Annotated in this window: 52 protein-coding genes (1 of these 52 running past the window's edge); 22 read left to right on the plus strand and 30 right to left on the minus strand. The window is 53.6% G+C overall.

The window, feature by feature from the left end; translation table 11 throughout:
* Window positions 1-125: 125 nt before the first annotated feature.
* Together THS27_RS04420 and THS27_RS04425 are read right to left on the minus strand one after the other, a co-directional pair.
* Complete coding sequence (locus THS27_RS04420; RefSeq protein WP_085588281.1) at window positions 126-1,304, minus strand: fumarylacetoacetate hydrolase family protein; 1,179 nt, start codon at window positions 1,302-1,304, stop codon at window positions 126-128.
* 246 nt (window positions 1,305-1,550) lie between these two features.
* Window positions 1,551-2,186, minus strand: coding sequence for a trimeric intracellular cation channel family protein (locus tag THS27_RS04425; RefSeq protein ID WP_085588283.1), 636 nt, complete (start codon window positions 2,184-2,186; stop codon window positions 1,551-1,553).
* Between the two features lie 262 nt (window positions 2,187-2,448).
* Between THS27_RS04425 and map the strand changes: the two genes are divergently transcribed.
* Entirely contained in the window at window positions 2,449-3,201 is a 753-nt protein-coding gene (map, locus tag THS27_RS04430; RefSeq protein WP_085588285.1) for a type I methionyl aminopeptidase, read from the plus strand.
* A gap of 112 nt (window positions 3,202-3,313) precedes the next feature.
* Here map and THS27_RS04435 read toward each other — a convergent pair whose 3' ends face one another.
* The 6 genes from THS27_RS04435 to THS27_RS04460 all read right to left on the minus strand — a co-directional run bounded on the left by THS27_RS04435 (window position 3,314) and on the right by THS27_RS04460 (window position 10,612).
* A complete protein-coding gene (locus tag THS27_RS04435) occupies window positions 3,314-3,973 on the minus strand; it encodes an amino acid ABC transporter permease (protein ID WP_085588286.1) in 660 nt (219 codons plus the stop codon).
* Window positions 3,970-4,704 (minus strand): amino acid ABC transporter ATP-binding protein, encoded by a 735-nt coding sequence (locus THS27_RS04440; protein WP_085588288.1) that lies wholly within the window; start codon window positions 4,702-4,704, stop codon window positions 3,970-3,972. The genes THS27_RS04435 and THS27_RS04440 overlap by 4 nt, the downstream gene beginning before the upstream one ends.
* On the minus strand, window positions 4,704-5,375 hold the full coding sequence (locus tag THS27_RS04445; RefSeq protein ID WP_139835474.1) for an amino acid ABC transporter permease: 672 nt from the start codon (window positions 5,373-5,375) through the stop codon (window positions 4,704-4,706). The genes THS27_RS04440 and THS27_RS04445 overlap by 1 nt, the downstream gene beginning before the upstream one ends.
* Window positions 5,376-5,453: 78 nt before the next feature.
* Entirely contained in the window at window positions 5,454-6,290 is an 837-nt protein-coding gene (locus tag THS27_RS04450; protein WP_085588290.1) for an ABC transporter substrate-binding protein, read from the minus strand.
* A 555-nt stretch (window positions 6,291-6,845) separates the two neighbouring features.
* Window positions 6,846-9,038 (minus strand): malate synthase G, encoded by a 2,193-nt coding sequence (locus THS27_RS04455; RefSeq protein WP_085588292.1) that lies wholly within the window; start codon window positions 9,036-9,038, stop codon window positions 6,846-6,848.
* A gap of 251 nt (window positions 9,039-9,289) precedes the next feature.
* On the minus strand, window positions 9,290-10,612 hold the full coding sequence (locus THS27_RS04460) for an MFS transporter (protein WP_085588294.1): 1,323 nt from the start codon (window positions 10,610-10,612) through the stop codon (window positions 9,290-9,292).
* Between the two features lie 230 nt (window positions 10,613-10,842).
* Here THS27_RS04460 and THS27_RS04465 point away from each other — a divergent pair, with 230 nt between their 5' ends.
* The 3 genes from THS27_RS04465 to THS27_RS04475 all read left to right on the plus strand — a co-directional run bounded on the left by THS27_RS04465 (window position 10,843) and on the right by THS27_RS04475 (window position 13,947).
* Window positions 10,843-11,067: a hypothetical protein gene (locus THS27_RS04465; protein ID WP_139835475.1), complete on the plus strand. Its 225-nt coding sequence runs from the start codon at window positions 10,843-10,845 to the stop codon at window positions 11,065-11,067.
* A 55-nt stretch (window positions 11,068-11,122) separates the two neighbouring features.
* Complete coding sequence (locus THS27_RS04470; protein WP_246832835.1) at window positions 11,123-12,088, plus strand: TAXI family TRAP transporter solute-binding subunit; 966 nt, start codon at window positions 11,123-11,125, stop codon at window positions 12,086-12,088.
* Between the two features lie 77 nt (window positions 12,089-12,165).
* Window positions 12,166-13,947, plus strand: a complete 1,782-nt coding sequence (locus THS27_RS04475; protein ID WP_085588300.1) for a TRAP transporter fused permease subunit — start codon at window positions 12,166-12,168, stop codon at window positions 13,945-13,947.
* A gap of 83 nt (window positions 13,948-14,030) precedes the next feature.
* Here THS27_RS04475 and THS27_RS04480 read toward each other — a convergent pair whose 3' ends face one another.
* A complete protein-coding gene (locus THS27_RS04480; RefSeq protein WP_085588302.1) occupies window positions 14,031-15,068 on the minus strand; it encodes a saccharopine dehydrogenase in 1,038 nt (345 codons plus the stop codon).
* A gap of 128 nt (window positions 15,069-15,196) precedes the next feature.
* Here THS27_RS04480 and THS27_RS04485 point away from each other — a divergent pair, with 128 nt between their 5' ends.
* On the plus strand, window positions 15,197-15,811 hold the full coding sequence (locus THS27_RS04485) for a TetR/AcrR family transcriptional regulator (RefSeq protein ID WP_210402820.1): 615 nt from the start codon (window positions 15,197-15,199) through the stop codon (window positions 15,809-15,811).
* A gap of 196 nt (window positions 15,812-16,007) precedes the next feature.
* Here the strand turns inward: THS27_RS04485 and THS27_RS27565 are convergent, their stop codons facing one another.
* The 3 genes from THS27_RS27565 to THS27_RS04500 form a co-directional block, all read right to left on the minus strand.
* Window positions 16,008-16,310, minus strand: coding sequence for a PLD nuclease N-terminal domain-containing protein (locus THS27_RS27565; protein ID WP_256376750.1), 303 nt, complete (start codon window positions 16,308-16,310; stop codon window positions 16,008-16,010).
* Window positions 16,311-16,397: 87 nt separating this feature from the next.
* Window positions 16,398-17,582: an NAD(P)/FAD-dependent oxidoreductase gene (locus THS27_RS04495; RefSeq protein WP_085588304.1), complete on the minus strand. Its 1,185-nt coding sequence runs from the start codon at window positions 17,580-17,582 to the stop codon at window positions 16,398-16,400.
* Between the two features lie 137 nt (window positions 17,583-17,719).
* The gene (locus THS27_RS04500) at window positions 17,720-18,823 is read right to left on the minus strand and encodes a GGDEF domain-containing protein (RefSeq protein WP_085588306.1); all 1,104 of its coding nucleotides are present in this window, start codon (window positions 18,821-18,823) and stop codon (window positions 17,720-17,722) included.
* Window positions 18,824-19,149: 326 nt separating this feature from the next.
* Here THS27_RS04500 and THS27_RS04505 point away from each other — a divergent pair, with 326 nt between their 5' ends.
* Entirely contained in the window at window positions 19,150-20,079 is a 930-nt protein-coding gene (locus tag THS27_RS04505) for a tetratricopeptide repeat protein (protein ID WP_246832854.1), read from the plus strand.
* Window positions 20,080-20,174: 95 nt separating this feature from the next.
* On the opposite strand, the gene THS27_RS04510 is transcribed toward THS27_RS04505, so the two are convergent.
* Entirely contained in the window at window positions 20,175-20,849 is a 675-nt protein-coding gene (locus THS27_RS04510; RefSeq protein ID WP_085588310.1) for a D-lyxose/D-mannose family sugar isomerase, read from the minus strand.
* 319 nt (window positions 20,850-21,168) lie between these two features.
* Here THS27_RS04510 and THS27_RS04515 point away from each other — a divergent pair, with 319 nt between their 5' ends.
* The 3 genes from THS27_RS04515 to THS27_RS04525 all read left to right on the plus strand — a co-directional run bounded on the left by THS27_RS04515 (window position 21,169) and on the right by THS27_RS04525 (window position 23,938).
* Window positions 21,169-21,894, plus strand: coding sequence for an SIMPL domain-containing protein (locus THS27_RS04515; protein ID WP_085588750.1), 726 nt, complete (start codon window positions 21,169-21,171; stop codon window positions 21,892-21,894).
* Between the two features lie 165 nt (window positions 21,895-22,059).
* A complete protein-coding gene (locus THS27_RS27315) occupies window positions 22,060-23,016 on the plus strand; it encodes an rRNA large subunit pseudouridine synthase E (RefSeq protein WP_085588312.1) in 957 nt (318 codons plus the stop codon).
* A gap of 7 nt (window positions 23,017-23,023) precedes the next feature.
* Window positions 23,024-23,938: a 23S rRNA (adenine(2030)-N(6))-methyltransferase RlmJ gene (locus THS27_RS04525; RefSeq protein ID WP_085588314.1), complete on the plus strand. Its 915-nt coding sequence runs from the start codon at window positions 23,024-23,026 to the stop codon at window positions 23,936-23,938.
* 72 nt (window positions 23,939-24,010) lie between these two features.
* On the opposite strand, the gene THS27_RS04530 is transcribed toward THS27_RS04525, so the two are convergent.
* Both THS27_RS04530 and THS27_RS04535 read right to left on the minus strand, forming a co-directional pair.
* Window positions 24,011-24,715, minus strand: coding sequence for a ChrR family anti-sigma-E factor (locus THS27_RS04530; RefSeq protein WP_085588316.1), 705 nt, complete (start codon window positions 24,713-24,715; stop codon window positions 24,011-24,013).
* Window positions 24,712-25,302 (minus strand): sigma-70 family RNA polymerase sigma factor, encoded by a 591-nt coding sequence (locus tag THS27_RS04535; RefSeq protein WP_246832836.1) that lies wholly within the window; start codon window positions 25,300-25,302, stop codon window positions 24,712-24,714. Before THS27_RS04535 ends, THS27_RS04530 begins: the two co-directional genes overlap by 4 nt.
* Before the next feature lie 232 nt (window positions 25,303-25,534).
* Between THS27_RS04535 and THS27_RS04540 the strand changes: the two genes are divergently transcribed.
* From THS27_RS04540 to THS27_RS04560, 5 genes are read left to right on the plus strand one after another with little or no spacing between them, the layout of a single operon-like run.
* The gene (locus THS27_RS04540) at window positions 25,535-26,860 is read left to right on the plus strand and encodes an NAD(P)/FAD-dependent oxidoreductase (protein ID WP_210402821.1); all 1,326 of its coding nucleotides are present in this window, start codon (window positions 25,535-25,537) and stop codon (window positions 26,858-26,860) included.
* The gene (locus tag THS27_RS04545; RefSeq protein ID WP_085588320.1) at window positions 26,861-27,697 is read left to right on the plus strand and encodes a DUF1365 domain-containing protein; all 837 of its coding nucleotides are present in this window, start codon (window positions 26,861-26,863) and stop codon (window positions 27,695-27,697) included.
* Window positions 27,698-27,702: 5 nt separating this feature from the next.
* Window positions 27,703-29,022 (plus strand): cyclopropane-fatty-acyl-phospholipid synthase family protein, encoded by a 1,320-nt coding sequence (locus THS27_RS04550; RefSeq protein WP_085588322.1) that lies wholly within the window; start codon window positions 27,703-27,705, stop codon window positions 29,020-29,022.
* A 34-nt stretch (window positions 29,023-29,056) separates the two neighbouring features.
* Entirely contained in the window at window positions 29,057-30,505 is a 1,449-nt protein-coding gene (locus THS27_RS04555; protein ID WP_085588324.1) for an MFS transporter, read from the plus strand.
* Between the two features lie 31 nt (window positions 30,506-30,536).
* Window positions 30,537-31,091 carry a DUF3833 domain-containing protein gene (locus THS27_RS04560; RefSeq protein WP_085588326.1) on the plus strand — a complete coding sequence of 185 codons (555 nt, stop codon included), beginning with the start codon at window positions 30,537-30,539 and terminating at the stop codon, window positions 31,089-31,091.
* Here the strand turns inward: THS27_RS04560 and THS27_RS04565 are convergent.
* Genes THS27_RS04565 through THS27_RS04575 form a run of 3 tightly spaced genes read right to left on the minus strand, consistent with a single transcriptional unit; the run spans window position 31,057 to window position 33,082 of the window.
* On the minus strand, window positions 31,057-31,476 hold the full coding sequence (locus THS27_RS04565; RefSeq protein ID WP_246832837.1) for a nuclear transport factor 2 family protein: 420 nt from the start codon (window positions 31,474-31,476) through the stop codon (window positions 31,057-31,059). The two genes, THS27_RS04560 and THS27_RS04565, sit on opposite strands and share 35 nt — an antisense overlap.
* Before the next feature lie 26 nt (window positions 31,477-31,502).
* Complete coding sequence (locus THS27_RS04570; protein WP_085588331.1) at window positions 31,503-32,276, minus strand: SDR family oxidoreductase; 774 nt, start codon at window positions 32,274-32,276, stop codon at window positions 31,503-31,505.
* Window positions 32,273-33,082: a DUF6134 family protein gene (locus THS27_RS04575; RefSeq protein ID WP_246832838.1), complete on the minus strand. Its 810-nt coding sequence runs from the start codon at window positions 33,080-33,082 to the stop codon at window positions 32,273-32,275. The genes THS27_RS04570 and THS27_RS04575 overlap by 4 nt, the downstream gene beginning before the upstream one ends.
* Window positions 33,083-33,229: 147 nt before the next feature.
* Between THS27_RS04575 and THS27_RS04580 the strand changes: the two genes are divergently transcribed.
* On the plus strand, window positions 33,230-34,021 hold the full coding sequence (locus tag THS27_RS04580; RefSeq protein WP_085588333.1) for an RluA family pseudouridine synthase: 792 nt from the start codon (window positions 33,230-33,232) through the stop codon (window positions 34,019-34,021).
* Here the strand turns inward: THS27_RS04580 and THS27_RS04585 are convergent.
* Together THS27_RS04585 and THS27_RS04590 are read right to left on the minus strand one after the other, a co-directional pair.
* Complete coding sequence (locus THS27_RS04585) at window positions 33,947-34,873, minus strand: AEC family transporter (protein ID WP_085588335.1); 927 nt, start codon at window positions 34,871-34,873, stop codon at window positions 33,947-33,949. The two genes, THS27_RS04580 and THS27_RS04585, sit on opposite strands and share 75 nt — an antisense overlap.
* 66 nt (window positions 34,874-34,939) lie before the next feature.
* Window positions 34,940-35,386 (minus strand): methylglyoxal synthase, encoded by a 447-nt coding sequence (locus THS27_RS04590; RefSeq protein ID WP_085588337.1) that lies wholly within the window; start codon window positions 35,384-35,386, stop codon window positions 34,940-34,942.
* Window positions 35,387-35,473: 87 nt separating this feature from the next.
* On the opposite strand from THS27_RS04590, the gene THS27_RS04595 reads away from it, so the two are divergent.
* On the plus strand, window positions 35,474-36,745 hold the full coding sequence (locus tag THS27_RS04595) for a glycosyl hydrolase family 8 (RefSeq protein WP_085588339.1): 1,272 nt from the start codon (window positions 35,474-35,476) through the stop codon (window positions 36,743-36,745).
* 37 nt (window positions 36,746-36,782) lie between these two features.
* On the opposite strand, the gene THS27_RS04600 is transcribed toward THS27_RS04595, so the two are convergent.
* Window positions 36,783-37,166 carry a LysR substrate-binding domain-containing protein gene (locus THS27_RS04600; RefSeq protein WP_371455155.1) on the minus strand — a complete coding sequence of 128 codons (384 nt, stop codon included), beginning with the start codon at window positions 37,164-37,166 and terminating at the stop codon, window positions 36,783-36,785.
* Window positions 37,167-37,186: 20 nt separating this feature from the next.
* Here THS27_RS04600 and THS27_RS27150 point away from each other — a divergent pair, with 20 nt between their 5' ends.
* From THS27_RS27150 to THS27_RS04610, 3 genes are all read left to right on the plus strand, one after another.
* On the plus strand, window positions 37,187-37,747 hold the full coding sequence (locus THS27_RS27150) for a hypothetical protein (RefSeq protein WP_210402822.1): 561 nt from the start codon (window positions 37,187-37,189) through the stop codon (window positions 37,745-37,747).
* Window positions 37,684-38,175 carry an alpha/beta fold hydrolase gene (locus tag THS27_RS27155; protein WP_210402823.1) on the plus strand — a complete coding sequence of 164 codons (492 nt, stop codon included), beginning with the start codon at window positions 37,684-37,686 and terminating at the stop codon, window positions 38,173-38,175. The genes THS27_RS27150 and THS27_RS27155 overlap by 64 nt, the downstream gene beginning before the upstream one ends.
* 141 nt (window positions 38,176-38,316) lie before the next feature.
* Window positions 38,317-39,246, plus strand: a complete 930-nt coding sequence (locus tag THS27_RS04610; protein WP_085588343.1) for a glycoside hydrolase family 18 protein — start codon at window positions 38,317-38,319, stop codon at window positions 39,244-39,246.
* Window positions 39,247-39,350: 104 nt separating this feature from the next.
* Here the strand turns inward: THS27_RS04610 and lpdA are convergent, their stop codons facing one another.
* The 8 genes from lpdA to THS27_RS04655 all read right to left on the minus strand — a co-directional run bounded on the left by lpdA (window position 39,351) and on the right by THS27_RS04655 (window position 51,591).
* Window positions 39,351-40,757, minus strand: a complete 1,407-nt coding sequence (gene lpdA, locus THS27_RS04615; RefSeq protein ID WP_085588345.1) for a dihydrolipoyl dehydrogenase — start codon at window positions 40,755-40,757, stop codon at window positions 39,351-39,353.
* A gap of 24 nt (window positions 40,758-40,781) precedes the next feature.
* Complete coding sequence (gene odhB / locus THS27_RS04620; protein WP_085588347.1) at window positions 40,782-42,062, minus strand: 2-oxoglutarate dehydrogenase complex dihydrolipoyllysine-residue succinyltransferase; 1,281 nt, start codon at window positions 42,060-42,062, stop codon at window positions 40,782-40,784.
* Between the two features lie 114 nt (window positions 42,063-42,176).
* On the minus strand, window positions 42,177-45,092 hold the full coding sequence (locus THS27_RS04625) for a 2-oxoglutarate dehydrogenase E1 component (protein ID WP_085588349.1): 2,916 nt from the start codon (window positions 45,090-45,092) through the stop codon (window positions 42,177-42,179).
* Window positions 45,093-45,161: 69 nt separating this feature from the next.
* Window positions 45,162-46,037 (minus strand): succinate--CoA ligase subunit alpha, encoded by an 876-nt coding sequence (sucD, locus tag THS27_RS04630; protein WP_085588351.1) that lies wholly within the window; start codon window positions 46,035-46,037, stop codon window positions 45,162-45,164.
* A 2-nt stretch (window positions 46,038-46,039) separates the two neighbouring features.
* A complete protein-coding gene (sucC, locus tag THS27_RS04635; RefSeq protein ID WP_256376753.1) occupies window positions 46,040-47,269 on the minus strand; it encodes an ADP-forming succinate--CoA ligase subunit beta in 1,230 nt (409 codons plus the stop codon).
* 147 nt (window positions 47,270-47,416) lie between these two features.
* Window positions 47,417-48,367 carry a malate dehydrogenase gene (gene mdh, locus THS27_RS04640; RefSeq protein ID WP_085588355.1) on the minus strand — a complete coding sequence of 317 codons (951 nt, stop codon included), beginning with the start codon at window positions 48,365-48,367 and terminating at the stop codon, window positions 47,417-47,419.
* An 855-nt stretch (window positions 48,368-49,222) separates the two neighbouring features.
* Window positions 49,223-50,347: a cell division protein ZapE gene (gene zapE / locus THS27_RS04650; protein ID WP_085588359.1), complete on the minus strand. Its 1,125-nt coding sequence runs from the start codon at window positions 50,345-50,347 to the stop codon at window positions 49,223-49,225.
* Between the two features lie 254 nt (window positions 50,348-50,601).
* Window positions 50,602-51,591 (minus strand): CorA family divalent cation transporter, encoded by a 990-nt coding sequence (locus THS27_RS04655; protein ID WP_085588361.1) that lies wholly within the window; start codon window positions 51,589-51,591, stop codon window positions 50,602-50,604.
* Window positions 51,592-51,873: 282 nt separating this feature from the next.
* On the opposite strand from THS27_RS04655, the gene THS27_RS04660 reads away from it, so the two are divergent.
* From THS27_RS04660 to THS27_RS04670, 3 genes are all read left to right on the plus strand, one after another.
* Entirely contained in the window at window positions 51,874-54,489 is a 2,616-nt protein-coding gene (locus tag THS27_RS04660) for a DUF3772 domain-containing protein (protein WP_085588756.1), read from the plus strand.
* Window positions 54,490-54,765: 276 nt separating this feature from the next.
* Window positions 54,766-56,313 carry a tyrosinase family protein gene (locus THS27_RS04665; protein WP_085588363.1) on the plus strand — a complete coding sequence of 516 codons (1,548 nt, stop codon included), beginning with the start codon at window positions 54,766-54,768 and terminating at the stop codon, window positions 56,311-56,313.
* 1 nt (window position 56,314) lies between these two features.
* Complete coding sequence (locus THS27_RS04670) at window positions 56,315-57,061, plus strand: DUF2182 domain-containing protein (RefSeq protein WP_168184826.1); 747 nt, start codon at window positions 56,315-56,317, stop codon at window positions 57,059-57,061.
* Window positions 57,062-57,275: 214 nt separating this feature from the next.
* Here THS27_RS04670 and THS27_RS04675 read toward each other — a convergent pair whose 3' ends face one another.
* Window positions 57,276-57,671, minus strand: the 3' portion of a protein-coding gene (locus tag THS27_RS04675; protein ID WP_085588367.1) for a hypothetical protein. Its footprint extends 48 nt past the window's final position; the window shows 396 of its 444 coding nt (coding positions 49-444); its start codon lies beyond the right edge, outside the window; the stop codon is at window positions 57,276-57,278.

The raw sequence follows: 57,671 nt of genomic DNA on the forward strand, positions 1-57,671 counted from the left end.
TGAAGGTTGCCAACTGATCTGGTTTTGATCGATCATTAGGACGATACGACAACACCCCGGACCGTACGGTTCGGGGTGTTGTGTGTTTATAAGGTGGGATCCGGGCGCAGGCCGGGAAGAATCGGTTATAGTAAGCTGCGCGCAGCCAGATTGCGCATCAAGGCTGTAATGCCAAATGACCAGGGTGCAATTTTATCGGACCGGTCCACACGATTGATGAGTGCGCCAAGCTGCGGCGTCGAGATTTTAACGATATCGCCGGTTTCATGGGTAAAGCCTGCACCTTTGGCGCCACGATCCTGGACCGGGGCAAACATGGTGCCTAAAAACAGCATGAAACCGTCGGGATACTGGTGATGTTTGCCAATCGCCTGCCCGACCAGACTTTCCGGCGAGCGGCTGATTTTGCTCATCGAGCTGACACCTTCAAGGTGGAAGCCGTCTTCCCCGTCAATGGTCAGGGCAATATCGGCCGATTTGACATTTTCCAGGGTAAACTCACCGTCGAACAGGCGAATGAACGGGCCGATGGCGCAGGAACCGTTATTATCCTTGGCTTTGCCCAGCAACAGGGCTGAACGCCCTTCGACATCGCGCAAATTCACATCATTGCCCAGGGTGGCGCCAACGATGCGACCGGTTGATGTGACGGCCAGCACCAGTTCAGGTTCCGGGTTGTTCCAATGCGAAATCGGGTGCAGGCCCACATTCGCCCCCTGACCAACCGATGACATCGGCGGGGCCTTGGTGAAAATTTCGGCATCTGGCCCAATCCCGACTTCCAGATATTGCGACCATGCGCCTTTTTCCAGCAGAACCTTTTTAATATCGGCAGCTTTTTCAGAACCGGGCTGGATTTGTGACAGGTCTTCGCCAATAATTTCGGTAATTTCACGGCGAATCTGATCGGCACGCGAGGAATCTCCGCGCGCCTGTTCCTCGATCACGCGTTCCAGCAGGCTGGAGACAAAGGTTACACCGCTGGCTTTAACAGCCTGAACATCGTTGGGGGCCAGAATGTGTAATTTGCCAAGATCTGCATTCGGCGTGCTGTTGGCAAGGGCTTCGTCAAGCGTGCCGATAACGGGGAAGTCGGCGGGGTTGTGAAGTTTTACCACCAGATCTTCGCGTTCAAGAAGCTGGCTGGTGGTGGCACCCAAGGTGCTAATATCGTGTAACGTGCCATTTGCAACCAAAACCGGCGTCGGCCCGCTAACGCGCGGGTCCCAGACCCGGCCAATCAGCATGGCTGTTTCCGTATCCTGTGGCAGAATATTCTGGGCGTTCATCGAATGTTCAAGCATTAAACTGGCCTGTTATTGTCATGAATATCGGGGTGCGTGCCGGGTCTATCCTAGACCTTATCAGGAGGCAGGCAATATGTGATAGCGACTACATCACGGAAAATGTGTTTTATCAATAAAATACCGGATCGCTTTTGCAAAGGGAACATCACGCCGGTTTGATGGCGTCAGATTGTGACCGATCGACAATTTTATGATGCACTTTCATGTGGTTCCGGTTGGCTTGCCGTTCGGTTTGACCCGATTCTAATATTCGCGTCCTGGTCGCGCCCGATAGACCGGAAAGCTAAGCCGGTATTTAAGCGCGGCCGCACGCAGGGCAAAGGCACATAAAAATGCCACCAGCGCCACGGGCTGCTTGGGCAGTTCCAGCATGGCGGTTCCCACCGTGTAAATGGTGGCCCCTAACAGCGCCGAGGTAATGTAGATTTCCGGGCGTAAAATAAGCGGCAATTCATTACAGACCACATCGCGCACCATGCCGCCAAAGGTGGCACTGATCATGCCCAGAATAATCGCGACCAAAGGTGAGAGGTTAAGGTTAAGACCAATTGCGGCCCCGGTTACGCCAAACATGGCCAGCCCCAGCGCATCAAGCCAGATCAATGCAACATAACGCCGTTCCAGCAGATGGGCGGTAAAATAAACCACAATAGCACTGGCAATGCAGGTAATGATCCAGGCGGGGTCGCGGATCCAGAATACCGGGGTTTCACCGGTAATAACATCGCGGACCGTGCCGCCGCCAATGCCGGTAAAGGTGGCGATCAGAATAAAACCGACAATATCCATTTGTCGGCGCGAGGCTTCAAGCGCACCGGTGACAGCAAAAACCGCAACGCCGGTTAATTCCAGCCAGTAGGTCATGTCGGTCATGGTCATTTTGATTGTCCATTGCCAGTTTAATAAGGGCATTTTACCGTGCGAGCATAAAGGGCAGGGCGTAATCCGCCAGCGCGATTTTCGCAAGGCCAGATGCACATTAATGCGTTTTATTTTGTAATCGTGCCAGCATGATCGCGGTATATGCCAGTCAGCCCTGTGCCGGCATGGTTGCCAGCTATTTGTGCGCAATCAGGTGACGAGGCAACGAACATAATGCTGCAATCTTGACTTTACCGGACGAAAATCGCATAGCCTTTGCATGACAATCAAAAACGAAGCTGACCTTGTTGCCATGCGCCGTATCGGACGTTTGTGCGGCGAAATACGTGATCTGATGTGCGCTGCGGCCGAACCGGGCATGACCACTGCCGAGCTTGATAATATCGGTCGTGGCATGCTGGATGCTGCCGGGGCCATTTCTGCGCCCGAAGGGGAATATGATTTTCCCGGGGCAACCTGCATTAGTGTGAATGAAGTGATCGCCCATGGCATTCCCGGGTCACGGGTTATGCAAACCGGTGATTTGATTAATGTTGATGTGTCGGCATCCCTGAATGGTTATTTTGCCGATACCGGTGCCAGCTTTGTTCTTGGCGGGTTTGAAACCCGTGAACCCGAGATTAAAAAACTGTGCGAAGATGGCCGCAAAGCAATGATGCGCGCCATTCGCACGGTGCGACACGGCACACCCCTACGTGAAATTGGCCTGACGGTTGAAAATTTTGCCCGTAAAAACGGGTACAGCCTGATCCGTAATCTTGCCAGCCATGGTGTTGGCCGTTCCTTGCATGAAGAACCCGGTACGATCGCCACATGGGATGACCCGCGCGAACGCCGTACCCTTAAAAAAGGCCAGGTGATTACGATCGAGCCTTTTTTGTCGATGGGGTCGGAATGGGCGACCGAGGATAAGGACGATGGCTGGACGCTGTATGCCGATACTGGCGCGCCCACGGTTCAGTACGAACACAGCATTGTCGTGACTGCCAAGGGATATGAAATTCTGACCTGATGGTTGCAAGATAGAACAAACCCCGCCATCGAAAGGCGGGGTTTGTACATTGTATTACGGTGTTGGCGACGATGATGTCGGCGTGGTGAACAGCGTGCGTTGCAATAGCCGCCTAAAGTCCGGGGACCGCGACTTTCTTTTCCAGCAGCTGCAACAATTGTGCGACCACACTGGTCATGACCACATAAATCGCCGCGATCAGCAAAAAGACCTCGAAAAACTGAAAGGTTTCATAGCCGATTTTTTCCGCACGCGCGGTAATTTCGGTGACGCCAATGGCATAGGCGATTGAGGTATATTTCAGTTCCAAAATCGCCTCGTTGGACCATTGCGGAATAACCCGGCGCAAGGCCTGGGGCAGGATGATGGTGGTAAAGGCCTGAAATTTACCCATGCCCAGGGCGCGCGCCGCCGTCATTTGCCCGGCAGGAACGGAGCGCACGGCACCGCGCAAATATTCCGCCTGATAGGCCGCGGTATTGAGGCCAATGGCAATAATAGCAGCGGTGAGCGGGTCAAATGTGATGCCAATTTCGGGCAATCCCAGATAGATGAATAACATCTGAACCAGCATTGGCGTGCCCCGGAAGATTTCCACATACACCGTGGCAATCGCATAAATGGGCCGGTTGCCATAAATACGCGCCCATGCCAAAGCCAGGCCCAATACCGCCCCGATCGCCATTGCCGAGATCCACAAGCCCAGTGTGGTGGGCAAGCCCTCCAGCACATAGGGCAGATGTTCCATTGCGAAATCGAGCCACGCGCTCATGCGTCGCCTCCGTGTTCAATCACATTGAGAAAGGCACGGGTGCGGTCCTGTTGCGGGGCTTCAAACAATTGCGAGGGCGGGCCCTGTTCAATGATTTTACCGCCTTCCATGAAAATCACTTCATCGGCGGCCTTGCGGGCAAAACCGATTTCATGGCTGACCACCAGCATCGTCATGCCTTCGGAGGCAAGCTTGTTCATCACCGAAACCACTTCGCCGGTTAATTCAGGGTCCAGCGCACTGGTGGGTTCATCAAATAAAATCAGCTTGGGTTCCATCGCCAGCGCCCGCGCAATCGAGGCACGTTGCTGCTGACCGCCCGAAAGCTCCGCCGGATAGGCATCTGCGCGGTCCGACAGCCCCACGCGGTCCAGTTCCTTATAAGCCAGGTCAAGCGCCGCACTTTTGCTAAAGCCCCGTAACTTGCGCGGGCCGATGGCAACATTTTCAACCGTGCGCAAATGGGTGAACAGGTTGAAATCCTGAAAAACAAAGGCGACCTTCTGACGCATTGTATTGAGGTTTTTGGCAGTCAGTTCTTCGCCTTCAACAAAAATCCGGCCCTGGTCAGGCGGGCTGAGATGGTTGACGCAGCGCAGAAGTGTCGATTTTCCCGTGCCCGATGGCCCCATAATGACCTTGGATTGACCCGGTGCCATTTCAAAGGAAACGCCTTTGAGAATTTCCACCGCGCCATAGCTTTTATGAATATTTTCAACACGCAGCAGCATTATGCGTCTCCCCTGTGTTCAAAGCCCGGCAATGCAAGGCGGTTTTCGAGCCGATACAGGGCCCAGTTGCCTGCGCGATTGACGACGAAATACATCAAGGCCACCACACCAAACACGATCAGGATATTTCCCTGGGTGTTCGAAATGATGTATTTGGCCTGACGGGTCAGTTCGACAACGCCGATGACATAGGCAAGCGAGGTTGCCTTTAATTCGCTGGAAAATTCATTGGTCCAGGGGCCGATGGACATGCGCAACGCCTGGGGCAAAACAATATCGCGGATGGCTTGCAGCTTGTTCATGCCCATGGCGCGTGCAGCCATCATTTGCCCTATGGGAACCGACAGAAAGGCGCCGCGAAAAATTTGCGATTGATAGGCGGCAGATCGTAAGCCAAGTGCCAGCACAGCGGCGGTAAACGACCCCATATCAATGTAATCGGTCACGCCGTAATAAAAGAGCAGCAACAGCACAATGGCGGGAATGCCGCGAAAAACGCGCTCGAAGGCGACGCAGGCCAGCCGCAGGCTCCAATGGCCGTAAACTTCCAGGATCGCCAGTATCAGCCCCAGAACAAGGCCCAGGGACAAAAGGCACACAAGTAACCCGATGGCGACGGCAAGGCCATGTGCCAGATAGGGCATCTGGCTTATCAACGTTTCGAAAATCATGTTTTCATGCTCGTTGGAACGAAAAGAAATGCCGTATCGCTGCCCCCTGTATGGCGCAGCAATACGGCCAGCCGTCCGTTACTTTGTGTAACCGGGAATGTCGCCCTGATAGGTATCGACATAGGAAGGCATGGTGGTCGGGATGTCGCGAATGCTTGATTGCGGCGCATAGCGATGAACAATTTCGGCCCACTCGCCGGATTTATAAATGTTCATGATTCCGGCATTGATTTTACCGAGCAATTTTTTGGGATCGCCCTTTTCAACGGCAAGCGCCTGGGGCTGGTTTTGCTGGATGGTCCCGGCGATTTTAATCGGCCGTCCCTTGGCAATGAAATCTTCGGCAGTGTCGGTCGAGGTGACAACAGCATCCAGCCGCCCGGCCAACATGTCGGAAATGGCGGTGACATAATCTTCATAGCCCCGCAAGGTCATATCAACCTTGTCGTTCGAGGCCAGGTTGTCTTCCAGCCATTTATATTGGGTGGCCCCGCCCTGTGCGCCAACAGTGGCGCCGCAGCACATCGCGGTGATCAGGTTTTTGTCGGAATCTTTGGGTACCAGGATTTCATCGTCATTTTCCCACCACGGGATGGTGAAATCGAGAACCTTGGCGCGTTCCGGGGTGACATTCAGCCCGGTAACAAGAAGATCAATGCGCCCTTTGACCAGGGCGGGGATCAGGGATGGCCAGGGCAGATCCTTGAATTCAACATCCAGCCCCTGATCCTTGGCGATGGCCCGCATGGCATCAATCGCGATGCCTTTATATTTGCCATCTTCAACATAGGCCCAGGGCGGAAAAGCGGCTTCAACCCCGGCGGTTAATGTTTCTGCCTGCGCATTAGCCGAAGCCATGGTTGCCATGACAAGCATGGCAGCAGCAGGCGCAAGTTTTCGAAAGATGTTTTTCATTTGTAGCCTCCTGATGTGCTGGTTTGTGAAATGCGTTGTGGTTGCCTCTGAAGGGCAACGGCATTTCCATTTTATGTGTCATTTGAAGTGACGGTGAAGTTTCGTCACCATAATAAGTAAATAAAAGAATGTCTAATATAAATAATTTTCGAAAATATGAGAGGGAATTGAAAAAATTTAAAATGGGTAAGCAAAACTGGTAAGCATAAATGGATATTTTTTTGATTTATGACCGATAATTAGCTTGTTATTTTAAGTATTATTACTGATATACTTAAAAATACACTTTATATTTAAATTCAACTTATGGTTATTTTTGGTTTTATTGTTTCATTACAAAAAAAATCTTGAAGAATTTGGAATGGCAAAGGTCTTTGCGGTGGGTGTGTTGAACGCCAGATATGACAAACCCCGCCACGAAGGGGCGGGGTTTGCTCGTATTTGAAGCCCGGTAAAGCTTGTATCGCTACCGGCTTGGGCTGTTTTTGAGAATAACTGCCGACAAAACCCGTGAGGACCGGTCGGGATCTACAAGGGTTTGTCTTGCAGGGGTAATCAGGCGCCGTATTTGGCCTTGGCTTCGCGACGGCGGGCATGAAGGACGGGTTCGGTATAGCCATTGGGCTGTTCACGGCCCTTGAATACCAGGTCACATGCCGCCTGAAAGGCAACGCTGTTGTCAAAGTCTGGTGCCATATTGCGATAATCCGCATCACCGGCATTTTGCTGGTCCACCACGGCGGCCATGCGTTTCATGGTTTCCATTACCTGTTCTTCATCGCACAGGCCGTGATGCAGCCAGTTGGCAATGTGCTGGCTGGAAATACGCAGGGTGGCACGGTCTTCCATCAGGCCGACATTGTTGATGTCGGGCACCTTGGAGCAACCAACCCCGGCATCAATCCAGCGGACGACATAACCCAGAATGCCCTGGGCATTGTTGTCCAGCTCTGCCTGGATTTCGCTGCGCATCGGGTGCTGATCGCCCAGACGCGGGATCGCTAGAATATCATCCAGGCTGGCCCGGTCGCGCTTGCCAATTTCGTCCTGAACCGCGCGTACATCCACCTTGTGGTAATGCATGGCGTGCAGGGTGGCGGCAGTGGGAGACGGCACCCAGGCGCAATTTGCGCCAGCCTTGGGGTGACCAATTTTGGCTTCCATCATTTCAGCCATGCGGTCGGGTTTGGCCCACATGCCCTTGCCGATCTGGGCAATACCCTTCATGCCGCATTCAAGGCCAATATCGACATTCCAGTTTTCATAGGCGGAAATCCAGTATTGATCCTTCATGGCTTCCTTGCGCACCATCGGCCCGGCTTCCATGCTGGTATGGATTTCATCGCCCGTACGGTCCAGAAACCCGGTATTGATAAACACAACCCGGTCCTGAGCGGCGCGGATGCATTCCTTAAGGTTTACCGTCGTGCGGCGTTCCTCGTCCATGATGCCGACTTTAAGGGTATGTGGCGCAAGACCGGCCGCTTCTTCGGCAAAGGCGAACAGGTCGCTGGTAAGCTGGACTTCTTCGGGGCCGTGCATCTTGGGCTTTACAATATAGATGCTGCCCATGCGGGAATTTGAAACGCTGCTATTGCCTTCAATATCGTGTTTGGCAATCACGGCAGTCATAAGGGCATCAAGGAAACCTTCGGGCACTTCGTTGCCTTCGCCATCCAGTACGGCGTCGGTGGTCATCAGGTGACCGACATTGCGCACCAGCATCAGGCTGCGACCGGGCAGGGTGACTTCCTGACCATCAAAGCCCTGATAGGTCCGATCCGGGTTTAATCGCCGGGTCAGGGTTTTGCCGCCTTTTTCAAATTGTTCTTCCAGTGTGCCCTTCATCAGGCCCAAAAGATTGCGGTAAACCAGTGTTTTGTCTTCGGCATCAACGGCGGCAATTGAATCTTCGCAATCCTGAATGGTGGTCAGGGCCGATTCCATAATCACATCGGCAACACCGGCAGGGTGGTCCTTGCCGATGAAATGAGTCGGATCGATGGAGATTTCGATATGCAGCCCATGATTGCGCAGCAAAATGGCCGTGACGGCATAGTCTTTTTCATTAAAGCCAATAAATTGCGACGGTTGCGCCAGCGCCGTTTCGGTGCCGTCTGCCAATGTTGCCTGAAGCGCCCACCAGCCCGCACCATTATCGCGAACTTCGTATTTCACAACATCAATATGGGCGCCATTGGCCAGAGGTGCTGCATGGTCAAGGAAATCGGCAGCATAGGCCACCACGGCGGCACCCCGTTTGGGGTTAAAGGATTTGCCTTTTTCCTTGCCGTCTTCGGTGTCAATGACGTCGGTGCCATAAAGCGCGTCATATAAACTGCCCCAGCGGGCATTGGCCGCATTCAAGGCATAGCGCGCATTCATGACGGGTACCACCAGTTGCGGCCCGGCAACACGGGCAATTTCGGCGTCAACATTGGTGGTGGTAATGTAAAAATCGTCACCTTCGGGCAACAAATAGCCGATTTCGGCCAAAAATTCCTTATAGGCGGCGGGGTCGCGGGCCTGATCGCGGCGCGACAGATGCCATTCGTCGATTTTGGCCTGCATGTCGTCACGCTTGGCCAGAAGGGCGCGGTTGCGCGGCCCCAGTTCTTTTACCAGCTTCTCAAACGATGCCCAGAACGCATCTGCATCCACTCCAGTACCCGGAAGGACGTCTTTTGCTACCAGGTCATGCAACACGGTTGCAACCTGCAAGCTACCTTTGCTGATTCTTTGGGTCATGTTTCCTCTCGCCAGTGTCATGATTTCACCGGGCACATGTCAGCATGCCCAGCTATCTGGACATAGCATAGGTGCCAGTACCACCCCGGGTCCACCACAGCTTTCAAATCTGTGGGATGTTTTCCGCATTATGGAAAACGTTTGAAAAGCTGAAAGGATCCGGCAGACCGCAACCTTAATTGTACTGCATTTGCGAGGCGGTCAGTAAACCGCACGTTCCATGCCGGTCCGCCTGTGGCAAAACCTACCCTTTATGATCCGCCCTGCGGGGGAACATTGCTGTTGTCGGTAGCATCTTTTTCGGCCTGCATGGCTGTGGATTCCTCGTCGGCGGCGATTTCGTCACCCAGGGGGGATAATTCGGTTACCATAGGTGTTGTGCGCGGCACAGCAACGAATGTTCCCTGTTCTTCCAGTGTAATACGGCGACCAAAACCGGCGCGGTAGGTGGCAAAAACAGCCATGGCGAAAGCCACGATTGAAAACAGCAACGGCAAGCCCCACGGACCGAAATAATCCAGGAACATGGAACCCACAATCGGGCCAAGTGCTGCGGAACCGCCATAAACAATCAACAGGGCGCCGCTGGCAGGGACAAAATCATCCGGTGTCAGATAGTCATTCACATAGGCCACTGAAATGGCATAGACCGGCATGGTAAACACGCCCAGTAAAGCCCCCCAGAAAGACAGGTGGGTGCGGACTGTTTCGGGCATGAGATAAGGCACCAGACCGGTCATGATCAGGCCCACCAGCAAGCCAATAAGAACATATTGACGTGGCACCATGTCTGACGCGCGGCCAATCGGCCATTGCAACATCATACCGCCCAAAATGACAAAAAACATGAAGGTGGCGATGTCGGCGGTGGGCAGCCCCAGATCGGCGGCAAACACCGGACCAACGCCATAAATGGCGCCCGAAAAAACACCACTGCCTGCCGCGCCAACAAACCCGAGTGGCGAAATTTTAAACAGGCGTCGCAGTTTCATGCGTTCATGACTGACGGCCGCAGGCGGGGGTTGGCGGGTCAGGGCGATAGGCACCAGCGACAGCGATAATAAAACCGATGCCAGCGTAAACAGCTCAAACCCGGAAATGGGCGACAGGTTAAGCATGAGCTGCCCCAGTGCCAAACCACCGAGCGATACCGTCATATAGGATGCCATCATGGCACCGCGCGAATTGTTATCGACCTGTTCGTTTAGCCAGCTTTCAACCACCAGATACAGGCCCGACAGGCAAAGCCCGGTCATGGCGCGAAACAGCGCCCATGTGATGGGGTCGACAAATACGGCATGCAGGAGGGTAATGGCCGATCCGGTCGAGGCGAGGGCGGCAAAGGTGCGGATATGGCCAACCCGGTTCACCAGGGACGCGCCCCAGATTATGCCGCCGACAAAGCCGGAATAATAGGACGCCATAATGATACCGGTATAGATCGGCGCGAATCCCTCGGAGGACGCACGCAACGCCAGCAATGATGATTGCAGCGATGACCCTGAATTAAGGGTGAAAGCGGCAAAGAGGGTCGCCGACAGGGCAATTATCATCGCAATAGGCGAACGCGGCATGGCCAACCTCGGGCGTTGCAGTATTTCGAAAATACCCTGCCGGACCAACAGTCATACTGTCAATCTAACAGGGTGAAACATTTATGGTTTTCAGGAACGTATTCCAATCCGGGGTGTTCCCGGAAGCGTTGGGGAAACTTCCCCGAATAGCTTGACGTGATGTGCCGCAAATAGGGTATTTTATCTGCAAATGCCAGCATTCAATGCGCAACCATGGCACGAAAACAAACATGGCAGAAATGTCATTATATAGCGTCGCCCTTCAATTGGGGGTTGGCAAGCCCTTTCACAAGACAATGGCGGATCCAAATGCGATGGAAAATGCTGCGTTGCGACGGGCTGCTTTCATGCCGACAAGTTACTTGACCTTTGCTACCGGGATGCCTTCTATGATTTGGAATTGGTTGAAATTTGCGGAAATTTGCCCTGCCTTGGGCGGAATTTTGCGTCTATGAATAGCAAACGGCCAGATGGAAGATTATGGGGCTGGCCGAAAAACGGGAGGATAGCTTGAAAGTTTTACGTACAATCGGTGTTTTGGCCGCAGGATTGGGCCTGTTGGGCGCATGGAGCACAATGGCACAGGCCGAAACCCGCGTTACCCTTAAATCGGCAAAATCGGCATCGTCCTATTATCAGATGGCAGCCCAGTTTGCCGAAGCCGCCAAAACCGGCACCAACGGCGATATTATTGTGACGGTCGAGGAAAGCCAGGGTTCGGTTCAGAACGTGATGGAAGCCTCGGTACGGCCGGGCAACTATATGTTTACATCACCGCCCGCGCTGGTTGCATCGGCACAGGCTGGCACCGGCCCGTTTAAAGGGCGCCCGACCGACAAGTTCGCCGACGTTCGTGCCCTGTTTCCGATTCCGTCGCTGACCATGCATTTTGTGGCCCGCGCAGATCGCGGTATTAACAGCTTTGCCGATCTTGAAGGTAAGACTGTTTTGCTGGGCAAAGGGTCTTTCGGGGCGAAAGAAGGTGAAAAGTACCTGGAACTGTTTGGCCTGAACGATAAGGTTAAACTTGCCAGTGCCGAATTGTCCAATGCTGTTGCTGCCCTTAAAAACGGGCAAATTGATGCCTTTGTGACGGCTGGCTCGTGGCCTGCCCCCAACGTGATCGAGGCCGCGGCGGGCATGGATGTAAAGGTTTTGTCACTTAGCGATGATCAAATCGCCAAAACCGGGCGTGATCTTGCGGTTATTCCGGCGGGCACCTATAACGGCCAGACGGATGATATTCATACATCCTCTTTGTCGGTTATCGCCTATGCTACCACCGCCATGGATGACGATACCGCCTATGCCCTGACCAAAACCTATTGGGGCCAGAAAGCCAAAATGGGCCAGGATGCCCAGTGGTGGAAAGGTGTTACCCCTGACATGCTGGTGAATATCACCGGTAAAATTCATCCCGGTGCGTTGCGGTATTATGCCGAGGCCGGTTTTCCGGTACGTGATGATCAAAAATAGGCGTCCTTGACGTAATCTGCCCTTGCGGCCCGGTGTGTCAGTTCCTGTTGCACCGGGCCTTCTGTTTCAGGAATATCATGCAATCTGCTTCCCATCCGGGCCTTGCCCGTCCGGTCTGGATCGCCCTTGGGGCTGTATCCATTGTTTTTCATCTGTGGCTGATTTTTTCCGGCCTTGTTCCCAACCTGGTAAGCCGTCCGTTACATATGGCGCTGGCTTTGCCGTGGGCGTTGATATTTGTTGCCAAAACACCATTGCAAAAAGTTAGCGGTACGATTTTAACGGCGATCGGGCTGTTTGGTTGTGGCTGGATCGCGGTGCATCACAGTGAATTATCCGATCAGTACGGGTTTTTGGCCGATAATTTCCAGATCATTATTGCGCTGGCGTTGTTATTTATTGTTCTGGAAATGGCACGTCGGGCGATTGGCTGGCCGTTACCGCTGGTGGCATCACTGGCGCTGGCATACGGGTTCTGGGGCCAATATATTCCCGGTGAATTCGGGCATGGTGGCCTGCCGGTTGAAAGCATGCTGGGCACGCTTACCATTGCCGAAGGTGGCTTATGGGGCAGCCTGACGGGCGTTTCTGTTAGCATTGTTGCGATTTTTGTTATTTTTGGCGCGGTGCTAAATGCTGGTGAAGCCGGGCAGGGCTTTATGAATGTGGCAGGTGCTGCTGCCGGGCGGTTGCGCGGCGGGGCGGCCAAGGTTTCAGTAATTTCGTCGGCTTTGTTTGGCTCAATCTCCGGCTCGGCCTCGGCGAATGTGGCCTCAACCGGGGCTATCACCTTGCCCGCGATGACGCGCCTGGGCTACCCCAAGCGCCTTGCTGCCGCGGTCGAGGCCGTGGCGTCATCGGGCGGGCAGATCATGCCACCGCTGATGGGGGCCGGGGCCTTTGTGATGGTGGAACTTACCGGCCATCCCTATTCTGAAATCATGGTGGCGGCATTACCCCCGGCGATTTTGTATTTTCTGGCGGTATGGATTGGCATTAATGCCTATGCCGGGCGTTATGACTTGCCCGGTCTGCCTGACGAAGACCGGCCAACCCTGCGGGCGGTGGTGATTACATCGGCTTTTTTCCTGGTGCCGTTTACGGTGCTGTTATGGGGCATGTTTGGGGGGGGATATACCCCGCAATATGCGGCGTGCATTGCGCTTTTGGCCGGGGCGGCCTTGTTGTTTCTTGATGCCGGGCTGACCTTTGATTTACGCCGCAGTCGTGATCGATATATCGATGTGTGCCTGAATGCCGGGCGTCAAATTTCCATGATTGCCTCGATTATTCTGTGTGCGTCGATTGTGATTGGTGTTTTGGGCCTCACCGGGCTGGGTGTGAAAATTACATCGCTTTTGCTTTCCGGTTCGGGGGGGATGTTATGGCCCGCCTTGTTCCTGACAGCTATTGCCTGTCTGGTTTTGGGCATGGAAGTGCCGACAACGGCGGCTTATGTGATTTGCGTGTCCGTTGCGGGGCCTGCCCTTGGCGAGTTGGGCCTTGATCCGTTACAGGCGCATTTGTTTGTGTTCTGGTTTGCGTTGCTTTCAACCATTACGCCGCCGGTGTGCGGGGCGGTATTTATTGCCGCAGGTATGGTCGAGGAAAACTGGCTGAAGGTCGCAGGAACGGCAATGTCGCTTGGTGTCGGGTTGTATCTGGTGCCTTTGGCGATGGTGGCAAATCCATCCCTGTTGTTGCTGGGGACCAACCCGGGTTTTGCGATTGGTGCGTCGCTTAAGGTGGCTTTGGGCCTGGGGGCCATTTCGTTCGGGATTATTTCATCGCGAACGTGGCTGGTGCGGCTGGGGCTTATTGCCGTGGGGGCCGCAATTACCTTTCTATTCGGGTTTTAGGACCAAGGTGGATTGAACAGGGGGAGCCGAAAATCGGTTCCCCCTTTTTTGTTGTTCAGGTGTTTTGGGGGATGGGGCTGATGTTAGGCAAACGGATTTTCAGCTTGCCGCCTGGCATCGGGGTCCAGGGTCAAAACCCGGCCGCCGATTGCATCAAGACGGGCAAAATAGCTTTTAGAACCCAGAAGCTGAAAGGGAAAATACAGCCCGGAGGGTGTTGGCGTTTTGCCATCCAGCCCCAATAATCGTTCAAGTGTCATGGCAACGCCCAGTGCCGTCAGAGGCATTTGGCCGTCGGGATGGAAAACTGCCTGATGGAGCTGCAACGGGGTGCCGTCTTTGTCTTTACCGGCAATCTCGATGATGATTTCCGTCGACATCTGTTTGCCCTGACGACGCGAAGATGTAACCCCAACTGCCAGATCAAATGCAATATTGGCGGCGTTTGTTGCCGTTGCCAACCCCATGACGTCATAAGGTGAAAGTGCAACGGCTTCGTGCAGGATGCCGTCGATGGCGCGGAAAGTGGATTTTGTATTTTCACCGACCCGCCAGAAAAAGGCACCGTTTTTGCGCGTTAATGCTGCCGGCAGGGTTTCGCCCAAACGGTGCATGTCAATTTCTGCTGCGGGGCCACCTGAATCTTCTTCATCAAGTAATGCGCCGATTTTTATTGTGTTGATGGATGCAAATTTTTTGGCCATTGCCAGCGCCGGGATCGTAACCGCACCGACAAGCCATTCAGCCCCTAACACAACTGCCGAGGCACCGGGATTGTGCATAAAGGCGGCTACTTCCGGGGCGATTTCTGACGCGCCGGAAGAAATGCTGATATGGGGAATGCCGCGCATTTGTGCAAACCGCAGCCCTGCCAGCGCGTCGTCCTTGAAAAAAATGGCAACTGCGCTGATTTCACGTTTTCCCAGGCCAAGATCTGCGGCTTCAATGTCAATTTTGATGCTTTCCGTATTGTTAAAATTTGCAGCGACTTTTTGTGCTTTGGCAAGGTCTCTTCCGCCAATTATCATCGGAATGCCGGGGTTTTGCGCCTGCAAATATTTTGCTGTTTGCTGTCCGACAAAACCGGCGCCACCAATAAGCAGAATGGGTGCGACTGACATTGTATTACCTTTCAATCTTTCAGGGCTTCACCTAGTATTGCCCCATTAACGATATATGTTACCAAAAGTAACTTACTTAACGTAACTTACTTAACGTAACTTACTTTTGGTAGGTTTTGCAAGAGGGCATGTCATTGGTCAGGCAAGCGACGGAAAAGGGGACGGTAAAGGCTTCTGCCGGGCGTCTTTCGAAGGCCGAAAGACGTGAGCAACTTTTGGGTGTTGCCCAAAATATTATCCGTGAGGAGGGGGCCGACCGGCTAACACTGGCATATCTGGCTGCGCAGGCCGGGGTGACAAAACCGATTTCCTACGAGCATTTTGGGACCCGGGCGGGTCTGTTGCTTGCCCTTTACAAAAAGCTGGATGAAGTTCAGACCAACATGCTTCGCGAAGCCCTTAGCAGTGTGCAGGGTGACGTTGCCGAAACGATTGATATGCTGTCGCGTGCCTATATGCATTGTGCTGCGGATAGCAACGGTGAATGGCATCTTGTTGCGGCGGCTTTGTCAGGAAATGAGGGCGTCGGGCCAGTTCATCAGGAACTGCTTGATAATTATGTTGCGCTTTTCGTATCTGCCATGGTGCCATTTACCTCGCTTGATACAGACGAGTTAAAACGACGGTGTATCGGGCTGGTGGGTGCGGGCGAGGCGCTTTCGCTGCAAATGGTCAATGGTTATTGTACCGAGACAGAGGCCGCACAAACATTTGCCGCCCTTATATCCGGCGGGATTGCATAGTGCTGACTTTGACGTGCTGACGTGCTGACGGGCAGCCTGACAGCATGTTTTTGTTTGATAAGCACCAGGCCGGGGGAAGTATTGCCAGCATTTTCTGGCTTGAATGCAAGAAATGGATGCTAAAATCAATTAGCATCCATTTTCGTATATATTTTACTTGAATCTAATATTTCGGCAGTCGCCGGAAATTATCGTGCTAGGCGCGTGCGCCGCGCGGTCCCGCAAAGAACCAGATAATAAGGCCAAGAACCGGCAGGACAAGAATGAGGATTGTCCATAGAAGTTTTGCGCCCATACTTGCGCCGCTGCCAAATACATTAATAATTGCCCAGATATCGGCAATCAGAATGATAATTCCTAATATGCCACCAAATCCTGTCATAACCCAACCTCGTTTGTTGTTTAAAAGGTGGTTTTCCCCACCCTTGGCTATTTGCCAATTAACAATGAAACGTCGGTTGATGGGTAATGTTCCCGTGGCAATATTTGTATTACCCATCACAGAAACATGTTTTTCTGGCGGTCATCACGCTGTCGGGCGTGGCCTGCAAAGAAAGGAATTACACCCATTGCAAGGAGCAATGAATTAAACCACCTGCCCCGCACACCAGCCCGATGACCATGCCCACTGGAAGTTAAATCCGCCCAGATGGCCGGTAACATCAACAACTTCGCCGATGAAGTAAAGCCCCGGTGCCTTGCGGCTTTCCATGGTTTGCGACGATAATTCGCGGGTATCGACACCACCCAGTGTAACCTCGGCGGTGCGGTATCCTTCACTGCCCTGGGGGGCGATCTGCCATTGATTAACGTCGCTTGCCAGTTTGCGCAGCGCCTTGTCGCCGGTTTCGCCAATCGGCCGTTCCAGGCCTTGTTTTGCGGTAATATATTGGGCGAGGCGGTTGGGCAACATACGTGACAGCACGTTATGCACCATCTGTTTCGGTGTTTCTTCCTTGGCCGCTTTTAACAGTTCAAACGCATCCTGCTCGGGGTTCAGGTTGATCTGGATGGCTTCGGCTTCACGCCAGTAGGATGATATTTGCAAAATGGACGGCCCGCTTAACCCGCGGTGGGTAAATAACAATCCCTCGCGAAAACGGTTTTTTTGATGCGCAACAATCGCATCCACCGAAATGCCAGCCATCTGGCCCAGGTCGGCGCGTGTATCAGGGTCGAATGTCAGCGGTACAAGGGCCGCCCGTGTCGGAATAATTTCAAGGCCAAACTGGCGGGCAATTTGATACCCAAAACCGGTGGCGCCAATTTTGGGGATCGAAAGGCCGCCACAGGCAACCACCAGCGACTGACAATGCCATTTTGCACCGCTTTGCGATGTTACAAAATATCCGCCATTCGGGGCCGCTTCTATTTCCTTGATGGTGGTTGACAGTTTGATTTCAACATCGACATCGTCACATTCGTCCAGCAGCATATCGATGATTTGAAACGAACTTTCGTCGCAAAAAAGCTGGCCCAGTGTTTTTTCATGCCAGCCAATATTGTATCGGTCGACCAGGGCAATAAAATCGTGCTGGGTATAACGTTTCAGCGCGGAAACGCAGAACCGTTTGTTTTGCGAAATGTAGTTTTCCGGTTTGGCATGCAGATTGGTGAAATTACAACGCCCGCCGCCTGAAATGCGGATTTTTTCTGCCGGTTTGTCGGCATGGTCAATGACCATTACCGAACGGCCCCGATTGCCTGCTTCGATGGCGCACATCAGGCCTGCTGCACCGGCCCCAATAACGATTACATCCAGGTTTTTCACGGACGCTCAATTCTTTTCTGTCATGACATAAATGGAAACGGCCTGCTTATAGGCTGAAATTGCCTTCCTGTCAGCCTTTGCGCCCTGATATGGCAACATAGTTCGCAAAAGGGGTGGTTGGCGGCACGGGGGCGGGGTCAGGCGGGAATGCTTTTGGGCGGCCGAAAATCGCTGTCGCGGGTAAGGGCAGGCTCGGACGCGCTGTTTTTAGCGGCAAGCGGCATTCTTGCTGGTATCGCCAAAGGTGCTGTCTGGGCCGGAATTTCTTTTAAGGCATCCTCGGTTACAACACAGTTACGGCCTTGTTGCTTTGCCAGATAAAGCGCCTGGTCTGCCCGCTGGATCAGGCGGCCCAACGGTTCGCCATACTCAAAACAGCCAACACCAATAGAGACGGTGATCCGTTCTATTGCTGATCCGTCGATTTCGCTAATGACATCCTTCTGGCGCACATTTTGGCAAATAATTTGTGCCAGTCGCCGGGCGCTTTCAATGTCGGTTCGCGGCAAAATAACAGAAAACTCTTCGCCACCGTATCGGGCCGCTGTATCGCGACCCTTGATATTGTTGCGCAATGTTTGCGCAAGCAAGCGAATAACCTGATCGCCGATCTGATGGCCATAGGTGTCGTTAAACTGTTTGAAATGGTCGACATCAATCATCAGCAGGCACAACGGTGTGCCGGTTTCCATTGCTTCCATGGCCCGATTGCGCAATTGCTGATCAAACATTTTACGATTGGCGATGCCGGTCAGCGGGTCGGTCATGGCTTCGCGGCGCATTTCTTCCAGATCCTGGCGCAAGCGCGAAATTTCAGACGAAACCGTATCGTCGCTATCAAAGGCATTTTCCAGTTCCGGCGCAGCCTCCAAACTTAACCCGCTATCCTGCGCATGGGCCGAGTGCGTATCGGTTATGTGCGGTGGCGGTGCATCGATCAGGCGGGAATGCAGAGGTGGGTTTTGCCCCATGCCGGGAACATGATTATTCGTTGTCGGGCTGATCGCCTGCGAACCAAAAAACCGCTCATACAGGTAATGGCAGCGCAACGGGTCAAATTCCTGATGATTGGACCGCAAAATATCAATGGTTTGAGTGAGTTCGGCACTGGTGCCCGACAGGTAATGATAAAACAGCGCATAATTGGCGGGCGTCGGCGCGATATCCAGACTCGAAAGCAGCGCGACAGTTTCCCGTGCAACCTTTCGTGCCTGTTTTAATGCGTCGACATGTTCATTCATCAGTCATGCTGTCCTGAGCGTTTTCCGCAAAATCGGGTAAAAGCCGCATCACACACGAAGCCGGAACCTTGCACGGTTCCCAGTTTGATCCCGGACGATTGCATGTAGGTACATGGGTATGTGAGGCACAGAATTACTAAAAAGAAATATAGTATTTCCCATCCTTTGTATAGGTGCCGGGGGGCCGGTTTTGTCTTGATTTGGGTCAAAATCGGCAAAAAGGTTTGATCCGTTTAAAAATCAGGCAATTATAGCCTCTACAAACAGGTTTGCAGAAAATTGGCAAATCAAGAAAAACAACCGGGAGGATCAGGGTGTTGGCATCAGTGCGCGCAAAACTAATGTTATTGTTGGCATTAATCGGTTTGGTGGTAGCGCTTCCTGCCCTTGCACAACAGGTATCGGAACCGGCCGCAGGCGAGTCTCCTTCGCAAATTGTTGATTTGCGTAAAGTGACAGCCGAGGAACGCAGCAATCTTCCACCGTTGATGGAACGTTATCTGCTTGATGAAATCAAATCGCTTCGTACCGACATGCAGGGCATGCGCACCGATTTGATGCGCGAAGTGGTTAACCGCCAGCTTGAAGCAATCGATAAGGCGATCAGCTATTCGTCAAACACAGTTACCTATTTTTTCTATTTTGTCGCGGCTGTCGGCGCCTTGCTGACCATGCTGGGGTGGCAATCGTTGCGCGAGCTTAAATCCAGTGTGCGTTCGCTTGCCCATACCGAATTGCGCCGACTGTCAGACGAATTTGAAACACGGTTGAGTGCGCTGGAAGAAGAACTGCGTCAGAAAAGTCAGGTGATTAACGACAATCAGCGCGAAATCGAGCGAACCCAAAGCCTGCATGCCTATTGGTTGCAGGCCAACCAGGTGACCAATCCCCGTTCCAAGATCGAGATTTATGACCGGATGCTGGAAATGTCGCCCGGTGACCCGGAAGTAATGGCCTATAAAGCCGATGCCGCCCTGATGCTGGGCGAACGTGACTGGGCCTTAAGCCTGTGCAATCGCCTGTTGGCCGAAGCCCCTGAAAGCGCTAACGGCCATTATCAGCGGGCTTGTGCAAATGCCGGGCTTGGCTTTCGCGAGGCCGCCCTGGCCGATTTGCACCGCGCTGTGGAACTGTCCGATGCCATGCGCCAGCCGGCATGGTCGGAAGTGGAGTTCGAAGGCCTGCGCGACATGCCGGAATTTGCCGAAATACTAGGGCCGCGCAGCGAAGGTGATAGCACACGCCCCGCCGAGTAACCTGTTTCCGAGCACGCTGTTTGCCCAAAAAACACCACCCGGAATATGCCCGGATGGTGTTTTGTATGTCGGGCAGATCAAATAGATCGACCGAATTATTTGCCCAGTTCGTTCCACAACGGGTGGATCGGGGCTTCGTCTTCGTCAATTTTGGTAAAGCGGGCGTCGGTATCGAAGAAATAGTTATCGGCCAGATCATCATTGACCTGTGAAACTTCACCGACAATTACAGCACCCTTGCCTTCTTCGCCGTAAAAACGATGCACCATGGTGCGCGGCAGGGTAACGCTTTGCCCCGGTTCCAGCACAATTTTGCCCCCGGCAGGCAAAATATTCAGTTTGCCATCGGTGCGGACATGTACATCGCTGTCCTTGTCCATCTCGCCATCTTTGGTCAGGTTATAAAGTTCAACCACCAGGTTGCCGCCACCACGCACAATGATGTCTTCCATCTTGACCTTGTGGTAGTGCCACGGGCATTCCTGATTTTCGCCAACAATCATGATTTTTTCGGCATAGGGGACTTCGCCCGGTTGGCGCAAAATGCCATTGCGCAGGCAAAACAGGATCAGCCCGCGCTCGGCAAAGCGGCCTTCGCCGTAATCGGTAACGTCCCAGCCCATCTGATGGTCGTTGCACCATTTTGCCAGATCAGGCTGTTTTTCCCATTCCTCGGGCGAAAAGTGGGCCCATTCAGGCAAACGAAAAGAGATGGAATTGTAAAGTTCCTTGGCGTGATTGATGCAGGCGTTGATTTCTGACCGGCGCATAAGGGCATTCCCCGAAGGTTGTTGTGCAATAATGGATGGCCATTTCGGGTGGCAACATCCACAAAAAGATGCGTGGTTTTAACATGACCAATGGTTTTGTGCGACGAGAATTTGAATGCATTCAACCCTGACGAATTACAATCAAAATTTGACCATCATTGGCAGGTTTAGTCAGTATATAGTTTTAATTAACGCGGGTCAGCCTTTGGCAGGGCAGGCGGGTGGAAATTACAGGTTACCTGTTGCTGCCCGGGCAAGTTTGATGTGACCTGCATGTTGCTAAAAACATGATTATAAAACAGAGGGAATGGACCGCGATATGGGCAAAATTTCGGGTGTTATTGCCGCTTTGTTTGTGGCTGCCGGTCTTGTTGGTGCAGGGGCTTTGGTTGGGCAGGGCATAGTCAATATGCGCGCCCTTGACCGTTATGTCACCGTCAAGGGGCTGGCAGAACAGGACGTAAAAGCTGATCGCGCCGTGTGGCCCATTACCTATGTTGCGACCAATGATGTGTTGCAAACCGCACAGAAGAAAATTGACGACGACACCGAAATTTTACGCAAATTTCTTGAAGATCACGGCATTAAACGTGATCAGACGGAACTGCAAAATTTGCAGGTAACAGACCAGTTGGCCCAAAGTTATCGTTCTGGTCCGGTGGAAAGCCGATATATCGTAAGTCAGACCGTACAGGTGCGTTCCGACGATGTGGATGCCGTTGCCAAGGCGTCACAGGATATTGGCAAACTGCTGCAAAATGGCATTGTTCTAGGCGGCCAGGGGTATAATGCCGGGCCAAGCTATATGTTCACCAAGCTAAACGATATCAAACCGGAAATGATTGCCAGGGCAACGGCCAATGCACGTGAAAGCGGGCAGCAATTTGCCAAGGATTCTGGCGGTAAACTGGGCGGTATTCGCCGGGCGACCCAGGGGCTGTTCCAAATTCTGGCGGCAGACGGTGCGCCAAATTCGACTGAATCCAATCAGATCAATAAAACGGTTCGGGTCGTCACGACGATGGAATATTTGCTGGAAGACTAGACCTGTTATGTTGCGCTGGGCTGTGTGAGGTAGCATTTCGCTGCAATGATTTGTTTTACGCCCGTTTGGCCCGCTGTTTTGCACTGGCAATCGGCGACGGGTCGGGCGTAAAGTTTTATCTGCCCGGATTGACTTGTCGGCAAAAAGCGGTTTTATGCGGCACTTATGGCGCGCTTGATTTTACTTAATAAACCCTATGGGGTGTTGACCCAGTTTACCGACCGCGAAAACGGGCGGCAGACCTTGGCCGACTATGTCAATTTACCAGGCGTTTATGCCGCAGGAAGACTGGATCGCGATAGCGAAGGTTTGTTATTGTTAACAGATAACGGGCCGCTAAACGCACAAATTGCCCACCCCAAATATAAAAAGACCAAAACCTATTGGGTGCAGGTCGATGGCGAACCCGATGACGCTGCCCTGAATGCCCTGCGCAAAGGGGTTATGCTGAAAGACGGTATGACATTACCAGCCAACGTGCGCCGGATCGACGAACCAACCCGATTGTGGGAGCGTGACCCGCCAGTGCGGTTTCGCAAATCCATTCCAACAAGTTGGCTGGAACTGATCATTTCCGAAGGGCGGAACCGTCAGGTGCGCCGCATGACAGCTGCGGTGGGGTTTCCCACCTTGCGGCTGGTGCGCTATGCCATTGGCGACTGGACGCTGGATGGACTTTGCCCGGGGCAATGGCGTGAAATTGATGTTCCTGCCCCGAAATCACAGCCGCGTTCCACCGCGGGGAAAGTTTCGTCAGGGCGACCTTCTTTTAAGGCCGCAGGCGGGGCATCGTCCGATGTTTCATCAGGTTCCAAATCAGGTTCCAAATCAGGTTCCAAATCACGTGCGACATCACAATCGTCTGCGCGGCCCGTGGCCCGGCCTTCGGGTTCTTCTGCCGGGCGGCTCGACACGGTGGAAAACCGGCGGGTATCAAAATATAAAAGGCAGCCTTTTTCGCGCCAGGAAAACCGCCAGGCCGATGGAAAAGATGCCGGTTTGAACGATGCAGGTGCAACCCGTCCCCCGCGGCGTGGTAACAGTGGCCTGCCGAACACAAAATCAAAAAACAAACGGCACGAAGGCAAGGGGCGGCCTGCCCGCCGCCCAACAAAGGATTGATCAGGATATGCTAAGCTATCTGCACGGATTTCATGCCGGAAATTTCGCCGATGTTCATAAACATTCGGCATTGGTGCTGATTTTGGCGCACCTGCAAAAAAAGACCAAACCGTTTTGCGTAATTGATACCCATGCCGGGGCAGGCTGGTATGATTTATCAAGCCTGCAGGCCCAGAAAACCGGCGAATGGAAAGGTGGAATTGCTGCGGTGCAGTATGAAAATCAGGTGCCGGTGGCAATGGTGCCGTATCTGGATCTGATTGAAGATTTCATACCGGAAAATCGTGGATTTTCCGGTGATTCCGGTGCGGAAGGTGACGTGGGCCCGGATGGTGATACATATCAGGAACCGCCACTTTATTATCCGGGATCCCCCTTTATTGTGCAGAAAATGCTGCGCGAAAATGACCATTTGGCTATGATGGAGTTACATCCGCGCGAATACGAAACACTGGACCGCCGCATATATCATGATCGCCGGGTAACCCTGCAAAAACGCGACGGGTATGAAGGGTTGGTGGCCATGGTGCCACCTGCCATTCGCCGGGGGCTGGTTCTGATGGACCCCAGTTACGATGTGAAGCAGGATTATGCCCGTGCGGCACGGTCGATTATTGCGGCCCATCGTCGCTGGGCAACGGCAACATATATGCTGTGGTATCCAATTCTCGAAGACGGGTTTGACCACGAATTGCATGCTATGTTTCGCGAAATCCCGGCGGCCGGGGGCGTTTTATGCAGCGAAATTGCCGCCAGTCACGGTGGTGGCAAGGGGCGGATGCTGGGATCGGGCCTGCTGATTGTTAATCCGCCCTATCAACTTGATGAACAATTGGCAGACATTGGCGAATGGTTGCGCGATGTGGTGCATTTGCCTGGCCCCGGTGTGCATTTTCAGGACTGGCTGGTGAAAGCCCAATAAAAAAGCACCAGCCCCTGATATTGCAGGGCTGGTGCAGTCGGCAAGTAAACTTTCATCGGTCAAACCGGCATGTTACATCCCGATAAAGGGTTGCAATAATTTGGGCAAAATACCGTTGAATTTAAGCGGTGCATCGGTAGCGATCAGGCAAATGCAATCTTCGGCGGTGTCGGCAATCGGCTGATGATCGATATCATCGGCCAGATCGGCAACATCCCCCGCGCGAAAACGGCCCACATCATCGATATAGGATCCCTTCAGCAGCAGGGTCATTTCGTGCCCGCCATGCCCGTGATCGGGAATGCTAACACCTGGCGCAATTTTAAGCAGCCGTACCGTGCCCCTGGTTTGCACCGATTTTAACGGAAAATGCTTTACGCCCGGCGCCAGCGAGCGCCACGGAATGTCTTCCAGCGATAAAATGTTATCGGGCAACAGGCTTGCCAGCGGGGTTGGAAGCGATGGCACCGCACTGCCGGTGATGCTGCCGCCAACGGCCACGCGGCGCGGCATTTCTACCGGTGCTGTGCGGGCGTTCTCATTGGCACTTTCCTGCTCTATCATTGCCATAACATGGTCCAGTGCGTCGCTATCCATGCTCAGGCTTTGATTGTCGTTCAGCATGGCGCCGCCGCAGGCTTCAAATTCGGCAACCTTCTCGCGGCAGTGCGGGCACAAGGTCATATGGGTGGCAACGACCAGTTCCATGGCCTGCGATAACGATCCGCCGGCATAGGCCAGCAGCGTTTCATCGGTTGGGTGATGTTTGATATTCATGCCACACCTTCCAGTCCACTGCGCATTTTACCCAGCGCCAGTCGCAAGCGTGACTTTACCGTACCTAGCGGAATTTTCAGCCGCTCGGCAATTTCGCTATGCGATATTTCTTCAAAAAACGACAATTCTACGACCACTCGTTGATCCTGTGGAAGTTCGACCAGGGCTGCCTGTATCAGGGCGGCCTGTTCGCTTTGATTAACGAGTTCGTCCGCAATCGGGCTTTCGTCAACAATCAGCGTTGGGTCGCTTTCATCCACTTCGATATGTTTGCGTTGCCGTAACCGGTCGATCCGCAGGTTACGGGCAATGGTAAAAATCCATGTGCTGGCCGCGGCTTTTTGCGGGTCAAACAGATGGGCCTTGCGCCAAACCTGCATCATTGATTCCTGTGCAAGTTCCTCGGCCATTTCCTGTGTGCCGGCAAAGCGAAACATATAGGCCTTAACCCGCGGCCCAAAATGGGCGAATAGCCGGGCAAATGCTGCCCGGTCGCGAGAGGCCGCAACCGCAACAATCCAGTCGGCATACTGACGTGCTTCTTCCGGGTTGGCCGGGGCGCGTCGGTTTGTCGCTGTGCCGTTCATATGTTTCCCTGGCCCTTCATCGGACCGAACCACGACATTGTGCATCATAAGTCGAGATACGGTCTTTGTTATCTGTTGGATCATCCGGGTTGAAAGATTTGATCATCGCCCCCTAATTAATTGACGGGCATTGCATTTTTTTGATCCGGATAAACGAATTGCTCGTAGTCATATGTAATCTATACCAACAAACTGCAAGCAGGCACAAAGAATGAATGGCACCGGTTCGAGAATGAAAATCGCTATTGTCGGTTCCGGTATTTCCGGCCTGTCAGCAGCGTGGCTTTTGTCAAAACAGCATGACGTCACCCTGTATGAAAAAGACGACCGCCCCGGAGGTCATTCCAATACTGTCAGTGCTGCTGGCACCCCGGTTGATACCGGGTTCATCGTTTATAATACTGCCAGTTACCCAAATTTATGTGCCCTGTTTGATCATTTGAAAGTGCCAACTGCGGCAACGGATATGTCGTTTGCCGCGTCTCTGGATCAGGGCCGGATCGAATATGGCGGTAGCGACCTTGCCAGCCTGTGTGCGCAAAAACGCAATTTGTTGCGGCCCGGTTTCTGGGCCATGATCCGCGATATTTTGCGGTTCTATCGCGAGGCACCGGCGGTTTTGCAAGATGCCGATGCCGGGTCGCAAAGCCTGGGCGATTATCTGGCCGCCAACCGTTATAGCAAGGCCTTCATCAATGATCATTTGCTGCCCATGGGCGCTGCCATCTGGTCAACGCCGGTGGATATGATGCTGGCCTATCCTGTCGCGGCCTTTGTGCGGTTTTGCGATAATCATGGTTTGCTGCAAATAAAGGATCGCCCGCAATGGCGCACGGTTGTCGGTGGATCGCGCGAATATGTAATCCGAATGATGGCAAGTATCGGCAATGTGGTGCTGGACCGTGCGGTGGCCGAAGTGGGGCCAACCGCCACGGGAACGGGTGCCTTTGTGCAGGACCGCTATGGCCAGCGTGATGAATATGACCACGTTATTCTGGCCTGTCATGCCGACCAGGCGCTGGCGATGCAAAGCGCCCCGGATGCCGCTGTTGCCCGGCTGCTAGGTGCATTTCGCTATGAACGTAATCTGGCGATTTTGCATAATGACCCCGCCTTGATGCCGAAAAACCCCAAGGTGTGGTCGAGCTGGAATTACCTGCGCCAGACAATCGGCGCCGAGGAAAAAGTATGTGTGTCCTACTGGATGAACCGCTTGCAGCATATTGATGAAAACCAGCCGCTTTTTGTGACGCTGAACCCGCCAGTCAGCCCGCGTGATGGATCGGTTATCCGGTCGTTTTTGTATGACCACCCGGTGTTTGACAATGGGGCCATGGCTGCACAGCGCATGTTGTGGAACATTCAGGGCACGCAAAATATCTGGTATTGCGGCAGTTATTTTGGCTATGGCTTTCACGAAGACGGTATTCAATCGGGCCTTGCTGTGGCCGAGGCCGTGGGCGGTGTGCGGCGCCCGTGGAATGTTGAAAATGAAAGCGGGCGTATTCATGTTTCCCCGCTTTTAAAAGCCCCCCGCAAAAACAGCGAGGCGGCATAAATGACAGTGACGGGCGCAAAACAGGGTGGTTCGGCCTTGTATGAAGGTGTGGTCACGCATCACCGCCTGCGTCCGCGTCAGCACCGATTGCGGTATCGGGTGGTGTCGTTTTTGTTCGATCTCGATGAAATTGATCATTTAAGTGCACGGTTAAAACTGTTTAGCCGTAACCGGTTTAATCTGTTTTCGTTTCATGACCGTGATTTTGGCGGGGACGGTACGGGCGTAAATATTCGCGCCCGTATCACGCAAATGCTGGTTGAAAATAACCTGGCCGATTGTGCCGCCCGGGTCGATCTGTTGTGTTATCCGCGTATTCTGGGTTTTGTGTTTAATCCGCTCAGCGTTTATTTTTGTTACCGCAAAAATGGTGATCTGGGTGCGATTTTACATGACGTGTCAAACACGTTTGGCGACCGGCACGGATATTTGATTCCGGTAACATCGGGGTGCCACGACACCAAAGGTATTGTGCATCAAAAATGTGCCAAGGAATTTTATGTATCACCCTTTATCGGCATGAAAGCCGATTATCGTTTTCGTATCAAACCACCACAAGATCGTGTTGCGGTTTCCATTGCCGAAAGCGATGACGATGGCCTGTTTTTAAACGCGGCCTTTGCCGGGGACCGCCGTGCGTTTAGCGACCGGAACCTGTTTTCTGCATTCATTCGTTATCCGCTGATGACCTTGAAGGTGGTAGCCGGCATTCATTGGGAAGCCCTTCATTTGTGGCGCAAGGGATTTACCTTTTACAAACGTCCAACCCCGCCGCAACACCGTATTACGTTTATTACACCCGGCCCGTCTGTCGTCCCTGATGCAGGAAAAAGGTAAACGCCATGCCTGATCGTTCCCGGCCCAATTCAACACTTGCCCGTTCATTGCGCGACCGCATTTTACCGCTGATCAGCAGTGTTGTCCGGCCCAAATCAATGCTGGAACGCATGCTGGTGCGGGTTTTGTCGCATTTGCATTACGGGCGTTTGGCACTGGTTTTGCCCGATGGACGGACGTTGAATTTTACCGGGCGTGAACGGCTTGATTTGCATGCTGTGCTTGATGTGCGCCATTGGCGCGCCATCCGCAAACTCGCCACCGGGGGCGATCTGGCCTTTGCCGAGGCTTATATTGATGGTGACTGGCGCAGCCCTGATTTAACCCGTTTGATGCAGCTGGCTATCCTGAACGAACCCATTGTGCAGGCCCGGTTTGCCGCCGGATTGATTTCGCGGCTGGTGCATCGGCTGGCCCATTTGCGTAATGCCAACACAATTGAGGGTTCGCGGCGCAATATTTCCTATCACTATGATTTGGGGAACGAGTTTTACCGTCTGTGGCTGGACCCCGGCATGACGTATTCTTCGGCGTTATATCGCCATGACGACCAGCCGCTGGCGGATGCGCAAACTGCCAAATATACCCGTATTTGCGAATTGGCGGCATTGATGCCCGGGGAAAAAGTGCTTGAAGTCGGGTGCGGCTGGGGCGGGTTTGCCGAAATGGCGGCGCAAAATTATGGTTGCGATGTAGAGGGTTTAACCCTGTCGCAGGAACAGCTTTCCTATGCTGAAATGCGCTTGAAAACAGCCGGGCTGGCGGACAAAACCAACATGGTATTGCGCGATTACCGCCATCAGGAAGGCCAGTATGACAAACTGGTATCCATCGAAATGTTTGAAGCGGTGGGGGAAGAGCATTGGCCGACCTATTTTGATATGATTCGCAACCGTTTGCGCCCTGGTGGCAAGGCGGTGTTACAAATCATTACCATTGATGAAAGCCGGTTTGATGGCTATCGCGAAGGGGCTGATTTTATTCAGCGTTATATCTTCCCTGGCGGTATGTTGCCATCGCCAACAGCGTTGAAAGAAGCGGTTTTTGCTGCGGGGTTAAAGGTGCAGCATTCGGAATTTTTCGGTCAATCCTATGCCCGCACCCTGGCCGAATGGCAGCGGGATTTTCAACATAATTGGGAAGCGATCGCCAAGCAGGGGTTTGATCTGCGTTTTAAACGGATGTGGGAATATTACCTGTCCTATTGCCAGACCGGGTTTGAAGCCGGAACCATTGATGTCGGCCTGTTCGTGATCACGCATGACGATCAAAATGACCGGGGTCTGCCGGCAGGCACAGGCCATGGCATAAACGCATCAAGATAATCATAATCAGGCACGAAAAAGGGAGCTGTTTTAAATGACGCGACAAAACCGTCTGCTTCCCTTGATCTATGCGTTACCCGCCCTTGCTGCGGCCATCCCGACCATTCCGGCCTATGTACTACTTCCCAGTCTTTATGGGGACACACTGGGTTTGGGCTTAACCCTGACCGGGCTGGTATTTTTTGCCATTCGTTTGATCGATATGGTGACCGACCCTTTGGTGGGCTATTTGTCCGATCGTAGCCAGTCGCGCAAACCCTGGGTGGCGGGCGGGGCCGTGGTTGCCGGTATTGGGATCTGGTTTTTGTTTAATCCGCCGCCTCATCCAACGGCGTTTTATCTGTTCGTTTGGGCCAGTGTGCTGTTTGTCGGCTGGACGATGTTTCAAGTTCCTTATCTGGCGTGGGGGGCAGAACTTTCGGGCGATTATAAACAGCGCAGCCGAATTAGTGCATGGCGTGAAGGGGCCGGTTTAATCGGCATTTTATGTGCGGGCGGGTTGCCGGTGATATTGGCGGTGAACGGCGCCCTGGCACAAACCGGCATGCTGGCAACGGCAAGTATTGTGCTGGGGGCGGTAACTGTACCCCTTGTTTTGCTGTTTGTGCCCGATATGCTGCGCAACAAAAGGAACAGTTCCGATCAGCTGGCGCGGGCCCCGGTGCAGAGGGCGGCGGAGCCAACGGGTACTTTGACAGCCACGGGTTTGACGGACATTCAGGCATTGCCGTCCTCTGCGGGGCATGGGCCAGGGGGCGCCGTGGTTTCGCCATCGCAATGGCAGGGATTGCGGCAAAATCGCCTGTTTGTCCGCCTTTTGGCAGCCTGGCTGATTAATGGTTTGGCCAATGGGCTCCCTGCCGTTTGTTTTCCATTATTTGTTAAATACGGCCTGGGGCTGGGGCAAAGTGACCAGAATATATTGATTTTGCTTTATTTCGCCTGTGCGGTGGTCGCAATGCCGGTATGGGTCATTGCCAGCGGGGTTATGGGCAAACATCGTGTGTGGTGTGGTGCCATGATCATGGCAATCGTTGCGTTTGCCTTTGTTCCGGTTCTGGCAAGTGGCGATTTTGGTGGGTTTGCAATTATTTGTGCCGTGACAGGGGCGGCGCTGGGCGCTGATCTGGCCCTGCCTCCGGCCATTCAGGCCGATGTTGATGACTGGGACAAATACCGGTTTGGCGCATCGCGTACCGGGCTTTTGTTTGCGCTGTGGAACATGACCAACAAGCTGGCCATGGCGGTTGCGGCCGGGGTGGCATTTCCTGTGTTGGGTTTTCTGGGCTTGCTAACGGCGGGGGGCGGAGGTGCTGACGATGCATCGCCGCAACATCCTGCAGCATTGACAATGCTTTTGGTGATCTATGCCGTGGTTCCCATCGTATTGAAAATTATGGCGGTTGCAATGATGTGGCGGTTTCCGCTTGGTGTCCGCCAGCAGTTCGCGCTGCGACGGCGTCTTGAACACCGCAGAAGGTGAAAGTCGCAATTTTAGCAAAAGGAATAACGGGATGCTGCGGTTGGGGTTGGCCTTTTTTATGGTCGTTTTTATCAGTGGGTGCGGGGCGATGAAACCACAGGATTTTGCCCAGAAAGAACCGGCATTTGATGTTTTTGCCTATTTTCAGGGGCACAGCCGTGCGTGGGGTATTTTTGAAGACCGGTTTGGCAAGCTGCGCCGCCAGTTTACCGTTGATATTAACGGCGTTGTCGAGGACGGGGTTTTAATCCTGACCGAAGATTTTGTGTATGACGACGGCGAAACCGATCAGCGGGTATGGAAAATTAGTAAAACTGCCGATCACGAATATGAAGGTACGTTTGACGAAATTGTCGGTATCGCCAGGGGCGTGCAATATGGCAATGCGTTGAACTGGAACTACGATATGGATTTAAAGGTTGGCGATGGCACCTGGCGCGTCAGTTTCGACGACTGGATGTTTTTACAGCCGAATGGCGTATTGGTTAACCGCGCCCGGGTGCGCAAATGGGGGGTGGAAATTGGCGAAATATCGCTGTTTTTTGCCAAACCTAATGCGCAACTTTTTTCGCAAGCCGCCGAATGATCCAACCCAGAACCGGGATGCGAGCATAAAATTTACTGCCGGAATCCCAATGGTCGGTATGGCTGGCGATCAATGTGCCATCGGCGTTAAAGGTAACTTCGGACATACCGGTAAATTCCCATTGACCGATAACAGGAACCTTTGCTGAAAAATGCCAGCGTAAAAACCCCATATCCTGGCATATCATTTGATGGCTGATGGCAAATTGTGCATTTTGCGCATCTTCAAACATTTTCCCCATATAGGCACATAACGCATCATGCCCGTTGAGGGTTGTAAACGGGTCGGTAAAGCAGATATCGGGCGTGGTAACATCACGCAGGGCGTTAAGTGTGCCGGGTGTCAGGCGGGCATAAACATCGGCATAGTTTTGCAGTGTTGTCATCCGGGGATCATTTGGCGCGGGAGTGCTCATTTTTGTACCAGCCGTTCAACTAATTTGAAATACCAGCGATAAGGCAGGATGCGGGCCAGTTTAAGCTGGCGGACAAAGGGCTGTGGAAAGGCAATTTCAAAATCATCATTTTTGCACAGCCCGTTATAGATAAAATCCGCCGCCTGTTGTGGTGTTTGCAAATAGGGCATGTCAAAATCGTTTTGGTCGGTCATCGGGGTTTTCACGAACCCGGGGTTAATTACGCGCATGATGACGCCACTGCCCGTCAGTTCTTCACGCAATGTTTCACATAAACTGATCAGGGCGGCTTTGGTAGGGCCATAGGCACCGGCTTTTGGCAGGCCGCGATACCCAACGACCGAGGCGGTAATGGCAATTTCCCCATGCCCGCGGGCGCGCATTTTGCGTAAAAGCGGCTCCAGGCAATTCACCGCGCCCTGATAATTCACCGCAACATGGTGGGCAACAGTGTCGCGCGAAAAGTCTTCCACCGGCATCGGGTTATAAAATCCGGCGCAATAAATCACCAGGTCGGGAAGGCCATGTTCGCTTTCGATCAGTTCAAGGACCTGATCAACCGAACCCGGGTTTGTGACATCGCAGGGCATTGCCGATATGCGTGGGCTTGCCAGTGCCATTTCCTGCAATGCCGCGTGCGAACGTGCGGAAATTGTTATGTGCCTGGTCGTGCTTTCATTGGTTTCGACAATGAATTTTTGCACAATAGCGGCACCAATGCCCGACGAGGCACCAATTACCCAAATATTTTGCCAGTTTTTGTGTTTCATTGTGCGGCCTTTATATTCCGGGTGCAGGTCAAACAGCGATAAACAATTTCCGATCCATCCCGCGCCCTGAATGCCAGTCTGACCCATCGCCCATCGGCATCGTACCAGGCATCCGTGCGTAATTCGCCGTCATATTGAAAGTGGGTTGCATCGATGCGATTTACACCACCATTGCCTGCAATAATCTTTTCCTGCCCCATACTGCGAATGGTGACATTGTTGGGCTGACCGGTGATGGTGTTTAGCACTGTCGTTTGCGATAACACGCCGCAATGCCAATGATTGGTGGGAAAGATGCCCGCAGGCAAGGTTCTTTCGCCGTCGGGGCCCGTGGCCTGCAACATGTCGGTTTTGCTGTCATAGCGGGCGTTCAGACTGGTTTGGTCGCCGTCATCGTCGACATTAACGGCAAGTTTTGCGAGACGATCGTGTTGCCACAGGCTTTCAGACCGATAATCAAACCGGTAGGCGGAAAAGCCCAGAAATGAAATGTTGATCGTGCTTTGTGCAATGACCTGAATGCCATCCTTGCCGGTGTGAAATTGCAGTTTGTGGGTGCCAACGGGCGATCCTTCACGGCGGATTTGGAACACCCATTCGGTGCTGCCATAAAGTTTCACTGGATCGATATTGGTGCAGGTGGCTGAAGGCAAAGGCGAAGAAGATGCCGCATGGGCCGTCGTAGAAAAGCAAATGCCCGGAATCGTGGCGGCCAAGAGCAGAATAATCAAAAATCGCATCGGGATGGTAATGACCAGGGGAGATGCCAGCGCGGTAGGATCACTTGTGTTGTGACGCCCTTTCATTGTTTTGGTCCCTGGCGCTGTTGTTATTGTGACATAATCCATATATTCCGTACGCAGTTTTAATGATGCCGGATCAGGGGTATTGGCCTGTGATCTGTTTTGTTATTTGTTTGTTCGTTGTTAGCCCCGTCAGGAAGTGACCTTTTTATGGCCCATCCCATTGCCGAAGACCTGATCGCCTGTGTTTTGCACCGCGATTCAAATGTGATTATTCTGAATAAGCCACCAGGGTTGGCATCGCACGGGGGGCCAAAAACCTATTTTCACGTTGATGCCTACTTGCCCGATCTGACGTTTGGTATTGCCTCGATCCCGACGCTGGCACACCGCCTGGATCGCGATACGGCAGGGTGCCTGCTTTTGTGCCGCCATGCCAAATCATCAAAAAAGATCACGCGGCTGTTTACCGAAAAGAAAATCGACAAGGCCTATTGGGCGGTGGTGCGTGGCACCGTGCCCGACGATCATGGTTTTATCGATGCGCCGATTGCCAAGTTTAATGATGAAAGCGGCTGGCGCATGGTGGTTGATGATAGCGGCCAGGAATCGCGCACCGAATATCGCGTGCTGGGCCGGGCCGAGGGGATGACCTGGCTGGAACTGGTGCCTCACACCGGGCGGACTCACCAGTTACGTGTTCATTTGGACCATATCGGTTTCCCCGTGATCGGCGATCCGTTTTATGGCACCGGCAAGGCCCCTGTTTTTGGTGCCCCGCCGACCCTGCATTTATTATCACGGCGCATTGTGGTGCCGTTTCACGCCGAACGCGAGCCGGTTGTGGTGGATGCCCCGCCGCCCGAACTGATGCGCGATGCATTGGTCGCATGTGGCTATGACGGCGATTTTGCTCCGCATCGGGCTTCAATTGACAGTCAATATGGCGGCGATAACGGAAATGCTGAGCGCGGAGAGCAAAGTTTCGATGGTGACGATTGAGGCCATAACATCGGCATCACCGCCCAGTTGTCGGGCCAGAATATAGGCATTCCCGGCGCATGGCATACCGGCATATAAAACCCCCATTGCCAGCACCATGCCGTCAATCCCGGCAAGGTGCAGGGCAATGCCCGTGATCAGCGGTAAAAAGGTCAGCTTGACCAGATTGCTAAAGGCGATTGCCCCCAACGAGCGACGGTCGAGTACAAATTTAAGCCCCGCCCCAACCGACAGCAGGCTGAGCGGCAAGGCCGCGGTTTTAAGCAGGGATGCCGTGTTTTCAATTGGCAACGGGATGTGAATATTGGCGATGTTTAAAATTGCCCCGGCCCCGGCGGCCAGAATGATGGGGTTTTTGGCAAGACCAATGGCAATGCGTTTAAAATTGCCGCCCCGGCCATTAAGCGCATTTAGCACCACCACAGCCAGAATATTGGTAACAATCACCATCACGGCGATAAACACAATCGCCAGTGCCAGCCCGTCGCGGCCAAACAGGGCTTCGGCAACGGCGAGCAAAACATAGCTGTTATAGCGGACCGATCCCTGAAATATCGATGTGAAAAGCGGCGTGTTTTTGGTGATAACACGGCGAAATATCAACATGCTGGCCGCCAGCACCAGTGTTGCCACCATGGTAATGACAACGGCGGTGCCGGCATGGCCGGTGCTGAAATCGGCATGGTAAATGCCGATCATTAACAAGGCCGGCAACAGCAAATAATATGTCAGCCGGTCAATTCCCGCCCAAACCTCGCCACTTTGGATCAGGTATTTTTTAAGCACGGCGCCGACAATGATGGTGGCAAAAATCGGAAAAATGGCGGCGATCAGGGTATAGGCAAAAGACATGGGGCGCCTATTGGTTGGATTTATGTCAGGTGGGGCGGTGACGGGGATCGGGCGTATTTTGCCAGGTCAAAGTTTGCGATTGGTATAATCGGCAAAGGCCTGTTCGGGGGAATGACCACGATATTGCTCGCAGATTTCCTCGAATTTCGGATTGCTGATCAAAAGGTCGGCGGTACTGCGATTGCAGGCAATGGGAACTTCATACATGTTTGCCAGCCGGATCAAGGCGCGCACATCAACATCGTGGGGTTGGGGTGTCATCGGATCGGTAAAGAAAAACATGGCCTGTAATTCGCCATGCGCAATCATGGATCCCAGTTGCTGATCACCGCCAAACGGGCCACTTTTTAACGGAAAAATATCAAGGTCGGGAAAGCGTTCCAAAAGAACACGTCCGGTCGTCCCGGTGGCAAAGATGCGGGCATCGGCAAACTGGTCTTTATGGGTTTCCAGCCACTCTGCCATTTCGCGTTTGCGACGGTCATGGGCGACAACTCCGATTGATAAGGTCATGGCAATGCTCCTGGGAACGATACAGTTGTTCTTATTAAGCATATAATGCGTCGAATGGTCACGCGGCATTGCAAATAAGGGGGGTAAATGACGGTTGATTTTAAAGGTAACTTTGCACTGGCGATGATCGTAACCGGGGCCGTCATGGTTTCTGGCTGTGGCCTGATTACAAGTGTGCAGGCAGCCGAGAAGGCCACGCGGCCTTTTCCCTGGCACCAAACCTATGCCGCCGGTGCGCTATTTCCGTCGCGCTGGACCGCGCAAGAACGCGATGCGGATGTTGCGGAATTTTACCAGCAATGGAAAGCCGATTATGTGCGCAAGGTTGAGGTCACAAACGGCGACGGGGTGCAATATCGGGTGACTTTTGGTCATGATGAAGCCGGACGCACCGTGTCGGAAGGGCAGGGATATGGCATGATCATCACCGCGCTGATGGCAGGGGTGGACCCGGATGCCAAGCCCCTGTTTGATGGCATGTGGCGTTTTGCCCGCCAATGGCCCAGCGATGGAGACCCCCGCCTGATGGGGTGGCAAATTCCGCCTGATCCCAAGAGAAACGACAATGCCTTTGACGGCGATGCCGACATTGCCTTCGCCCTGTTATTGGCCGCCGATCAGTGGCAGCAACCGGCCTATTTGCAGGCGGCCCGCGAAGTGATTGCGGGAATTGCAGAAAGCACAATTGGACCAGACAGTTTATTGCCCTTGCTGGGCGACTGGGTGGAACCGAACGGCGAGGAATATGACCAATGGGGAACGCGCCCGTCTGATTTTATGCCGGGTCATTTTGCCGCCTTTGGCCGGGCAACGGGGGATCCGTTATGGACGCAGGTGCGAAATCGGGTGCTGGATGTTTCCAGCGCGTTGCAACAGGAGGTTTCGCCGCGGACCGGGTTGCTGCCCGATTTTGCTATTGTCGAACCTGATGGCACCGTCCATGCCGCGCCGCCGAAATATCTGGAGGGGTATTATGATGGTGCGTATTATTTTAATGCAGCCCGCGTGCCGTGGCGCATGGCCAGTGATGCCTTGTTGGAAAATGATACAAAAGCCGCAACCATTGCCCGGCGTATGGCAACATGGATGCGTATACGGGTCAAAGGCGATCCGGGCAAAATTCAGTCGGGATATTTGCTAAGCGGGTTGCCGCTTCCCTATGAAACCGAAAACAGTACCTTGTTTGTTGCGCCAATGGCGGTGGCATCCATGTTGCTGCCCGATGGGCAGGAATGGCTGAATGATATGTATGCCAATATCCGCGACCGTCATATGGACTATTACGAGGATAGCGTGACGTTACTGTGTTTGCTGGTGTTGTCAGGGAATTTCTGGTCGCCGTCGGGCGCGTTGGAATAATTCATGTTTTGGGTCATATATGGCTTGAACGCGGTTTTCAGGTGTCGCTGGTGGGCCATGTGCCCGCATGGATTAGATCGGAGCTGATATGTTGCATTTCCTCAACCACGCGGGCGACGACCGGGTTTTGCATTTTGATGCGACGAATCCCCAGCGAAACCTGTCGTGAAAGACTGGGTTCAAGCGGAATGGCACGAACGGTTTTTTGTGCCAGTTCGTCTGTTACGGCGCATTTTGCCAAAAGGCCAAAGCCCTCGCCTGCGGCAATCAGTTTGACCAGATGTGTGCTGGTATCAATTTCCATCCGAATGTCCAACCCCTTGCCCGAGGCGGCAAAGGCTTCGGCCTTGCCGAAAAGTTCGATACATCCGTTCGTGTGCGGCTGATTGCGTTGAACCCGGATGATATTGCCGCGTCCGATATTGGCGTGGAGGCACGATCATGACGATGCCGTTATGCAAAAACGAACCGAAAAATGTGACGATTTCGGAAATCAGCAGTTTTCACATTGGCGGCGAAACCGTTGAACTCAGCGACCAGCCCCGCCTGATGATGCGGGTTGCCGGTGAAGGCATGGCGCGCGAAGTTGATTTGAATGGGTCCTATGTTACCGGTCAGCTTTATACCAACCATGTGAAACTTGCTGCCCCGCGCCATGCTGACCCGGTCATGTTCTGGCATGGCGGGGCGATGACCGGTGTCACCTGGGAAACAACGCCCGATGGCCGCCCGGGCTGGCAGTGGCTGTTTTTGCAGGCGGGTTATGACGTTATTGTCACCGATGCAGTGGAACGCGGCCGGGCATCGTGGTCGCCCTATCCGCAGATTTACGATACCGGGCCGGTTTTCCGTACCAAGGAAGAAGCCTGGAGCATGTATCGGGTTGGGACGCGTTCCGAGTTTGATGCCCGCATTCCGTTGACGGGCAGCGCTTTCCGGTGTCGGCATTTGATGCGCTGGCCGCCCAGCTTGTGCCGCGCTGGACCACCCATGACGATATGACCCTTGATGCCTATCAGGCGGCGTTGGAAAAGGTCGGGCCGGTGCATTTGGTGGCGCACAGCCAGGGGGGCTGGTTTGCGCTGAACATGGTGAAACGGGTGCCGCATCTGGTGAAATCGGTTGTGGTGATTGAACCTGCCGGTGCGCCGCAACTGACAGCGGAAGATGTCGCCCGCATGGGGGATATTCCTCATTTGTTTATGTGGGGTGATTTCATCAACGAGGTGCCGTCCTGGAAAAAATACCGGAGCGCGACGGATCAGTATCGAGAGGTGTTGACTGCTGCGGGGAAAAGCAGCTGCGAAATGGATTTGCCGTTAATGGGCATTCGCGGCAACAGCCATGTTCCGATGATGGATGACAATAGTGCCGATATTGCTACGATGATTGTTGGTTGGATGGCGCAAAACCAGGTTGCGGCAAAATAGCGCGCCCTGGAAGCAGGACCATTACATTTTGCGGGGGATATAGCATTGGCTATATCCCCCCTTTTTTTGATCACATTGCTTTTGATGGCGCGTCGAGGGGTGCTGTTTTGCATCAATCTTTCGCGATAGAAGGGGGACGTTATGAGAACGCCTGAAAATGTGATCTATACCGATAACGGTAATGCGCCGGTTTCCAAACTGGTTGGTACAGCCTGTACCATCGGGATTCAAAGCTTTATATCACAGGTTGATTTTGCCAATGGTGTCTGTACGCTTCACGCAGACTGGCCTTTGCAATCGGCGATCAAGAACAACGATATTGAAAAGGCAAAGGAAGGCGGCAAGCGCAAAATTCTGGTCGCTGTGGGCGGCGCCACCTTTGATACGCCCTCCTGGAAGGGGTGTGCCGATAACCTGAATGCCTTTGTCGCGGCATTGGTCGAATTTGTCAAAGATCATAAATTTGACGGTATCGACATTGACTGGGAAGATACGACCGACCTGGTCTATATGGGCGATTCTGCCAAGAAAGAAGAGTGCTATGATGCGGTGGCGTTTCTGGTCAATCTGACCAAAAAACTACGTGCCAGCTTGCCTGCACCGCAATATATCATCACCCATGCGCCACAACCGCCCTATTTTGATCCGGCATTTTACGGTGGCACCTATATGCAGGTGACGAAGCTGGCGGGGGATGCGATCGACTATCTGAATATCCAATATTACAACAATGAAAGCTTTGTTGGCACCACTGGCCCCGAACAGACGGCGAAAGTGGCGGGAACGGCGGGCTCATCGCCATATCCGACAAGTATTGTCGGCCTGGTCGGGCAGGGCTTGCCGGTGGAAAAGCTGTTGGTGGGGAAACCGACCTCTCCCGAAAATGCCGGAAGTGGTTTTTTGCCAGTTGGTGAATTTTGCGAGGATGTCGTGGCCCCGCTGGTGCGCAAATATGGTGCGGATTTTGGCGGGGTGATGGGCTGGCAACTGGCGCAGTCACCCAATAGCACCGACCTTGAATATGACTGGATCAGCACGGTTGCCGATGCCCTGACGGGGAATGCCGGATAAAACGCTAGCCCGCCAACAAGCGTCATCAGGTTATGTTGACCCAAACAAAAACGACCGCCCCGAAAGGAGCGGCCGTTTGGCTGACAGGGTATATTTGTCAGAAATTACATGTGGATCGCACGGTCATCGGCAGCCAAAGCGGCTTCCTTGACGGCCTCACCCAGGGCCGGGTGGGCATGGCAGGTGCGCGCGATGTCTTCGGCAGAAGCACCATATTCCATCGCCAGAACAACTTCGGCAATCAGGTCGCCAGCAGCCGGGCCGACAATGTGGCAACCGACGACGCGGTGCGTTTTCTTGTCTTCCAGGATTTTGACGAAACCTTCGGTGCTTTCCATTGCCTTGGCACGGCCATTGGCGGTGAAGGGGAATTTGCCAACCGAATAGTCGACACCTTCGTCTTTCAGCTGCTCTTCGGTTTTGCCAACCGCCGCAACTTCCGGCCAGGTGTAAACAACACCCGGGACCTTGCCGTAATCGACATGGCCTTCTTCACCGGCCAGCATTTCAGCCAGGGCGACACCGTCTTCTTCGGCTTTATGCGCCAGCATCGGACCAACAATGGCATCGCCAATGGCGAAAATGCCCTGCACGTTGGTCTGGAAATGTTCGTCGGTTTTAACGCGACCGCGATCATCGAGCTCAACACCGGCATTATCAAGGCCAAGGCCGGTGACAAACGGACGACGCCCGATGGCTACCAGAACAACGTCTGCCTTGACTTCTTCGGCATCACCCCCCTTGGAGGGTTCAACCGTCAGCTTAACACCACCTTTGGCGGTTTTCGCACCGGTCACTTTATGACCCAGTTTGAAATCCAGGCCCTGTTTGGCAAAAATGCGCTGGGTCTGTTTGGCCAGTTCGCCATCCATACCGGGCAGAATACGGTCGAGATATTCGATAACCGTCACTTCCGAGCCCAGACGACGCCAGACGGAACCAAGCTCAAGCCCGATCACGCCCGCACCGATGACAACCAGTTTCTTGGGAACAGATGACAGTTCCAAAGCACCGGTTGAGGAAACGATCTGTTTTTCATCGATTTCAACGCCGGGCAGCGGGGTTACTTCCGAGCCGGTTGCGATAACGATGTTTTTCGCGTTCAGGGTTTCTTCGCCGCCGTCAAGCAGGGCAACCTTAACCTCGGTTGCCGAGACGATTTCACCCGCACCCTTGACATAGGTAACCTTGTTTTTCTTGAACAGGAATTCGATGCCCTTGACGTTGGAATCAACCACCTTGTCCTTGCGGGCCATCATCTTTTCAAGATTGACCTTCGGGGTATTGATGTCGATGCCGTGGGTATCGAAATGCTTGTCGGCTTCTTCAAACAGGTGTGAAGAATGCAGCAGGGCCTTTGACGGAATACATCCGACATTCAGGCAGGTGCCGCCCAGGGTGCCGCGTTTTTCAACGCAGGCAACCTTGAGGCCAAGCTGTGCGGCACGGATGGCGCATACATAACCGCCAGGTCCGCCGCCGATCACGACAATATCATAGGTCTCGCTCATGAGTTCTTTGATCCTTTTGTCTGATCAGATGTCGAGCAGGATGCGTTCCGGGTTCTCGATGCATTCTTTAACCCGCACGAGGAACGAAACAGCTTCGCGGCCGTCAATGACACGGTGATCGTAGGACAGGGCCAGATACATCATCGGACGGATTTCAACCTTGCCATCAATGGCAACGGGGCGCATCTGGGTTTTGTGCATGCCCAGAATGCCCGACTGCGGCGCATTGAGGATCGGCGATGACAGCAGGGAGCCGAAAACACCACCGTTGGAAATGGTGAAGGAGCCGCCTGACATTTCGTCCATGCCCAATTTGCCGTCACGCGCACGCTTGCCGAAATCGACAATGGTGCTTTCCAGATCGGCAAAGGTTTTCTTTTCAGCCGAACGGATTACCGGAACAACCAGGCCCTGCGGGGTGCCAACGGCAACGCCGATGTCGCAGAAGTTTTTGTAAACAAAGCTGTCGCCGTCGATTTCGGCATTCACTGCCGGCCATTCGTTCAGCGCGGTTGTACAAGCCTTGATGAAGAAGGACATGAAACCAAGTTTCACGCCGTGTTTCTTTTCAAAGCCGTCTTTGTATTTGTTACGGCACGCCAGAAGGTTGGTCATGTCGACTTCGTTATAGGTCGTCAACATGGCAGCCGTGTTCTGGGCTTCTTTCAGGCGGCGCGCAATGGTCTGGCGCAGCTTGGACATTTTAACCCGTTCTTCGCCTTCGCGCAGTTCGCGCTGGGGTTTCGGGCCTGCCGGTGCCGCCGGGGCCGGTGCAGCAGCACGCGGGGCCGGTTTGCCACCTTCAAGATAATCCAGAACGTCGCCCTTGGTCAGGCGGCCATCTTTGCCCGATGCCGGAATTTTCGAGGCATCAAGGTTGTTGTCTTCGACCAGTTTACGCACAGCCGGCGCCAGCGGGTGATCGGTGTTGGCGGACTGGGTTGCCGGTGCGCTTGCTGCTGCAGGAGCCGCCGGTTTGGCTTCTTCCTTGGGTGCAGGGGCAGCTTCTTCCTTCGCCGGAGCTTTGGCTTCAGCCGGGGCTTCTTCCTTGGCTGATGTTCCTTCAGCGCCTTCGCTGATCATGGCGATCAGGGCACCAACTTCAACTTCGTCGCCTTCACCAACAATCAGTTCGGCAATAGCGCCAGCAACCGGAGAGTTGACTTCAACCGTAACCTTGTCGGTTTCAAGTTCAACAATCGGTTCGTCAGCAGCAACAGTGTCGCCGACTTTTTTGTACCATTTGGCAATGGTGGCTTCGCTAACAGATTCGCCCAACGCGGGAACTTTAACTTCAGTCGCCATTTTTTCCTCGACCGTTTTTAAAAAGGCAGTGTGGGTCTGCCGATTTCAAATAAAAATATGTTGTGACCAGATCAGACCAGACAGGCAGGGAGTGGTCCCTGCCTGTCTGTGAAATCATTTGACGCTGAGCGCGGCATCAACAAGTTCGGCCTGCTCGCGCAGGTGAATCTTGAGAAGACCGGTTGCCGGCGACGCAGCGGTGGAACGACCGACATATACCGGACGGGATGTTTTGTGTTTGACGGTGGTCAGGACTTTTTCGATACGACGATCGACAAAGTACCACGAACCCATATTTTCAGGTTCTTCCTGACACCAGATCACATCGGCATTGCTGTATCGGCTCAGCTGTGCACCCAGTTCCTTTTCCGGGAACGGATAAAGCTGTTCGACACGTACAATGGCGACATCCTCGATACCGCGGTTGTCACGCTCTGCCAGCAGGTCGTAATAAACCTTGCCCGAACACAGAACGACACGTTTGACCTTCTTGTCGTCAACCAGTTTGGCGGTTTCGGCCAGAACGGGCTGGAAGGTTGTGCCTGTTGCAAATTCAGACAGGTTCGATACGCACTGCTTGTGACGCAGCAACGATTTCGGCGTCATCAGGATCAGCGGCTTGCGGAAGCTGCGGCGGATCTGGCGGCGCAGAATGTGGTAATAGTTTGCAGGGGTGGTACAGTTCGCCACCTGCATGTTGTTTTCACCACAAAGCTGTAAATACCGTTCCAGACGTGCCGAGCTGTGTTCCGGTCCCTGACCTTCAAAGCCGTGCGGCAACAGCATGACCAGGCCGGACATACGCAGCCATTTGGCTTCGCCCGAACTGATGAACTGGTCAATGATCACCTGGGCACCGTTGGCAAAGTCGCCAAACTGTGCTTCCCACAGAACCAGAGAATGCGGTTCTGCCAGGGTGATGCCATATTCAAACCCGAGAACACCGGCTTCGGACAGGGGCGAGTTGAGAACTTCAAGCTCGGCCTGACCGGTACGGATGTTGTTTAACGGGGTGTATTTGGCCTCGGTGGTCTGATCGATCAGTTTGGCATGACGTTGCGAGAACGTCCCGCGCTGGCTGTCCTGACCGGACAGACGCACGGGGGTGCCTTCGCACATCAAGGTACCAAATGCCAGTGCTTCGCCCGTGGCCCAGTCGATCCCTTCGCCGGTCTCGAACATTTTGGCCTTGGCTTTAAGCTGGCGCAGGATCTTGCGGTTGATGTCGTAATCACTTGGTGCAGTCGATAGCGCACGGCCAACTTCCTGCAACAGGTTTTCATCAACACCGGTTTCGCCAATCCAGTCGGCATCTTCGCCATGGCTGGATGCCAGCCCTGACCATTTGCCTTCAAGCCAGTCGGCCTTGTTCGGACGATAGTTCTCGGACGCCTGGAATTCCTCGTCCAGATGGGCGTGGAATTTTTCAAGCCGTTCCTTGACCTGTTCCTCGGTGAACACGCCTTCCTTGACCAGCTGCTGGGCGTAGATGTCTTTGGCGGTCGGGTGTTTGCCGATCACGTCATACATCTTGGGCTGGGTAAAGGCCGGTTCGTCGCTTTCGTTGTGACCAAAGCGGCGATAGCAGAACATGTCGATCACGACATCCTGTTTGAATTCCTGGCGGAATTCGGTCGCGATGCGCGCAGCATGAACCACGGCTTCGGGGTCATCGCCATTAACATGGATGATCGGGGCCTGAACGACCTTGGCGATATCCGAGCAATAGGGCGAGGAACGCGAGTCAGACGGTTTGGTGGTAAAGCCGATCTGGTTGTTGACCACAAAATGAATGGTACCGCCGGTGCGATAACCTTTCAGATGCGACAGATCGAAGGTTTCTGCCACAAGGCCCTGACCGGCAAATGCCGCGTCACCATGCATCAGAATACCCATAACCTGTTCGCGGGCGGTATCCTTGCGCTGTGCCTGTTTGGCACGAACCTTACCCAGAACAACGGTATCAACCGCCTCAAGGTGCGAAGGGTTCGCTGTCAGCGACAAGTGAACAACGTTGCCGTCAAATTCACGGTCAGCAGAGGTGCCAAGGTGATATTTAACGTCGCCAGAACCCATGACATCGTCGGGTTTGGACGGGTTGCCCATAAATTCCGAGAAAATCGCCTGGAACGGTTTGGCCATCACATTGGCCAGAACGTTCAGACGGCCACGGTGGGGCATCCCAAACACAACTTCACGGATGCCAAGCTGGCTGCCGCGTTTCAGGATTTGTTCAAGGGCCGGGATCAGGGCTTCGCCACCATCGATACCAAAACGTTTGGTGCCGACATATTTGGTGTGAAGATAGTTTTCAAACCCTTCGGCTTCAATCAGACGATCCAGAATGGCTTCCTTGCCACGCTTGGTAAATTCGGTCTGATTGCCGATGGTTTCAATACGCTGCTGAATCCATGCTTTCTGCTCAGGTTCCTGAATATGCATGAATTCAATACCGATAGAACCGCAATAGGTTTTGCGGGCCATCGATACGATCTGGCGAATGGTTGCCGATTCAAGGCCAAGAACATTGGCGATGAAAACCGGACGATCCATATCAGCTTCGGTGAAGCCATAGGTTTTCGGATGCAATTCCGGGTGGGGATCACGCGGGGCAAGGCCCAGCGGATCAAGATTGGCTTCCAGATGGCCGCGCACGCGATAGGAGCGGATCAGCATCAGGGCGCGAATTGAATCATTTGCGGCCGCCCGGATGGCATCGGAATTAACGGCCGCGCCCTGGGATGCGGGTGCTACCGCAGCCGGGGCATAACCGCCATTGACCGGACGTTCGCTGTATCCCTGGGATACGTCGTAACCTTCCATACCGCCGACAACCTTGGTTTCCCGTGGCTGCCAGGTCGGCCCGCGCATTTCAGCGAGGAGGTCGGATGCGTCGTCCTGCAACCCTGCAAAAAACTCGGCCCAGCTCTGGTCTACCGACTGGGGGTTTTCCAGATACCGGGCGTAAAGTTCCGCGATATAGGTTGCATTCGACTCGGTTAGAATCGTGTCAAGATCTTGAGGTTTCATTTGTGGTCGTGGAAGGCGATGACCCCAAAAGGGCTACGCCTTCCTTTGCCTTTCCTCTGACTACCCTGATTACCCTTTCAAAGCCTTGAGCATGGTCGAGCCAAGGCTTGCCGGGGAATCGGCAACTAGTACACCTGCGCTGCGCATTGCTTCCATTTTAGCATCCGCAGTGCCTTTACCACCGGAAATGATCGCACCGGCATGGCCCATGCGTTTACCCGGAGGAGCGGTAACACCGGCGATGAAACCGGCGACAGGCTTTTTAACATTGGATGCCTGCAGGAATTCGCAAGCCTCTTCTTCGGCAGAACCGCCAATTTCACCAATCATGATGATGCCTTCGGTTTCCGGATCCCGCAGGAACAGGTCAAGGCAATCGATGAAGTTGGTGCCGTTAACGGGGTCGCCGCCGATACCGATGCAGGTTGACTGGCCAAGGCCGGCTGCCGTGGTCTGGGCAACGGCTTCGTAGGTCAGGGTGCCGGAACGTGAAACGATACCGATTTTACCGCGGCGGTGAATGTGGCCGGGCATAATGCCGATCTTGCATTCGTCCGGGGTGATAACACCCGGGCAGTTCGGGCCGATCAGGCGGGTTTTGGAACCGTCAAGGGCGCGCTTGACGCGAACCATGTCGGCAACAGGAATGCCTTCGGTGATGCAAACAGCCAGTTCGATACCGGCATCAATTGCTTCAAGGATGGCATCAGCCGCGAAGGGCGGCGGCACATAAATGACCGATGCATTGGCACCGGTAACATGAACAGCTTCATCAACCGTGTTGAAAACCGGCAGGTCAAGGTGCTTGGTACCACCTTTGCCCGGGGTAACGCCACCGACCATTTTGGTGCCATAGGCAATGGCCTGTTCGCTGTGGAAGGTACCCTGCGAACCGGTGAAACCCTGGCAGATAACTTTGGTGTTTTTATCGACGAGAACAGCCATGGTTACGCGGCCTCCTTCACAGCTTTAACCACCTTTTCGGCGGCATCGGCAAGATTGTCGGCCGACACGATCGGCAGACCGGATTCTTCAAGGATCTTCTTGCCAAGATCAACGTTGGTGCCTTCAAGGCGAACGACCAGCGGAACATTCAGGCTGACTTCACGTGCTGCGGCGATAACGCCTTCAGCAATAACGTCACAGCGCATGATGCCACCGAAAATGTTAACCAGAATGCCTTCGACATTCGAGTCAGACAGGATCAGCTTGAAAGCTGTCGTCACGCGTTCCTTGGTGGCACCGCCGCCAACGTCCAGGAAGTTTGCCGGAGAACCGCCATACAGCTTGATGATGTCCATGGTTGCCATGGCCAGACCGGCACCATTGACCATGCAGCCAATTTTGCCATCAAGTTTGATGTAGTTGAGGCTGTGTTTTGCAGCTTCAAGTTCGGCCGGGTTTTCTTCGTCTTCGTCGCGCAGTTCTTCGATGTCGGCATGGCGGAACAATGCGTTGTCATCAAAGTTCATTTTGCAATCAAGCGCGATGATGTCGCCATCACCGGTGACGACCAGCGGGTTGATTTCAACCATGGCAGCATCGGTTTCGAGGAAGCATTTATACATGGCGGTCATGAATTTGACGGCCTTGGAAACCTGCTTGCCTTCAAGGCCCAGGGCGAATGCCAGCTTGCGGCCGTGGAAGCCCGAGAAGCCCGATGCCGGATCAATGTCAACGGTGACGATCTTTTCCGGGGTTGCTTCAGCGACTTCTTCAATGTCCATGCCACCTTCGGTGGAGGCCATGAAGATAACGCGTGATGAAGCGCGGTCTACGAGGATCGAAAGATAAAGTTCGCGTGCGATGTCGCAACCTTCTTCGATATAGACGCGCTTGACTTCCTTGCCGTCCGGCCCGGTCTGGTGGGTAACCAGGGTCGCGCCCAGCATCTGGCCTGCATTGGTGCCGACTTCTTCGACACTTTTAACGACGCGAACGCCGCCTTTGTCACCGGCAGTGGCTTCCTTGAAGGTCCCTTTGCCGCGGCCACCAGCATGGATCTGGGACTTGACGACATAAATGGGGCCAGCAAGAGACTGTGCTGCCTCGGTGGCTTCCTGTGCGGTATAGGCAACCTTGCCGTTCGGCACGGTCACACCGTATTTGCGAAGAATTTCTTTCGCCTGGTACTCATGAATGTTCATGTTCGGTCGCTTTCTTGCCTTCCGTACGATTTCCTGTGGGTCAGAAATCGTGGTTTCAATGTCCCGCTTACAGACAGGGACGTTGTTGCGATCCGCGCGGCCATTACCTTGAAAAATTCCAATCCCGGCAATGACAGAAAAACGGGCCAGTCTAAAAACCAGCCCGTTCCGCGTTTCTTACAGCATGCCCTTGGCGGCGTCGACAAGGCCGCGAACGGCCGCCACGGACTTGTTGAAGTTCTCTTGTTCTTCTTCGTCAAGATTGATCTCGACAATGCGCTCGACGCCACCAGCGCCAAGAACAACCGGAACACCGACATAAAGGCCATCAACGCCGTACTGGCCGCTCAGGTAGGCAGCAACCGGCATGACGCGCTTCTGGTCTTTGAGGTAGCTTTCAGCCATTGAAATCGCCGATGCTGCCGGGGCATAGAATGCCGAACCGGTTTTCAGCAGGCCAACGATTTCGGCACCGCCATCACGGGTGCGCTGAACGATCTGGTCGATCTTTTCCTTCGTGGTCCAACCCATTTTGATCAGATCAGGGATCGGAACGCCGGCAACGGTCGAGTAACGGATCGACGGCACCATGGTGTCGCCGTGGCCGCCCAGAACAAAGGCGGTAACGTCTTTGACCGAAACCTTGAATTCTTCGGCAAGGAAATAACGGAAACGGGCAGAGTCCAGAACGCCGGCCATGCCGACGACTTTTTTCGGATCAAAGCCGGTTGCCTGCTGCATCACCCAGACCATCGCATCAAGCGGGTTGGTGATGACGATAACAAATGCATCCGGGGCATGTTCTTTAATGCCCTGACCAACCTGGGTCATGACTTTGGTGTTGATGCCGATCAGATCATCACGGCTCATGCCCGGCTTGCGGGCGACACCTGCGGTGACGATGACAACATCGGCACCGGCGATACCGGCATAGTCACTGGTACCCTTAAGGTCGGCATCAAACATGTCGACGGGTGAGGATTCAGCAATATCAAGCGATTTGCCCTGCGGCATGCCATCAACGATGTCGAAAAGGACGACGTCGCCAAGCTCTTTCAGGCCAGCGAGGTGGGCCAGAGTTCCACCGATATTGCCAGCGCCGACGAGCGCGATCTTGTTGCGGGCCATTCCGTTACCTTCTTCCCTATTGCGCTTCCGGGGCGTTGAAACTTAACTGGGGAGCGCGATTGAAAATGTAAACCTGCGAACGCGAAACAATCGTTCGCAAACATCGTGTGTGGTAAACCGATTCGTCCCGTTTTACAAGGGGAAACGCCGTTGTTTTGACGCGGAAAACCGCCAGTTCCGGGTTTGTTGCAACTATTGTCTAAACGCTTAAAAAGCGATCATGTTGCGACTGCGAAACAAGCGAAAGGCGTGGCAAACTCTCGCTCTGTATACAGCTTGGCCCTGCCTAACAGTTTGGCAGTGGTACAAAATTGCAGCAGTTTACCTTTTAAAAACTCCAAGGTTTGCGCGAACCGGGGATCAGCCATGCGATCAGCGGGACGTTATCTTACGCGATTTGATCAAATATTCTGCCGTTTGAAACCGTTTATGACAGCTTTTGCGCAATATTCCACATCGACCGGATCGTGTGCAGGTTGAATTATGCGGCAATACCAACATCGGGTCGAATTGGAGTCGATGCGGGTAAGGCCTGTGATTGCGAAAAAAACCGGATGGTGGAACAGGCAACATCAAAGTTCCCGGTAACATTGCCCTTTCACAGGGGTGTTTTGTTTGAAATTTGAATTTTCTGCCGGGGGTTGGTGTGCCGACAGGTGCAAAGCTCCCCGACCCGGGCCAATGCGAGCGCCGGTTTTCGCGTATTGATGGGGGCGGCAATACACCACATGTTGGCCAAAACCGGCAGGTAAAACCGGGTGTCAGCCGTGCCTTACCAAGCATTCAGGATTTAAATGCGTTGGCCGGCGCGGCACAGAAAACACTGTTTTATTCAGAGAGCCTGGCGATAAGCCGTCAGGTCAGATGCGGCTGATCAAGATATTCCTGGCTGCGCATTTCGGTTAGCCGTGACACTGTGCGTTGGAACTCGAACGAAAAATCGCCCTTTGTATAGAGGTCCTCGGGGCTGGTTTGCATGGCACAAATCAGGTTGGTTTTATGTTCGTACATCGCATCAATCAGGGTGTTGAAGCGTTTGGCCCAATCGCTGCGCGAGGCATCGATCTGGGGAATCAGATCGATGACGATGGTGTGAAAATGGGTCGCCAGCGCGATATAGTCGCCTGGGCCAAGTGGGCGCGTGCACAGTTCTTCGAAACTGAACCGGGCGACCCCGGCTCCTGCTGCGCGAATGGCTATGTCGCGGCCTTTAACGCGCAGGCTATCGGCATCAACGCGGGCACCTTCGGTAACCTTGGCAAATAATTCGTCAATTCGGGCCGGGGTTTTGTCATCGGCCGGATACACGAAAACATCGGCTGCGGTCAGGTTACGCATCCGGTAATCGGTGCGGCTGGCCAGTTCCAAAACGTCGAGCTTTTCCTTGATCATATTGATGAAAGGCACAAAATTCTGGCGTTGCAGGCCATCTTTGTACAAATCATCGGGCACGCGGTTCGATGTGGTCACCACCACCACACCATGATCAAACAATTGCTCAAACAGGCGCCCGACAATCATGGCGTCGGTAATGTCGGTGATCTGCATTTCGTCAAAACATAACAGCCACGCCTGATCGGCCAGATCTTTGGCGATCGGCGGAATTGGGTCGGATTCCTCGCTGGTGCGGCTTTTGCGAAATTTATGGAGCCGTTCGTGCACATCCTGCATGAAATCGTGGAAATGAACCCGACGTTTATGTTCAACCGGGGCTGTTTCGTAAAACAGGTCCATCAGCATGGATTTGCCACGCCCGACTTCGCCGTAAATATAAAGGCCCTGTGGCGGTTCGGGGTCGTTACGGCGTTTGGTCAGGCCAAATCGTTCATACCAGGTGCCCTTGCCATTATTGGGACGATAATTGCGCAAGGCATTAAACAGGCTTTGCAGCTTTTCAGCGCAAAGTTCCTGCATCGCATCATGGGTCAGTTCGCCATCAGCGATTTTTTTGCGATATCGGGCAAGAGGGCCGTCAGACATTCGATAACTTCCAGGCAGTGGGACACGCGGCGCACCGGTTTGCTGCGATCCGGCACATTTTTGGCCCGAAAGTGCCGGTCATAAAACAATACCGGCGTTCTGTCGGGCCATTTGGAATAAGAAGACATAAAACATCGCTATCGTGCAATGCAATATGCGTGATGCAGTTTTGTTTATGCCGCGACGAACACTGTTACGCGGGTACACGGGGTCTAAACGGGCTTTGCGGCAGGATGCAGGAGGTGCAGGAGGCCTCAGATCAGGCGCATTTTTTTAAACAGCCAGACTTCCAGGCCAACAAGTGCCGCGAGCAGGATTGATACCCCCCAGAACCCCCAGGAATTATTGGCAGCAGGGATGCCGCCCACATTGACACCCAAAAGCCCGGTGACAAAACTGATCGGCAGGAACAGCCCGGCAATGACAGTCAGCCAGTACATGGTCCGGTTCATACGCTCGGTTTCAACCGCCATCAGGCTGTCATTGGCGATTTGGGTGCGTTCGCGCAAGCTGTCGAGTTCTTCGACCAATCGGGTTACGCGGTCGGTCAGGGTGCGGGCGCGGCGTTTGTGTATTTTGTCGCTCCAGGCTGGTTTCTGTTCGACAAATTTTGCCATCGCATCGCGCTGGGGCGATATGTGGCGGCGTAATCGCGATAACCGATGGCGCATATCGGCTGTTTTCATGCGCAAAGGCAGGGTTCTGGTTTCGGGAACATCTTCAATCTGATCTTCGAGATCGTCGAGGTTTTCTTCCAGATTGCGTATTTCAGCATCGATGCGAAAGACCAGCCGTTCAGCCAGAGTGAGCACGAAGGCATCGCTGCTGCCGGGGGCCGCGTTTTCGGCGATACTGGCCCGGATATCGTCAAAGGCACGCATATGCTGGTTGCGCAGGGTGATCACCAGTTTGTCACTGCACCATATTCGCACCGAAATCATGTCTGCCGGGTCTGATTCCCTGTTAAGGTTTACCCCGCGTAAATTCATTGAATAGCCATGATCGTAAAACAGAACCGATGGCCGGGTGCCTCGTGTCGCCAGGGTTTCGACAATGCTGGCCTCAAGGCCTGCTTGCTCGGTTAACCATGACGCAACACCTGGTTCCATCCAGTCAAGGTGAACCCAGATGAATTCACCGTCATCAACTTCAGGAAATGATGTGGTAAATTCGTCTCCGGATAGGGCAACACCCTTACCTTTATTGTTAATCCGAAAGGCATTGATCAGTGCTTTTGGGGTCATTGGTTCTGGTCCGTGGCGGTTTTGGGTTGGGCACAAACAGGTTTAACATGACAAATGTTTAAAGGCAGTTATGTGGCGGTGCGATAATTTGGGCTATTGATGCAATTCCTGTTCATGTGGCGGGGTTGTGCCCTGTTGCAAAAAGGTAAAACGCCGCAGGGCGGGTTGTTATTATAATACGGGAACGATACCGATACGGGATCGTTTGATCTGGCGTGATAATTCGGGCACAAATCAGATGCCCAGCAAGGCAATTAAAAATTCACGATGGTTCGGGAAAATATGAAAAAGTTTCGCCATGTCATGTTGTTGGTTCTTTTTGCGCTGGTAATGGCAATGGGAACACCAGGGACTGGCCATGCACAAAGCAAGGTTGATGGTGTCGACGAGACGAACATCCTTGAAAATTCGCAAAAGTCCCTGACGCGCTGGAACAGGATTTTCGACAAGGTTGAAAAACAGTTGTCGGGTGCCGGGGTGAGCGGACGCGAACTGGCCGATGGCCGAACCGAACTTGAACGCTCGATTGATGGTACACGCGACCTTGAAGCCCTGGCGCAGACCAAGCTGGAAAGGTTGAATGCGGCTTTGGGAAAGTTGGGCCCCAAACCCGAAGGGGATGCAGGCGAAGTTCCTGCCGTTACGGCAGAGCGTGACCGTTTAAACAAGGAAATCTCGCGGGTTAGCGGCATCCAGAAGCAGGGTGAACTGGCAGCATTTCGCGCCGGGGAGTTGCTTGACCAGGTTGGCCGGCTGTCGCGCGAACGTTTTACCCGCCGCATTTTCAGCCGTGCCGATGTGCCGTGGGACCCGACGGTTTGGCAAAAAAGCTGGGCCGAAGCCATGCAGCTTCCCGATGTCGTGCGCAGCCGGTATTCGGATGTTAATCTGGCGGACCATATTGGCGACCGACTGGAAGATGTTGCCCCGGAACTGGTGTTTTTACTGTTTGCCATTGCATCGGCCCTGATTGGGGGCGAGGTGCTGGTTTTTCGGTTTTTACCGGCACGGTGGCGAAACACCTCGGACGAAGACCGAATGGCGCTGATTTCCGGCACGCGGTTTTCGTTGACTGCAATTGTGCCGGGTTTGCTGCTGTTTGTGATTTATCGCATTCTGATCTCTCAGGATGACCTGATGGTGGGCAGCGGTGGCGAACTGATTAATCAGTGCTTTTTTGCCGCCCTGTTCCTGATGTTTGTCGGCGCGTCGATCCGCAGCGTTTTTTCACCGTTTGCCCCGCAAATGCGATCGGCCGGGACAACTGTTCGTGGCGCCAGGGTTGTCGGGTTTTCGGCCCTTTTTGCTGCTATAATTTTTGCTTCGGACATTGTCTTGCTGCAAGGGGCAACCACCATTGGGGCTTCTCTTGATCTGGCACTTGTGCAAAGCCTTAGTAATATCACGCTGATCTGTGCCGTGATGTTTGTGGCCGCCCTGGGCACCTGGTGGGAGCATGACGCGGTAGACGAACAACAAAACTGGTGGCGCAAGGTTGAACGCCGCTGTCGCCGGGTGGTGTTGTTTGTATCGGTGTTGTTGCCCATCCTGTCATTTATCGGGTATGTGGCGCTGGCGCGTTTTGTGCTGGAAAACATGATGCTCGCGCTTGCATTCGCCACCAGTTACTGGCTGCTGCGCGAATTTTTGCGCGCCCTCATTCATACTTATCTGGTCAAACCGGAAGCCGTAAAGGATGAGAGCACCAGTGATGCTGTGCATGGCACATTATATTTCTGGTTGCGGGTCACCATTGACGCAATGATGATGATCGTGGCTTTTCCAACCGCGATTATGGTGTTTACTGATATTGCCTGGGCCGATTTGATTAGCGCGGTTGAGGCGGCTTTTGTCGGTATTCAGATTGGCAGTATCAATATTTCGCTTCGGGCCATCCTGATTGGTGTTTTCCTGTTTTTGCTGCTGTTAAGCCTGATGCGGTTTTTCCAGCGTATGCTTAACACCCGTGTTTTACCCAATACCAAACTTGATCAGGGCTTGCAGCATTCGGTTTCGGCCATTTTTGGCTATGTCGGGATTGGCTTGGCAATACTGATTGCGGTGTCGGCAGCCGGCGTTGACCTGTCCAATCTGGCCATCATCGCCGGTGCCATTTCGGTTGGTATCGGTTTCGGGATGCAAAGTATCGTGAATAACTTTGTTTCCGGCCTGATTTTGCTGATTGAACGGCCGATCAAGGTTGGCGACTGGATTGTGGTCGGGGCTGATCAGGGGTTTGTTAAAGACATCCGGGTACGCGCTACCGAAATTGAAACCTTTGACCGGGCATCGGTGGTTATCCCCAATTCGGAATTGATTTCAAACCGCGTATTGAACTGGACCCTGAAAGAACGTTCCGGGCGGGGTATTGTACCCATCGGGGTTTCTTACGGGACAGATGCGAACAAGGTTCGCGATATTATGCTCGAACTGGCCGATAAGCGGCGTGAAATTTTAAGTTATCCTGCTCCTCAGGTCGTGTTTCTGGGCTTTGGCGATAGTTCGCTGGATTTTGAATTGCGTTATTTCCTGCGCGATATTGGCGATGTGCTGGCGGTTGCCAGTGCGATTCGTTTTGAATTGCTGGAACGTTTTCGCGAGGAAGGTATCGAAATTCCATTTCCGCAACGCGACATCAACTTGCGTGATATGGACCGGTTGGAAGCTGCCATTCGCAGTCTTTCGGGCGAGCCGCGCGTACGTAAAAATAAAGCCGCGGTTGAGGATGGTGATGAAGAAACCGGCAAGTACCGTCAGGCCGGCGAGATTGTTTCCCAGCCCCAAAGTGCGAAGCCGGAACAGCAAAGTTCAGACACCGGTTATGATCAACCCAAAACCCAGGATAGCCCGGCACAAGCCACCCCGGCGACACGGGATTTGCCTGACGGGGAACGATAGAAAAGCCTGGCTTTAAGTTTTTTGCAAAAAGAAAAATCCCGTGTTGCGCCTCTGTTGAGACAGGGCGTGATACGGGATTTTTTGTTGGGAAAAACGAATGGAAGCGGTGTGCTTTTGGCCTGATCGCAAACGACCGCCATCACGGCGTAATTTGACGATATGCACGTTTAAAACGATAATACTTAAAAATTTGAACTTTTAAGATGTGCTGTTTTTACAATCCTGATGTAAGTTAAATCCCTTCTTGTTTTTCAATCATGGGTAGGGGTGACGGCTATGGTTTATGTGCGCAAAAGTGTCTGGGCGAATGGCGGCGGTTTTTCTGATCCGATTCTGTTCTGGTATGCCAAGGGGGTTGGCGCACTAAAACAAAAACCGCTGTCGGATAAAACAGGCTGGCGTTTTATGGCGGCGGTACACGGCATCGATAAAAATCTTTGGCAGCAATATGGTTATTATACGCCGGGTGAAACAATGCCGTCCCAGGCCGACCAGGATCTGTTCTGGAATCAGTGCCAACACCAAACCTGGTATTTTATTCCATGGCATCGCGGGTATGTCTGGTCGATCGAGGGGCTGGTGCGGGCCGAGATTGTCAAGCAGGGCGGCCCGGCAGATTGGGCAATGCCTTACTGGAATTACAGCGACACCCAAAACCCGCAGGCCCGCATGTTACCCCCGGCTTTTGCTTGCAAAACGCTGCCGGATAACAGTGAAAACCCGCTTTATGTTGCCCAGCGTTACGGGCAGGGGACCTTGCCCCTTGTGTTGCCTGCGGCGGATGTAACACTTGAAGCGCTGTTACAACCCCGCTTTACCGGCACCGGGGCCGGGGCGCTAAGTGGCTTTGGTGGCCTTAAAACCGGGTTTTCCCACAGCGGAATGGTCAGCGGGCGGCTTGAAAACCACCCCCATAACATTGTGCATGTCGATGTTGGTGGTGAAAACAACATGGGGCCAGGGTTGATGTCAGACCCTGATACTGCCGGGCTGGACCCGATTTTTTGGCTGCATCATGCCAATATTGACCGGCTGTGGATGGTTTGGAATAGCACGCCGGGCCATTTGAACCCAACGGATGCTGCATGGCTTAACGGGCCGATGGATCGGAAATTTGTGATGCCGACAGTCGACGGGACCGATTATTTTTATACCCCGGATGAAATGCAGGATACCACGGCTGCCCCACTGAACTATATTTATGATCAGCAGCAGGCCTCAGCCAATGTTGCACGGATGGCAGCGGCACCGGTGGCACCACAGGCCGGGACACAGGCAAAGGGCATGGCAATGGATGATGAAAAACCGGCCGAACTGGTTGGGGCCAACGCCGCGAAACTTTCGCTGGTCGGGGTTGGTGCGAAAACCAGTGTCAAACTTGATAGTGCATTAAGCCGCAAGGTTACGCAAAGTTTCAAATCAATGCGGACATTTGCCGCGTCTTCGCCAACAGCAGGGGATGCAACGCCAACCACCAGCGACCATGTGCTGTTGAATATTGAAAACATCCGTGCGGCGCGGGATGCTGCGGTGGTGGATGTTTATGTGAACCTGCCTGACGGGGCCAAACCGGAAGACCGGCTGGATCTTCTGGCCGGGACGATCGGCTTTTTCGGTGTGCGTAAGGCATCCCTTCCCGATCAGCCCCATGGGGGCATGGGGATTAGCGAAGTATTTGATATTACCCGTATCGTTGAAAACCTGGAAGCCGAAGGCACCCTTGCTGTCGATAATTTAAGCATCGACCTTATTCCGCGTAAAGCTGTTAGCGAGGATGCCGGCATTACGGTGGAACGGATCAGCGTCTATCGCCAGGAACAGTGATTTGGCTTCCCGGGTCGGGCGGCTTCGCGCCGTTTATTCCCTTATGGCAGAGCCCCCATGGCCAACATTGATTGTGATTACAATGCTTGGCTGGGGGGCGATGCTGCTGTTTAGCCATGAACTGGCCCTGTCGTCGCTTTGTGTGGCGGCAACCGGGGCCTGGTATGATCAGGGCTGGCGATCATTGCAGGCAATGCTGGCATTTGTCTCGCCGGCACATATCGCCCTGTCATGGTTGTTAATGTTAACTGCCATGATGACGCCAATTCTGGCCGGGCCGTTATATCATTTATGGGTGCGCAGCCTTGCCCGTCGGCGCTGGCGGGCGATTGGCGTTTTTATTGCGGCCTATCTTGTGGTCTGGATGGGGATGGCGCCGGTATTGGTTCTATTCGTAGCGCTTTTGCGCATTGCGGCAACGTGGTTTTCTGTGCCGGTTGGCGGCCTTGCTGTTGCAATTGCCCTGGTCTGGCAGGCGTCGCCGGTTAAACAGTTTTGCCTGAACCGGTGTCACTGGACGCCGCGCCTTGGGGCGTTTGGCTGGTCCGCCGATGCTGATTGTGCCCGTTATGGCCTGGTCAATGGTCTTTGGTGTGTTGGCACCTGTTGGGCGTTGATGCTGGTGCCAATAACGGCAATCGATATGCCAATGCATCTGGGTCTGATGGTGATTATTGCTGTGGTCATGGTGATTGAACGGCTGCAGCCGGCCAAACCTGCGCGATGGCGTTTTCCGGTCGGGCGTTGAATTTGTGCAAAACCCTGATAGCTGGCAGCTCTGCGGATGGTGACGCAGGCTGGCTTTGTGGCTGGCATGGTTTGAAAAAAAAGTCCCGGCCCGTGGGGTGATGGGAAGTTGTGTGGGCCGGGAAAACGTTCCTGATTGGGGTCAGAACGAGCAGGGCTGCCACCCTGGGACAGGTTGGGGAAGGGCGGCGACCGGCGAATTGGTTGATTGATTATTAGTTGCCGGACAGGTTTTCGAGCGCATCGCTCAAATTTGTTGTGTTGGTTTGCGTGTTTGAATCAGCTGTTTGATCGCCAGTTGACTCTTGCCCCGCATTTACCGAGCCATTTGAATTGTTCAGAATAACGCAGGCCGAGTTGGCTGTTGAGCTGGCTGTGCCGCCACCGCCGCCACAGACAAGCTGGGTCAGGCTGCTTGTGCCAGATGATGCGGTTGCGCTGCCAGACCCGCTAAGCAGTCCGGATTCAGCCTGTTTCATGACGACGGCAAGCGAAGCGCGGTTTTGATCGGGCGCAGACCAGGGTTTTTCAAACATTTGGGCCGTCGCCGAAAGGGAGCCTGATGCGCACAGGATCGCCGCGATCGCAAGGATGCGCGTGCCTCGCAGGAC

Origin of the sequence: Thalassospira sp. MCCC 1A01428 (genome assembly GCF_002115825.1) — a bacterium.
Lineage (GTDB): Bacteria > Pseudomonadota > Alphaproteobacteria > Rhodospirillales > Thalassospiraceae > Thalassospira.

Coding starts and splice junctions, on each gene's coding strand:
- zapE (WP_085588359.1), bottom strand. CDS start 50,347: ATGTCTGACGGCCCTCTTGCCCGATATCGCAAAAAAATCGCTGATGGC.
- THS27_RS04515 (WP_085588750.1), top strand. CDS start 21,169: ATGGGCAAAATTTCGGGTGTTATTGCCGCTTTGTTTGTGGCTGCCGGT.
- THS27_RS04585 (WP_085588335.1), bottom strand. CDS start 34,873: ATGTCTTTTGCCTATACCCTGATCGCCGCCATTTTTCCGATTTTTGCC.
- THS27_RS04440 (WP_085588288.1), bottom strand. CDS start 4,704: ATGCTGCTGCGTGTTGAAAATATTCATAAAAGCTATGGCGCGGTGGAA.
- THS27_RS04580 (WP_085588333.1), top strand. CDS start 33,230: ATGGCCCATCCCATTGCCGAAGACCTGATCGCCTGTGTTTTGCACCGC.
- THS27_RS04420 (WP_085588281.1), bottom strand. CDS start 1,304: ATGCTTGAACATTCGATGAACGCCCAGAATATTCTGCCACAGGATACG.
- THS27_RS04595 (WP_085588339.1), top strand. CDS start 35,474: ATGACGGTTGATTTTAAAGGTAACTTTGCACTGGCGATGATCGTAACC.
- THS27_RS04570 (WP_085588331.1), bottom strand. CDS start 32,276: ATGAAACACAAAAACTGGCAAAATATTTGGGTAATTGGTGCCTCGTCG.
- THS27_RS04610 (WP_085588343.1), top strand. CDS start 38,317: ATGAGAACGCCTGAAAATGTGATCTATACCGATAACGGTAATGCGCCG.
- THS27_RS04475 (WP_085588300.1), top strand. CDS start 12,166: ATGCAATCTGCTTCCCATCCGGGCCTTGCCCGTCCGGTCTGGATCGCC.
- THS27_RS04575 (WP_246832838.1), bottom strand. CDS start 33,082: ATGAAAGGGCGTCACAACACAAGTGATCCTACCGCGCTGGCATCTCCC.
- THS27_RS27565 (WP_256376750.1), bottom strand. CDS start 16,310: ATGGGTAATACAAATATTGCCACGGGAACATTACCCATCAACCGACGT.
- THS27_RS04560 (WP_085588326.1), top strand. CDS start 30,537: ATGCTGCGGTTGGGGTTGGCCTTTTTTATGGTCGTTTTTATCAGTGGG.
- THS27_RS04590 (WP_085588337.1), bottom strand. CDS start 35,386: ATGACCTTATCAATCGGAGTTGTCGCCCATGACCGTCGCAAACGCGAA.
- lpdA (WP_085588345.1), bottom strand. CDS start 40,757: ATGAGCGAGACCTATGATATTGTCGTGATCGGCGGCGGACCTGGCGGT.
- THS27_RS04435 (WP_085588286.1), bottom strand. CDS start 3,973: ATGAGCGCGTGGCTCGATTTCGCAATGGAACATCTGCCCTATGTGCTG.
- THS27_RS04660 (WP_085588756.1), top strand. CDS start 51,874: ATGAAAAAGTTTCGCCATGTCATGTTGTTGGTTCTTTTTGCGCTGGTA.
- THS27_RS04625 (WP_085588349.1), bottom strand. CDS start 45,092: ATGAAACCTCAAGATCTTGACACGATTCTAACCGAGTCGAATGCAACC.
- THS27_RS27315 (WP_085588312.1), top strand. CDS start 22,060: ATGGCGCGCTTGATTTTACTTAATAAACCCTATGGGGTGTTGACCCAG.
- THS27_RS04540 (WP_210402821.1), top strand. CDS start 25,535: ATGAAAATCGCTATTGTCGGTTCCGGTATTTCCGGCCTGTCAGCAGCG.
- sucD (WP_085588351.1), bottom strand. CDS start 46,037: ATGGCTGTTCTCGTCGATAAAAACACCAAAGTTATCTGCCAGGGTTTC.
- THS27_RS04525 (WP_085588314.1), top strand. CDS start 23,024: ATGCTAAGCTATCTGCACGGATTTCATGCCGGAAATTTCGCCGATGTT.
- THS27_RS04425 (WP_085588283.1), bottom strand. CDS start 2,186: ATGACCATGACCGACATGACCTACTGGCTGGAATTAACCGGCGTTGCG.
- THS27_RS04500 (WP_085588306.1), bottom strand. CDS start 18,823: ATGAATGAACATGTCGACGCATTAAAACAGGCACGAAAGGTTGCACGG.
- THS27_RS04655 (WP_085588361.1), bottom strand. CDS start 51,591: ATGACCCCAAAAGCACTGATCAATGCCTTTCGGATTAACAATAAAGGT.
- THS27_RS04445 (WP_139835474.1), bottom strand. CDS start 5,375: ATGATTTTCGAAACGTTGATAAGCCAGATGCCCTATCTGGCACATGGC.
- map (WP_085588285.1), top strand. CDS start 2,449: ATGACAATCAAAAACGAAGCTGACCTTGTTGCCATGCGCCGTATCGGA.
- THS27_RS04480 (WP_085588302.1), bottom strand. CDS start 15,068: ATGTCAGTCGCACCCATTCTGCTTATTGGTGGCGCCGGTTTTGTCGGA.
- THS27_RS04535 (WP_246832836.1), bottom strand. CDS start 25,302: ATGAACGGCACAGCGACAAACCGACGCGCCCCGGCCAACCCGGAAGAA.
- THS27_RS04460 (WP_085588294.1), bottom strand. CDS start 10,612: ATGCCGCGTTCGCCTATTGCGATGATAATTGCCCTGTCGGCGACCCTC.
- THS27_RS04465 (WP_139835475.1), top strand. CDS start 10,843: ATGGCAGAAATGTCATTATATAGCGTCGCCCTTCAATTGGGGGTTGGC.
- THS27_RS04510 (WP_085588310.1), bottom strand. CDS start 20,849: ATGCGCCGGTCAGAAATCAACGCCTGCATCAATCACGCCAAGGAACTT.
- THS27_RS04565 (WP_246832837.1), bottom strand. CDS start 31,476: ATGACAACACTGCAAAACTATGCCGATGTTTATGCCCGCCTGACACCC.
- THS27_RS04455 (WP_085588292.1), bottom strand. CDS start 9,038: ATGACCCAAAGAATCAGCAAAGGTAGCTTGCAGGTTGCAACCGTGTTG.
- THS27_RS04450 (WP_085588290.1), bottom strand. CDS start 6,290: ATGAAAAACATCTTTCGAAAACTTGCGCCTGCTGCTGCCATGCTTGTC.
- THS27_RS27150 (WP_210402822.1), top strand. CDS start 37,187: ATGACGATGCCGTTATGCAAAAACGAACCGAAAAATGTGACGATTTCG.
- THS27_RS04545 (WP_085588320.1), top strand. CDS start 26,861: ATGACAGTGACGGGCGCAAAACAGGGTGGTTCGGCCTTGTATGAAGGT.
- THS27_RS04485 (WP_210402820.1), top strand. CDS start 15,197: ATGTCATTGGTCAGGCAAGCGACGGAAAAGGGGACGGTAAAGGCTTCT.
- mdh (WP_085588355.1), bottom strand. CDS start 48,367: ATGGCCCGCAACAAGATCGCGCTCGTCGGCGCTGGCAATATCGGTGGA.
- THS27_RS04550 (WP_085588322.1), top strand. CDS start 27,703: ATGCCTGATCGTTCCCGGCCCAATTCAACACTTGCCCGTTCATTGCGC.
- THS27_RS04530 (WP_085588316.1), bottom strand. CDS start 24,715: ATGAATATCAAACATCACCCAACCGATGAAACGCTGCTGGCCTATGCC.
- THS27_RS04665 (WP_085588363.1), top strand. CDS start 54,766: ATGGTTTATGTGCGCAAAAGTGTCTGGGCGAATGGCGGCGGTTTTTCT.
- odhB (WP_085588347.1), bottom strand. CDS start 42,062: ATGGCGACTGAAGTTAAAGTTCCCGCGTTGGGCGAATCTGTTAGCGAA.
- THS27_RS04555 (WP_085588324.1), top strand. CDS start 29,057: ATGACGCGACAAAACCGTCTGCTTCCCTTGATCTATGCGTTACCCGCC.